A 55,668-nucleotide genomic window follows, 5' to 3' on the forward strand; every position below is an offset into this window, starting at 1 on the left:
GTTGATAGGCCGGATATGGAAGCACGGTGACGTGTGGAGTTGACCGGTACTAATAGGCCGAGGGCTTGTCCTCAGTTGCTCGCGTCCACTGTGTTGGTTCTGAAACCACGAACAGCCAGGCCTGTGTTGGTCACCGGGTTGGTTGGTTGTTTCATAGTGTTTCGGTGGTCATAGCGTAGGGGAAACGCCCGGTTACATTCCGAACCCGGAAGCTAAGCCTTACAGCGCCGATGGTACTGCAGGGGGGACCCTGTGGGAGAGTAGGACACCGCCGAACAATTGTTGGGAAAACCCCCGGCCGGGGATACCGGTCCGGGGGTTTTCTGCGTTTAGGGTCGGGCTATGCGCTATGACCTCGTCATCTTTGACAACGACGGTGTTCTCGTCGACAGCGAGCCGATATCCAACCGGCTCCTGGCCGCCTACCTCACCGAGATCGGGCATCCGACCTCGTACGAGGACTCCATCCGGGACTACATGGGGTCGGCGATGCACCGCGTTCACGATCTCGTGCGTGAGCGCACCGGGCGGCGGTTGCCGGTGGACTTCGACGACGTCTTCCACGGGCGGGTGTTCGCCGCGTTCGAGCGGGAGTTGGAGCCGGTCGTCGGGGCCGTCGACGTACTGGAGAAGCTGGCCGCGGACGGGGTGCCGTACTGCGTGGCCTCCTCCGGGAGTCATGAGCGGATTCGGGTGGGGCATCGGAAGACCGGGCTGGACCGGTGGTTCGATGACGGGCGGATCTTCAGTTCGCAGGACGTGGGGCGGGGGAAGCCGGCGCCCGATCTCTTCCTCTACGCGGCCGAGCGGATGGGGGTCGCACCCGAGCGGTGTGCCGTCGTGGAGGACAGCCCGCTCGGTGTGCAGGCGGCCGTCGCCGCCGGGATGGACGTCTTCGGGTTCACCGCGATGACGCCCGCCGCGCGGCTCGTCGGGGCCACGCGCCTCTTCTCCGACATGGGGGAGCTGCCCCGGCTCCTCATGTGAGCCGGGTCGGCGCTGGTGACGCTCGGGTACGCCCGGTCGTTCGCCGCTCAAGTGGACCGATACGGTGGCGGGCATGAGCGGCCGCGCACGACTGATGTGGGACGAGGCAGTAACGGGCTACGACTTCGGCCCGGGCCATCCGATGGACCCGGTCCGGCTCGCCCTGACCCGGCGACTGGTCGACGCCTTCGGACTCGACCGCGAGATGGAGGTGGTCGCGGCGAAACCGGCGGGGGAGTCGACGCTGCGGCTCGTCCACCGGGAGGACTACATCGACACGGTACGGGCCGCGTCACTCGACCCGGCCGCGGCGGACCAGTCGTACGGGCTCGGCACGATGGACGATCCTGCCTTCGCCGGCATGCACGAGGTGGCCGCGCTCATCGCCGGGCAGTCGGTGGGGGCCGCGGAGGCGGTGTGGCGCGGTGAGGCGCTGCACGCCGTGAACTTCGCGGGCGGCCTGCACCACGCGATGCCGGGAGCCGCATCCGGGTTCTGCGTCTACAACGACGCGTCGATCGCGATCGCGCGGCTGCTGGAGCTGGGCGCGGAGCGCGTCGCGTACGTCGACGTCGACGTGCACCACGGGGACGGGGTGCAGGCGGCGTTCTGGGACGACCCGAGGGTGCTGACGATCTCGTTGCACGAGCATCCGCGGACGCTGTTCCCGCAGACGGGGTGGCCCGAGGAGACGGGCGCCGACGCGGCGGAGGGGTCCGCCGTGAACGTCGCGCTCCCGGCCGGGACCGGGGACGCGGGGTGGCTGCGGGCGTTCCACGCGGTGGTGCCGGAGCTGCTGGCCGACTTCCGGCCGCAGCTGCTGGTGACGCAGCACGGGGCCGACACGCACTTCGAGGACCCGCTGGCGCATCTGGCGGTGTCGCTGGACGCGCAGCGGGCCGTGCAGGTGGCGTGTCACGACCTGGCGCACGAGTACGCCGACGGGCGGTGGGTCGCGCTGGGCGGGGGCGGCTACGCCGTGGTGGACGTCGTCCCGCGGTCGTGGACGCATCTGGTGGGGATCGCGGCGGGGCGGCCCGTGGAGCCCACGGCGCTGGTTCCGGAGAGCTGGCGGCAGGAAGTCTTCGCGAAGACACGGCAGTTGGGGCCGGGGCGGATGACCGACGGGCGGTGGCCGGTGTCCTTCGGGGAGTGGGAGGCGGGCTACGACCCCGCGGACCGGCTGGACCAGGCGGTGCTGGCGACACGGCGGGCGGTGTTCCCGCTGCGGGGGTTGCTGGCTTAGGCGGGCCGTCGGCGCGGGTGTGCCCGCCGCGCCCTCCCGCGCCTGCGAGGTGCCGCCCTACCGCCGGCTGGACCGTTCGTGGGCAGTTTCCCCGTTCCCCTCTCACCTCCGGCCCCCGTCCGCCAGCATCTGGGTCGTGCTCACCGCCGCCGCCCTCCGCGCGCATCTCCTCGCCGCCCGGCTCGCCGGCGTCGTGGCCACCCCCAGGGAGGCCAGTCTGCGGAGATACCGGCTGTTCGCGGCCGGGGACCCCCGGGTGCTGATCGGGATTGATCCCGAGCGGTCGTGGGGGCAGCGGGAGCTGATCGAGTTGATGGCGGACAGATGTGGGGTCTCGGCCGATCCGTGGCAGACTTCGGGCCAGGACGTGATCGACCCGGAGCGGACGCTGGCCGCCCTGGACGCCTTCGCCGAACGCCTGGCGGCAGCCGCCCGGCGCCGCGCCCCCGTGCTTCTCGGCACCGGGCACCCGCATCGGCTCCTCGGTTTCTACGGCGGGCTCGCAGACGCCTTGTCGGCGGCAGGATGTACTGTTCTCACCCCGGCGCAGGGTCGCTGTGTCGACATAACGACCCGGTTCGGTCTACGCACGCACCTCCTCGACTACCTCCGAGGCGTCGCGTTCGTACGCCGGCCCGGTGTTGCGCGCCCCGGTGGTGAACCCGGCGCACACACGCATTCCCCGCTGCCGGTTCGGCTCGCGCTGGCCGCGGCGGCCGAGGCCGGCGGGCCGTTGCCCGAGCTGGTGATCGGCGACCACGGCTGGGTCTGCGGGGCAGGTCAGCTGGGGTTCGAGGCGATCGGCCTGGCCGACACGGACGACCCGGCGCCGTTCGTCGGGGAGGCCGAGGGGGCGGTGGCGGTCGTCGTCCCACTTGATGACGGCGCCCGGTCCCGGTACTACCGACCCCTCACCCGCTACGTACTCGATCGGGCATGTCTGTCACCGTAGGCCGCCGACGGGTGCACCTCTTCCCCACTCGCATCACCCGCCCCTACATTGGGGAGTGAGCACGCAACGACGAAGAGTCACCGGAAGGGGAAGCCGGTGGCCGTCGAGTGCGGAAGGTTCAGGTGTGTCATGGCTGCAGCTGGCGAGAGGCCTCTGAACGAGGTTCAGTTCCTTACCGTGGCGGAAGTCGCCTCGGTGATGCGAGTGTCGAAGATGACCGTGTACCGACTGGTGCACAGTGGTCATCTGCCCGCGATCCGGGTGGGGCGGTCCTTCCGCGTCCCGGAGCAAGCGGTTCACGAGTACCTCCGCGAGAGTTACGTGGGGGTGGAAACGGCCTGAGGGCGGTCCCGGGGGAGGCCCTCAGGGCACATTCGGGTCTCTCCCGACCCCCTCGATTACACCCTCGGCGCTCGGGCGGGTAGGCTAGCCCCTCGTAGGTCGTGTGGGCCCATGGCGCCCAACTACCGAGTGATGAGAAGTGAGCGAGGGTTTAGTCGTGGGCTCTGTTATCAAGAAGCGGCGCAAGCGGATGGCGAAGAAGAAGCACCGCAAGCTGCTCAAGCGCACGCGCGTTCAGCGTCGCAACAAGAAGTAGTGACGCGGGTCGCTGCTCCGGTACGCGACGCCGACGCCGCACAAGCGTGACCGTGGCCCCCCACCGCACCGGTGGGGGGCCACGCGTATGTGAGCGACGGGCGCACGGCGTTCGTACGACCGCACCGCGCGGGTACCCGTCCGGTCGTACGACTGCGGTGTTCCGGCGACTTCCCGCCGACTCGGCACGTCGCGCGGCGGGCAGCCGTCCCAGCGCGGCACCGAGCGGCTAGGTTGGCCGTCACACGGGGAACGCGGCACGCTACGAGCGGCGGAACGGCGAGGCGGAAGGAAGGCGCTGATCTTGGGAAAGATCGTGCTGGTGACCGGAGTGGCCCGTCAGCTGGGGGGCCGGTTCGTGCGGCGGATCCAGCGCGACCCGGAGGTGGAACGGGTCGTCGCCGTGGACGCGGTCCCGCCCGAGCACCACCTGGGCGGCGCCGACTTCGTCCAGGCCGACATCCGCCAGCCCACCATCGCGCGGGTGCTCGCCGAGACGGGCGCCGACACGGTCGTCCACCTCGACGTCACGGGCACGCCGCTGGGCGGCGGCAGCCGGGCGACGGTGAAGGAGACCAACGTCATCGGCACGATGCAGCTGCTCGGCGCCTGCCAGAAGTCCCCGGCGGTGCAGCGGCTCGTGGTGAAGTCCAGTACGAACGTCTACGGTTCCGCGCCCCGCGACCCGGCCGTCTTCACCGAGACGACCCCGCCCAAGTCCCTGCCGAGCGGCGGCTTCGCCAAGGACGCCGTGGAGGTCGAGGGGTATGTGCGGGGCTTCGCGCGGCGGCGGCCCGATGTCGCCGTGTGCGTGCTGCGGTTCGCCAACATCCTGGGCCCGGCCGCGGAGACGCCGCTCGCCTCGTACTTCGCGCTGCCGGTCCTGCCGACCGTGTTCGGCTACGACCCGCGGCTGCAGTTCGTGCACGAGGACGACGTCATCGAGGTGCTGCGGATCGCCTCGCACGAACCGGCGCGCGGCACCCTCAACAGCGGCACGTTCAACATCGCCGGTGACGGTGTACTGCTGCTGTCCCAGTGCGCCCGGCGCCTCGGACGGCCCACCGTGCCGCTGCTGCTTCCCGCGGTCACCTGGGCGGGCTCCCTGGTGCGTACGCTGGGCATGTCGGACTTCTCGCCCGAGCAGATCCGGCTGCTCACCCACGGGCGGGTGGTGGCGACGGACCAGATGCGCGAGACGCTGGGGTTCCGGCCGAAATACACGACCGCCGAGGCCTTCGCGGACTTCGCCCGCAGCCGCGGCCCGGGGCTGCTGCCGCCGGAGAAGGTCGCCGCGGCCGTGGACCGGATCTCCGCGCTGCCCCTCGCGGGCGGCGGTCATCTCCCGACGCAGAGCGCCAACTGAGGAGCGCAGCAACGATGGCGGACGCCAAGGTCATTCCCTTCGACGACGACCGGTCCCGTGGGAGCGCCGCGCAGCGCCCGGCCCGGCGCCGAAGCCCGGGAAACCGGCGCACGGGCACGGCGCCGGTCCGGGAGGTCCAGCCGCTGCCCGACCGGGCGTCCGCGCAGGATGATGGCCAGGTGAACCCGGAGAGACAGCACGAACGGCACGGACGGCCGCAGCAGGCCGGGCAGGCGCCGACCGGGAGCGGCGGCGGCCTGGAGCGGCGCCTCGCCGGCGGTCTCGCCTTCCTGCGGCGCCGCCTGACGGGTGACTACGAGGTCGACGACTTCGGCTACGACGCCGAACTCACCGACCAGGTGCTGATGTCCCTGCTGCGGCCGGTGTACGAGAAGTACTTCCGGGTGGAGGTGAAGGGCATCGAGAACATCCCCTCCGAGGGCGGCGCGCTGCTCGTCGCCAACCACTCCGGGACGCTCCCGCTGGACGGCCTGATGATGCAGGTCGCCGTGCACGACAACCACCCGGCCGGCCGTCATCTGCGGCTGCTCGCGGCGGACCTGGTGTTCATGCTGCCGGTGATCAACGAACTCGCCCGGAAGCTCGGCCACACCCTCGCCTGCGCCGAGGACGCCGAGCGGCTGCTGGGGGACGGCGAGCTGGTCGGGGTGATGCCCGAGGGCTTCAAGGGCATCGGCAAGCCGTTCAGCGAGCGCTACAAGCTGCAACGTTTCGGCCGGGGCGGTTTCGTCTCCACGGCGCTGCGGCGGGGCGTGCCGATCGTGCCGTGCTCGATCGTCGGCGCGGAAGAGATCTACCCGATGATCGGCAACGCCAAGACGCTGGCGCGGGTGCTGGGCTTTCCGTACTTCCCGATCACGCCGACGTTCCCGTGGCTCGGTCCGCTGGGTGCGGTGCCGTTGCCGACGAAGTGGACGATCCAGTTCGGTGAGCCGATCCCGACGGACGGCTACCCGCCGGAGGCGGCCGAGGACCCGATGCTGATGTTCAACCTGACGGACCAGGTCAGGGAGCAGATCCAGCACACCCTGTACAAGCTGCTGGTGCAGCGCCGGTCGGTGTTCTTCTAGCGACTGTGCACCAAGGCCTTCCGGCCGTACGACGACGGGGGCGCCCTCTCGAAAAGGGCGCCCCCGTCGTCGTACGGCCGGAAGGGTTACTCCTCGTCCTCGCTGTCGATGCCGAGGCCGGGCAGCAGGCCCGGGATGAGGGGCGGGACCGTGACGTCCGGCTCGCGGGTGGGCGGTTTGCTCGTGGGCGGTGCCGAGGGAGCGGTGTCCTTCGGCGGGTCGAGCAGTCCGCCGGTGTTGCCGCCGAGCAGGCCGTCGTCCTCGCGGGCGTCGGTCGACTTGCTGGGTTTGCTGCTGGAGCCGGTCTCGCCGCTGCCGCTTCCGGTGCTGGGCGCGGTGGGGCCGCCGGGGGCGGTGGCGCCGGTGGGTGCCCGGCCGGTGCCCGGCCGGTCGTCCGTGCCGCCGTCCTGCGCCGGGGGCTCCGGGAGGAGGGAGCGCAGCGGTTCGACGTCCTGGTCTATGGCGTCGAAGACCGAGGACACCTCCTCGCTGACGTCGCCGAGCTGGATGGGGAGCTTGTCGCGGATGGCGCCCCAGGTCTCGCGGTGGGAGCGCGAGAAGGAGGAGAGGGCCTGGATGGGGGCGAGGGAGTCGGGGTCGCGCTCGTAGACCGCGGAGAGCAGGCGGTGGCCCTCGGAGGCGTCGTACCGCATGCCGGACAGGGTGCGGCGGATCTCGGTGAGGGACTCGTGGTCGAGCTGTCCGCCGCGGCCCCGGTCCAGGAGCCGGCGCGCTTCGTTGAGCCGGGTGGAGGCCTGGTCGAGGTGGGCCCGGCCGCGCTCGTCGTCGTCTCCGGCGAGGCCCAGCTTGAAGTCCTCGATGCCGCGCTTCAGCCCGTACAAGGAGTCACCGGGGAGGGCGTCGGAGCTGGCGGCGGCGACTCCGCCGAAGGCGCTCGCCGCCACACCCACGCTGAGGCCGCCCGCGGTGAGGCCCTTGGCCAGCCGTGTCCGCGGCCGGAACTTCTTCAGCGGGGCCGCCCGGTGAGCGCCGCGGGCCCGGGAGGAGCGCTGCCCGGGCAGTGAAGGGTCTGCTGCCCCGCCGTCCTGGAGCATGGCCTCCATGGCGGCCAGCAGCTGGGCGCGCTGGACGACCTTGACCTCGGGGTCCAGCTCCGGTCTGGGCAGCGCGCCGAGGCCGGCGGCGAGGGACAGCATGCGTCCCTGGTCCGTCGGGGCCGGTTCAGCGGCGGCCGGTGCCGGTTGTGCCGGTGCCGGTTGTGCCGGTGCCGGCGGTGCGGCGTCCGCCGGTGCCGGATCTTCGGACTGTTCGGCCGCCGCGGCCCGCTCGGACTGCTCCTCCAGGGCCTGGGCGAAGGCGTTCGCCCGCCGGTGCGCCGATACATTCGCGATCACTGGCGGCACCTCCTCTCGTCAGGACGGTCGACTCCCCAGGGGGTCCTGAGGGTTGCACACCTTGAGCACATCCACACGATCGAGTGATCGGAGTCGGCCAGGGGTGACCACAGGGAGCCTGCATCCCGCACAACGAGCGGCTCGGCACTTGGGTTACGGACGGCGGATGATCCGATCCGGAAGTCAACGGACTTTCACAGACCGTGAGTTGGCAATTGCGGAACGTGTGGTTCAGCGGGTGTCGTCCGGCAGGAGCCGTGCGAGGGTGCGGACGGCCCGGTACTGGAGGGTCTTGATGGCGCCCTCGTTCTTGCCCATCACGCGCGCGGTCTCGGCGACGGACAGGCCCTGGAGGAAGCGGAGCGTCACGCACTCCTGCTGCTGGGGGTTGAGCCGCCGTACCGCGTCGAGCAGTGCGGCGTTGGAGAGGGACTCCAGGACGGACTCCTCGGGCGAGCGCTCCACCTCGTTCGCGTCGAGCATCTCGCCGGTGGTGACCTCCAGTCGGAAGCGGCTGGACTTGAAGTGGTCGGCGACGAGGTTGCGGGCGATGGTCACGAGCCAGGCGCCGAAGTCGCGCCCCTGCCAGGTGAACGTGCCGATCCTGCGCAGGGCGCGCAGAAAGGTCTCGCTCGTCAGGTCCTCGGCGGTCGCCTTGCCGCCCACCCGGTAGTAGATGTACCGGTACACCGTGTCGCTGTACTGGTCGTAGAGGCGCCCGAAGGCTTCGGCCTCGCCGGCCTGGGCGCGCTCGACGAGGTCCATCATGCGGGCGCTGTCACTGTCCGCCGCGGGGCGGCGGGCGGTGGTGGCGCCGGTCGAGCGCCCTCGTCTGCCGAGGGCGGCGCTGCCGTCGGCGAGCGCGTAGCACGGGCCGGCGGGTGCGGTGGCAACGGCAAGGGCGGGGACGGCGTACGCGGTGGGGACGAAGCCGCGCAACAGGTCCTGGACCGTTGCGCGCAGCGTAGCCAGGCCCGAGGCGTCAACCCCGACGTGTGGGTACACGGGACTCCCAGAGGCAGAGCTTCCATCACGTGCAGTGCGGGACCATTCACCCGTCGTAGCGACGGACGGGTACCGGATTGCGTCTGAGGAGAATAACGCTTCGTACAGGCCCTGCTACGCCCAGTTGCTCAAATCATCGATTACGTCGCTTCCTTAGCCGATTGACGCTCGATCGAGTGGCGCAGAGTGATCGTTTGGTGATCGGAAAGGTTCGTATTCGGGTTGTGTACCGCGCGGGTTGTGGCCGTGTACGGGCAAGGGGACTGGACGGGAGGGTGACGGGGTACGCCAGTTGGATTGGGCGGCGGTTCCTGGGCCGCCCGGGCGTTGCGCAGGCCGTACCCGGCGCCGGCTAGCGCCGGCGGCGGTGCAGGGCGATCGCCGCGGCCGTGCCGCCCGCCACCGCGCCGACGCCGGCCGCGGCCGGGATGCCGACCTTGGCCGCCTTGCGGCCGGTGCGGTAGTCGCGCAGCCGCCAGTCCAGCCGGCGGGCGTGCTTGCGCAGCTTGGCGTCCGGGTTGATGGCGTAGGGGTGGCCGACCAGGGACAGCATCGGGATGTCGTTGTGCGAGTCGCTGTAGGCGGCGCATCGCGACAGGTCCAGGCCCTCGGCGGCGGCGAGCGCGCGCACCGCCTCCGCCTTCGCCGGGCCGTGCAGCGGTTCGCCGACGAGCCGGCCCGTGTAGACGCCGTCGACCGACTCGGCGACCGTGCCGAGCGCGCCGGTCAGGCCCAGGCGGCGGGCGATGACCGTGGCGATCTCCACGGGAGCTGCCGTGACGAGCCACACCTTCTGGCCGGCGTCCAGGTGGGCCTGGGCGAGCGCGCGGGTGCCCGGCCAGATCCGCTCGGCCATGTACTCGTCGTAGATCTCCTCGCCGATCGACTGCAGCTCGGAGACGCGGTGGCCCTGGACGATGGAGAGGGCCGACTCGCGGGCCTCCTGCATGTGCTCGGGGTCCTCGATGCCGGCCAGCCGGAACCAGGTCTGCTGCCAGGCGAAGCGGGCCAGGTCGCGGGTCTCGAAGAACTTCCGCTTGTACAGGCCGCGTCCGAAGTGGAACAGCGCGGCGCCCTGCATGACGGTGTTGTCCAGGTCGAAGAAGGCGGCGGCCCGGTCGTCGCCGCGGACCGGGAAGTCGGGTTCCGCGCCGGAGACGTCCTGGGTGGTTTTGCGGGCTGCCTCCGCCGAGGCCTCGCCTGCCAGCACGCTGCGCGCCGTGGCGGAGCGCCTACGGGGAGTGAGCCATCCGAGAGCGGCCATGACCGTGAGCATAGCCAGTTTGTTCGGTCCTTCCGGAGTCGAGAGGTTTGGAGGCTGTGAACGCTCCGAGGACGTGTCGTTAAGTCGGGCCCTGGAACAAGGGGCGCTGCAAGAGTGCGGAACGGGGCCCGGCCGAATCGCGCCAACGGCGGGACAATGGCCCGTATGAGTGCCCTCTTCCGCCGAACGGCTCCCCGGTCTCCGCATGACCGGCTCGTCACCCTGATCCGCAAGCCCGGCTGCCACCTGTGCGACGACGCGCAGGTCGTCGTCGAGAAGGTGTGTGCCGACCTCGGCGTGCCCTGGGAGCAGAAGGACATCTCCCAGGACCGTGAACTGCACGACAAGTACTGGGAGCAGATTCCCGTCGTGCTCGTGGACGGAGCGCAGCACACCTTCTGGCGGGTGAGCGAGGCGAGGCTGCGCAAGGCGCTGACTGACTAGTCCGACTGGTCCGGAAAGTGGCTTAGGATCGATGGTGTCTTGGTCTCGGGGGCGGGGATCGTAGAGGAGCGTGTGCGGTTTTGCCCCCGATAAGCGAGGAACGACGGTGCGTGTGCGCCGGTTGCCTCTCGGTGTGCAGGGGTCGCGTGAGCCCGGTCACGTTGGCCGGGCAAATCGGACACCATCTTTGTGCACGCGTTCACAAAGACATAGCCTGCTGTCGACGGGGCGGTCTGGGGACGTGTGACCGCCTGCAGCCCCGCTCTACCCGCAGGAGCACCGTGGCAACTGGCCGAACTCACCGACCGGCGACCCGCAGCCGAGGGATTCCCGAGGCCACCGTCGCGCGGCTTCCGCTGTACCTCCGCGCCCTGACCGCGCTCTCGGAGCGCTCGGTGCCCACGGTCTCCTCGGAGGAACTCGCGGCCGCCGCCGGCGTGAACTCGGCGAAGCTGCGCAAGGACTTCTCCTACCTCGGCTCGTACGGGACCCGGGGCGTGGGCTACGACGTCGAGTATCTCGTCTACCAGATCTCCCGCGAACTCGGCCTGACCCAGGACTGGCCGGTCGTGATCGTCGGTATCGGCAACCTCGGCGCCGCGCTGGCCAACTACGGCGGTTTCGCCTCCCGCGGGTTCCGGGTCGCGGCCCTCATCGACGCCGATCCCGCGATGGCCGGGAAGCCCGTCGCCGGGATGCCCGTCCAGCACACCGACGAGCTGGAAAAGATCATCACGGACAACGGCGTGTCCATCGGTGTGATCGCCACCCCGGCCGGTGCCGCCCAGCAGGTCTGCGACCGGCTCGTGGCCGCCGGTGTCACCTCCATCCTGAACTTCGCGCCCACCGTGCTGACCGTCCCCGACGGCGTCGACGTGCGCAAGGTCGACCTCTCCATCGAGCTGCAGATCCTCGCCTTCCACGAGCAGCGCAAGGCGGGCGAGGAAGCCGCCGCCGAGGCCGCCGCCGTACCGGCCGCCGCCACCCGCGACGCGTCCGCCGACCAGGGGCCCGACGGGGACGTACCCGCCGTGATGCCGGCATGAGTCTCCTCGTCGTCGGGCTCAGCCACCGCAGCGCCCCGGTCAGCGTCCTGGAGCGGGCCTCGCTGGGCGCGGACGCCCAGGTCAAGCTGTTGCAGGACACGGTCGCCGCCGAACCGGCCGCCGAAGCCGCCCTGCTGGCGACCTGCAACCGCATCGAGCTGTACGCCGACGTGGACAAGTTCCACGCCGGTGTCGCCGAGCTGTCCACGCTGCTCGCCCAGCACAGCGGGGTCGGCCTGGACGAACTCACTCCTTATCTCTACGTGCACTACGAGGACCGGGCCGTCCACCACCTGTTCTCGGTGGCCTGCGGGCTGGACTCGATGGTCGTCGGCGAGGGCCAGATCCTCGGCCAGATCAAGGACTCCCTGGCCAAGGCGCAGGACCTGCACACCGCCGGGCGGCTCCTCAACGACCTGTTCCAGCAGGCCCTCAGGGTCGGCAAGCGCGCCCACTCCGAGACCGGCATCGACCGCGCCGGCCAGTCGCTGGTCACCTTCGGCCTGGAGCAGCTCGCCGGCGGGGCCGCCGTCGAGCAGTGGGCGCGCGGCAAGAAGGCCGTCGTGATCGGCGCCGGATCGATGTCGTCGCTGGCCGCGGCCACGCTGGCGCGCGCCGGGGTCGCCGAGATCGTCGTCGCCAACCGCACACAGGAGCGCGCCGAGCGGCTCGCCCGGATCCTCGCCGAGGGTGACGACACGGATGTCGCGGCGCGTGCCGTGCCCATGGACCAGGTCGCCGGTGAACTGACACGTGCCGATCTCGCCGTGTCCTGCACCGGGGCGACCGGGCTGGTGCTGACGGCGGAGTCGGTGGCCGCGGCCGTGGAGGGCCGGATCGGCCGGGGCGCCGACGGGACGGCCGTCGCCGTTGCGGGCCGGGATGCCGGTGAGACGGCCGCCGCGCGCATACGCAGGGCGGGCGAGGCGCAGACGCCGTTGCCGCCCGCCGGGGCCGGTGCCGAGGACGGCTGTCCCCTCGACCTGTCCGCCGTACAGCCCGGCTTCTCCGTCATGGGGGAGGCCGCCGTGGCCGGTATGGACGCCGCCACGCTGGAACAGCACGCTGCGTGGGCCGCCGGCGGCGCCGTGGACCGCCGCGAGCAGGCCCGAGAGGCCGACGCCGAGCTGATCGGCGCGCTCGCCGCGACCGCCGCGGCCGTCGGCCGCATCCCGGAGCGGCGCCGGCCCGAACCGGTCGCGGGAGCCCCGCGGCCCGCGCCCGTCCTCTTCCTCCTCGACCTCGCCATGCCGCGCGACATCGACGCCGCCGTGCACCGGCTGCCCGGCGTCCGGCTGGTCGACATCGAGTCGCTCGCCGAGGCATCCGCGGACGCCCCGATGGCGGCCGACGTCGACCAGGTCCGCCGTATCGTCTCCGACGAGGTGGCCGCCTTCGGGGCGGCGCTGCGGGCCGCGCACATCACGCCGACCGTCGTGGCGCTGCGCACCATGGCCGCCGACGTCGTCGCCAGTGAGATGGCCCGGCTGGAGGGGCGGCTGCCCGCCCTCGACGACCGGCACCGCGCCGAGATCACGCAGACCGTCAAGCGCGTCGTGGACAAGCTGCTGCACGCGCCGACCGTCCGGGTCAAGCAGCTCGCGGCGGAACCCGGCGGCGCCGGATACGCGGACGCGCTGCGCACCCTGTTCGACCTCGACCCCGAGACGGTGGCCGCCGTCTCCCGGGCCGGGGGCAGCACCGAGAAGCAGGACCGGAACCTCCAGAACGACCAGAACGACCAGAACGGCCAGAGCGCCAAGAACCGAGGGCCAGCATGAGTGACAAGGCACTACGGCTCGGGACCAGGCGGAGCAGGCTCGCCATGGCCCAGTCCGGGCAGGTCGCGGACGCCGTGAGCCAGGTGACCGGACGGCCCGTCGAGCTCGTCGAGATCACCACGTACGGAGACACCTCCCGCGAGCATCTCGCGCAGATCGGCGGCACGGGCGTCTTCGTGACCGCCCTGCGCGACGCGCTGGTCAGGGGCGAGGTCGACTTCGCGGTGCACTCCCTGAAGGACCTGCCGACCACGCAGCCCGAGGAACTCGTGCTGGCCGCCGTGCCGGTGCGCGAGGACCCGCGCGACGTGATCGTGGCCCGGGACGCGCTGAAGTTCACCGACCTGCCGCGCGGGGCGCGGATCGGCACCGGTTCGCCGCGTCGCATGGCGCAGCTCAACGCGTACGCCCGCAGCCACGGGCTGGACATCGAGACGGTCCCGATCCGGGGCAACGTCGACACCCGTATCGGGTTCGTGCGGGACGGGAAGCTCGACGCGGTCGTGCTGGCCGCCGCCGGGCTGAACCGGATCGGGCGGAGTGACGAGGTGACCGACTTCCTGTCGGTCGACACGGTTCTGCCCGCCCCCGGCCAGGGGGCCCTGGCGATCGAGTGCGCCGCGCACGACGCGGACCTGATCGCCGCGCTCGCCGAGCTCGACGACCCGTTCACGCGGGCCGCCGTGACCGCCGAGCGGTCACTGCTCGCCGCCCTGGAGGCCGGTTGCAGCGCCCCCGTGGGCGCGTTGGCCGACCTCGCCCCGGTTCCCGGCTCCGGCCGGGACTGGGCGGACCCCCGGGCCGACAGGCAGATTGTCAAGGAAATGCGCCTGCGAGGTGTTGTCGGCACGACCGACGGTGCCACGATGGTGCAGCTGTCCACCACCGGTCCCGTGCCCCGAGCGCACGACCAGGCGGCGGCACTCGGTCGCGGACTCGCCACCGAGATGCTCGCCCAGGGCGCGGCCGGTCTGATGGGGGAGCGAGCACATTGAGCCCCACCACTCTTCCCGCCGGTCCGGAACACGGGCACGTCACCTTCCTCGGTGCCGGACCCGGAGATCCGGGACTGCTGACCCTGCGAGCCGTCGAGGCGCTGGCGCACGCGGACGTACTCGTCGCCGAGCACGAGGTGCTCGACGTGGTGCGCCTGCACGCCAGGCAGGGCGTCGCCGAGGTGCACACGGACGCGGACGCCCCGGCGGACGCATCCGGCGCCGCCGGTCCTGCCGCCAAGGCGCATCCGGGCACGGGCACGCCTCAGCTGACGGTCATTGACGGTTCGTCAACAACCGTTGGTGGCCCGGCGTCGCGGGATGCCGCACATCTTGTCATGGAGGCCGCGCGGGGCGGCAGGCGGGTCGTGCGTGCGGTGTCCGGGGACCCCGGGCTCGACGCGTACGCCGCCGAGGAGATGCTGGCGTGCGCCGCCGCCGGGGTGCCCTTCGAGGTGGTCCCCGGTGTCGCGACGGCCGTCGGCGTGCCCGCGTACGCCGGGGTGCCGCTGCGGGACGCGCACGGCACCGACGTGCGGTTCGTGGACGCGCGCACCGCGTCGGACCGGTGCTGGACCGAGGTCGGCGCCTCCGACGGCACGGTGGTCGTCTCCACGACGCTCGACCAGGTGGCCGCCGCGGCCGGTGAGCTGGTCACTGCGGGCCGCAAGCCGGACACGCCGCTGACGGTCACCGTCGCCGGTACGACCACCCGGCAGCGGACCTGGACGGCGACGCTCGGCACGATCGCGCAGACGCTGAAGCAGGCCAAGGTGCTGCCGTCGCCCGAGGGCGGGCGGCCGGTGATAGCCGTGGTCGGTGAGCGTTTCGCCGTCGCCCGGCGCGAGGAGCTGTCCTGGTTCGAGAACAAGCCGCTGTTCGGCTGGAAGGTTCTCGTGCCGCGGACCAAGGAGCAGGCGGCGTCGCTCTCCGACCAGCTGCGGTCGTACGGGGCCGTGCCGCACGAGGTGCCGACGATCGCCGTCGAGCCGCCGCGCACGCCCCAGCAGATGGAGCGGGCGGTCAAGGGCCTGGTGACCGGCCGCTACGAGTGGATCGCGTTCACGTCGGTCAACGCGGTCAGGGCGGTCCGGGAGAAGTTCGAGGAGTACGGCCTGGACGCGCGTGCCTTCGCGGGCATCAAGGTCGCCGCGGTGGGCGAGCAGACGGCCAAGGCGCTGATCGCCTTCGGCGTGAAGCCGGACCTGGTGCCGAGCGGTGAGCAGTCGGCCGCCGGTCTGCTGGAGGACTGGCCGCCGTACGACCCGGTGTTCGACCCGATCGACCGGGTCTTCCTGCCGCGGGCCGACATCGCCACGGAGACGCTGGTCGCCGGGCTGATCGAGCTGGGCTGGGAGGTGGACGACGTGACCGCCTACCGCACGGTGCGCGCGTCGCCGCCGCCGGCGGAGACCCGGGAGGCGATCAAGGGCGGCGGTTTCGACGCGGTGCTGTTCACGTCGTCCTCGACGGTCCGGAACCTGGTGGGCATCGCGGGCAAGCCGCACAACGTGACGGTGATCGCCTGTATCGGCCCGGCGACGGCCAAGACGGCCGAGGAGCACGGGCTGCGGGTCGATGTGATGGCTCCGGAGCCGTCGGTGCACAAGCTGGCGGAGGCCTTGGCGGACTTCGGCCGCCGCCGCCGCGCCGCCGCCCTGGAGGCGGGCGACCCGGTGACCCGGCCGAGCGAGCGGCGTCCGGGGGCGCGGAGACGGCGGTCCACGACCTGAGGCCGTCCGGCGGGGTGAGGTCGTACGTGTGAGGAGGCGGCGGGGCGTGCGGGGGAGCACGCCCCGCCGCCGTGCGCGGGAAGGCGTGGACACGACCCTGTCCATGTGCCCGGTCAGGCCGGAAGCCGTGCTTCGACGACGATCGTGCCGAGTGCTCGCCCGGTGGGGGCGGGGAGGCAGCGTGCCCGGACGGCTTGGAAGCCGTGAGCGCGTGCGATGCGGGCCCAGGCCTCGGGGGGATGACACCAGCGGTTCACCGTCATCTCCCTGCCGTCCGGGCCCTTTCCGTACATGGGGCGGCGGCCTTCGAGGTGCTGCGGGGTCTCACCGTGCGAGAACGCGAACACCCCCTCCGGCGAGAGCCGCTCGGCCACCAGCGGGAGAAGTTCTTCCGGGTCGGTGAACCACACCGCTCCCCAGATCGAGTAGATCGCGTCGTACGTCTGGTCACACGTGCGGAGGAAGGAGCACGCCTCTCCCTCCTCGATCGTCAGGCCGGGAACGTCCTTCCACCACCTGCGGGCCCGCTCGACCTGCACGGGGGACAGGTCCAGCGCCGTGACGCGTACTCCTCGGCGCGCCAGCCATGACGCCTCCCGGCATTCGGCCGCTCCCAGTTCCAGCGCGGTGCGCGGCCGGCCGAGCAGTTCGGCTCCCGGGCCGTGACCTTCGTACTGCGTCCACTCGAAAGCCGTCACGTCAGGAGGTGGCGACGGTCCCTCCCGGTCCGGTTTGTAGCGGTCCCAGAAGAAAACGGGGTCGTGGGACGGATGGGGCATGGGCGTCCTTGAGGGGCAGTCGGCAGGGTGCTGAGCACCGTAGCCGTGGCCCACGCGCGACACGCCATGAAGACATGAGAGGGTCCGGGTGCCCGCCGAGGACACCCGGACCCGGCCGGACACGACCGGTCAGTGGCAGTTCTCGCCCGGCCTGCAGGGACCGCACCTGGCGAAGTCGCGCTCCCACAACTTCCAGTCCACGGGGAACCCGTTCCCGGCGATGATGTGTGCCGTGCGTTCCACCGAGCCGTCGTACTTGAACTCGATCTCCGGGATGTGCTCTTGTCGCCGGGGCGCAGCACCGGGGCGTGGATCTCGGACAGGGCGAAGAGGTCGGGTGGTGAGGGGTGGTGGGCGTCGCGTCCTCCGTGGTGGGCGTGTCGAGGGCCGGGGCGGACTGCGGTCAGGCACCGGTGTGCGGCGGACGAGGTGTCGGGGTGCGGCCCGGTCATGCGGCGGCGTGTGGTGGAAGAGAGAGCCGCGAGGGTCCTTCCCCAGCGTGGACCCCGGTGCGCGGGGTCGCGCGCGGCCCTTCCGGGTGCCCCGCATCTCCGACGCCCAGTCGGCAAATCGGGTGTCTGTGCGGGCGTAGCGTAGGAGGCATGACGACGTACGGATCCTTCCCGGGTACGCGGCCCAGGCGGCTGCGCACCACCCCCGCGCTGCGCCGCATGGTCGCCGAGACCCGGCTGCATCCGGCCGACTTCATCCTGCCCGCGTTCGTGCGGGAGGGTGTCGCCGAGCCGGTGCCCGTCGAAGCCATGCCCGGTGTCGTGCAGCACACCCGGGACAGCCTGAAGAAGGCCGCCGCGGAGGCCGTCGCGGCCGGCGTCTCCGGGATCATGCTGTTCGGCGTGCCGGAGGAGTCCAAGAAGGACGCCCGCGGGACCGCCGGGACCGACCCGGACGGCATCCTCCAGGTCGCGCTGCGGGACGTCCGGGCCGAGGTCGGCGACGATCTGATCGTCATGTCGGACCTGTGCCTCGACGAGTTCACCGACCACGGCCACTGCGGTGTCCTGGACGGCGAGGGCCGCGTGGACAACGACGCCACCCTGGAGCGGTACGCCGAGATGGCCCGGGTGCAGGCCGAGGCGGGCGCGCACGTCGTCGGGCCGAGCGGCATGATGGACGGCCAGATCGGTGTCGTACGGGAGGCGCTCGACCGGATCGGCCGGCAGGACGTGTCGATCCTCGCCTACACCGTGAAGTACTCCTCCGCCTTCTACGGCCCCTTCCGCGAGGCCGTCGGGTCCTCCCTGACCGGCGACCGCAAGACCTACCAGCAGGACCCGGCGAACGCCCGGGAGTCCCTGCGGGAACTCGCCCTCGACCTGGAGGAGGGCGCCGACATGGTGATGGTGAAGCCGGCCGGGCCCTACCTCGACATCCTGGCGCGGGTCGCGGACGCCGTGGACGTGCCGGTGGCGGCGTACCAGATCTCCGGCGAGTACGCGATGGTCGAGGCCGCCGCCGAGAAGGGCTGGATCGACCGGGACCGGGCGATCCTGGAGGCGCTGACCGGGATCAAGCGGGCCGGGGCGCGGAACATCCTGACGTACTGGGCGACCGAGGTCGCGCAGAAGTTGCGGTGACCGGCGGGCGCGGCCCCGGGCGGGTGGCCGGCCCGGTGTCCGGATCGCGGTCAATGCGGTTGTAGGGCGCAGGTATTTCTCTACAGTGCGGGGAACGTCGCCGTCCCCCGAGGAGCGTCCCGTGACCGTCGCCGAGTCAACCCCCGCTCACGCCCCCGCCCACGTCCCGCCGCTCGCCGCGCGGGTCCGGTCCGTCGAGGGCTCGCCCGTGCGGGACATCCTCGCCGTCACCGCCCGCCCCGAGGTGATCAACTTCGCGGGCGGGCTCCCGGCGCCGGAACTGTTCGACACCGAGGGCATCGCCGCCGCGTACCAGGCGGTGCTGACGGGGGCGCCCGCGCAGGCGCTCCAGTACGCCACGACCGAGGGCGAACCGGTGCTGCGGGCCGCGCTCGCCGCGCGCACCTCGGCCCGGGGCCTGCCGACCGGCCCGGACGACCTCCTCGTCACCACCGGCTCCCAGCAGGCGCTGTCCCTCCTCGCCACGGCCCTGGTCGAACCCGGCGACACCGTCCTCGTGGAAAACCCCTGCTACCTCGCGGCACTTCAGGCCTTCGGCCTCGCGGGGGCGCGCGTGCTGGCCGTGCCCGGCGACGCGGACGGCGTGGACCCGGTGGCCCTGGACGACCTCGTGGTCCGCGAACGGCCCCAGCTGCTCTACACGGTCCCCACCTTCCAGAACCCCACCGGCCGGACCCTGCCCGCCGACCGCCGCGCCGCCGTGGCCGCCGTCGCCGCCCGGCGCGGGCTGTGGATCATCGAGGACGACCCGTACGGCGAGCTGCGCTTCGAGGGCGAGCGGGTGCCGTGGATCGCCTCCCTGGACGACGCCCGCGACCGCACCGTGCTCCTCGGCTCCTTCTCCAAGGTGATGGCGCCGGGGCTGCGGCTGGGCTGGCTGCGGGCGCCCCGTGAGCTGCGCCGCGCCTGCGCGGTCGCCAAGCAGGCCGCCGACCTGCACACCCCGACCGTCAACCAGCTCGCCGCCGCGCGGTACCTGGCCGACAACGACCTCGACGGCCACGTCGCCCGCGTCGCCACCGCCTACCGCTCCCGCCGCGACGCCATACTGGCCGGCCTCCCCGCCGCGCTGCCCGACGGCTCGGTCTGGAACCGCCCCGAGGGCGGCATGTTCCTGTGGGCACGGCTGCCCGACGGCCACGACACGACGGCCCTGCTCCCTCAGGTCGTCCGGCACGACGTGGCCTACGTCCCCGGCGCCCCCTTCTACGCGGGCGTCCCCGACCGCGCCACCCTGCGGCTGTGCTTCGTCACGCAGACGCCGGAAGAGATCGGGGAGGGGTTGCGGAGGCTGGGGGAGGGGCTGGCCCCTGGTCCCACGAGAAGTGCCACACCGGCTGGTTGAGCAGCCGGCGCTCGGCGTACAGGTGACTTCAGGCGCGCCCACTGACCACGAAGGCGGCCCACGTGGCGGGGGAGACCCTGAGGGTGGGGCCGGTGGGGTTCTTCGAGTCGCGGATGTGGATGGCTTCAGGGGTGCGGGCGACTTCGAGGCACGCCTCGTCCTCATCGCTGCTGTAACTGGACTTGAACCAATGAAGTGCCGTGCTCATAGCTCTCCTAGCAGCCGGTCCAGCAGGTCCATGGAGTCTTCGGGAGTCAGTGCCTGCGAGCGCAGCATCGCATACTTGCGCGTAAGGATGGACACGTCATCCGGATCGGCGACCAGCCGACTCCCCCGGTGCGCTGCGGCGTAGGCGAGGTGCTGGTGGTCGACCGTCTCCATGAGTGTGAAGGGCCCCGCGAGGCCGGCGTGCGTGGTCCGGTTCAGCGGAAGAACCTGCAGCGTGATGGCGGCGATTTCAGCAGACTTGCGCAGGTGGTGGATCTGCGCGCGATGCACTTCGGCGCCCCCGAGAGGGAAGAGCAGCGCCGGTTCCCAGATGACGAGGCTCATCGTCGGGGGGTCCTCGCGGTGAATGACTTCCTGGCGCTTGAGACGGGCTGCCGTCAAAGCCGCGAGCTCCTCCTCGCTGTACGCGGGCACCCGTGAGCCGAAGACCGCTCGGGCGTACGGCTCGGTCTGGAGAATGCCGGGCAGAACGGAGTCGTCGTACCAGGAGAGCGAGATCGCCTCCCGCTCGTGGTGCATGTAGTCCTCGACGTAAAGCGGGAACTGGTCGATCTCTGGCAACTTGGCGACAGCGGTGGCCAGCAGCCCTTTGGTGTCGAGGAGTTCGTCCAGCTTCTCGGCAAGGTCGGGCAGCAGTGCCCGTCTTCCCTGCTCGATCGACGCGATGGTCTCCTCGTCGACCGACAGCAAGGCGGCGAGGGCGCGCTGTGTGTAGCCTGCGGCCTTGCGGGCCATCTGCACTTGCGCTCCCAGCATCCGCATGGCCGAGAGGTTCTTCTTTCGCGGTGACGGCACGCTGTCTCCCCCTTCAACGATCCGTACAAAAGCCGAGTACGCGCTCACTCACTGATCCACCGTAGTCACTCTGCGCGACAGTCGTCTCGTGAACGCGGTGAATGAACTCCCCTGCCAGCGAGACCAGTTCTTCCCCCGCAGCCGCAGCTCCGTGCCTGCGGCGCGGCGGTCGGCGTGGTGGGCGTTGACGTACTGGGGGCTCGGTGAATGGGAGCGCGGCGACGACGTCCTGCTGTGCGTGAGCGAGCTGACGACCAACGCCCTGGTGCACGGCGTACCGCCCGGGCGGCGCTTCCTCCTGCGCATGCGCCACGACGGCCACGGCGTCCGCGTCGAGGTGCACGACAGCGGCGACGGCGTGCCGCGTATCGCCGACCGGGCCGACGAGGGCGGGCGCGGCCTGCTGCTGGTGGCGGCGCTGGCCGACAGGTGGGGCGTGGGCGCGCGCTCCCCCGGCAAGGTGGTGTGGGCCGAGTTCGACAAATGAGTGCGCGTCAGATGCGTGCGAAACTTTCGCTCAGTCTCTCCCGGCTTGTGATCTTGCGGTTCTGAGGGGAGTTGTTTGAGTTTGAATTTTCCTCGCCTGTACGTGACTTGAGCTGCTCATTCGCTCAACTCACCGCTCCTCGACGTCCATCGAAGCTTTCGAAACTCGTGCCGAAACTGTTGACTGCCGATCTCCGCAGGCCAACACTGGCGCCGCGCTGCACCCGCAATGCAGGCGTACACGAGGAGGAAGCACGGACATGAACGCGCTTGTGCGTTGGATCAGGAGAGGCTGCGCCGTCGCGCTGGCCTTCGTGGTCGTGACGGCGCTGCCCGGCACCGCCAGTGCCGACACGCTCGTCACGACCAACCAGACCGGCACCAACAACGGCTACTACTACTCGTTCTGGACCGACAGCCAGGGCACCGTCTCCATGAACATGGGCGCCGGCGGCCAGTACAGCACCCAGTGGCGCAACACCGGCAACTTCGTGGCCGGCAAGGGCTGGTCCACGGGTGGGCGGCGGACCGTGCAGTACTCGGGGACCTTCAGCCCGTCCGGCAACGCCTACCTGACGCTGTACGGGTGGTCGACCAACCCGCTGGTCGAGTACTACATCGTGGACAACTGGGGCACCTACCGGCCCACCGGGACGTTCAAGGGCACGGTCACCAGCGACGGCGGCACGTACGACATCTACGAGACGACGCGGTACAACGCCCCCTCCATCGAGGGCACCAAGACCTTCAAGCAGTTCTGGAGCGTCCGGCAGGCCAAGCGGACCGGCGGGACCATCACGACCGGGAACCACTTCGACGCCTGGGCCCGCGCCGGCATGAACCTCGGCACGATGAACTACATGATCATGGCCACCGAGGGCTACCAGAGCAGCGGCAGCTCCAACATCACCGTCGGCGGGACCGGTACCGGCGGTGGCGGCGGTGGCGGCACCGGGTGCACCGCCACCCTGTCCGCCGGGGAGAAGTGGAGCGACCGCTACAACCTCAACGTCTCGGTCAGCGGCGCCAGCAACTGGACCGTGACCATGAACGTGCCCTCCCCGGCCAAGGTGCTCTCCACGTGGAACGTCAGCGCCAGCTACCCCAGCAGCCAGACCCTCGTCGCCAAGCCCAACGGCAGCGGCAACAACTGGGGCGCCACCATCCAGGCCAACGGCAACTGGACCTGGCCGACCGTCTCGTGCAGCGCCGGCTGACCCCGAACCCCCGTCTGGAGCACTCCGTATGAAGATCCGCGTCAAGAAGAGAATCGTGGCGGGGCTCGCCGTCGCCGCGACCGTGCTCGCCAGTGGGCTCACCGTCGGCGCCGGGCCCGCGCAGGGCGCGCCGGCCGCCGCCTGCAACGGGTACGTCGCGCTGACCTTCGACGACGGCCCGTCCAGCAGCACGTCGTCGCTGCTCAGCACGTTGCAGCAGAACGGGCTGCGGGCCACCATGTTCAACCAGGGCAATTACGCCGCCGCCAACCCGTCGCTGGTCAGGGCGCAGGTCGACGCCGGGATGTGGGTCGGCAACCACAGCTACACCCATCCGCACCTGACGCAGCTGAGCCAGGCGCAGATCGACTCCGAGATATCGCGGACCCAGCAGGCCATCGCCGGCGCCGGCGGCGGCACGCCCAAGCTGTTCCGGCCCCCGTACGGGGAGACCAACGCGACGGTACGGACCGTCGAGGCCAAGTACGGGCTGACCGAGATCCTGTGGGACGTCGACTCGCAGGACTGGAACGGGGCCACCACCGACGCCATCGTGCAGGCCGCCTCGCGGCTGACGAACGGTCAGGTCATGCTGATGCACGACTGGTCGGCCAACAGCAGGGCCGCCCTGCCCCGCATCGCCCAGAACCTCGCGAGCCGGGGTCTGTGCGCCGGGATGATCTCGCCGTCCACCGGGCGGGCCGTCGCCCCCGACGGCGGCAGCGGTGGCGGCGGTGGCGGCACCGCATGCACCGCCACCCTGTCCGCCGGGCAGACCTGGAGCGACCGGTACAACCTCAACGTCTCGGTCAGCGGCTCGAACACGTGGACCGTGACGATGAACGTGCCGTCCCCGGCCAAGGTGCTGTCCACCTGGAACGTCAGCGCCAGCTACCCGAGCCCCCAGACCCTCGTCGCCAAGCCCAACGGCAGCGGCAACACCTGGGGCGTGACCATCCAGCACAACGGCAACCGCACCTGGCCGACCGTCTCCTGCAGCGTCGGCTGACAACAGCCGGGAGCGGCGCGGCGACCCCGGGCCGCCGCGCCGCTCCCGGTGCCTGCGTCAGAGGCGTTCCGGCGTGCGGATGCCCAGCAGGGCCATGCCCCGGTGCAGCGTCCGCGCCGTGATGTCGCACAGGAACAGGCGGTTCTCCACCTGCTCCGGCGAATCCGCCTTCAGCACCGGGCACTTGTCGTAGAACGTCGTGTACAGCGAGGCCAGCTGGTACAGGTACGCCGTCAGCTTGTGCGGGGCGTACTCCCTCGCCGCCTCCGCCACCGTCTCCGCGAACGCGTCCGCGTGCAGGCCCAGCGCCCGCTCCGCGCCGGACAGTTCCAGCTCCGGGTGTGCCGCCGGGCGGACGTCGCCCGCCTTGCGCAGGATCGACTGGATTCGGGCGTACGCGTACTGGAGGTACACGCTCGTGTCGCCGTTCAGCGAGACCATCTGGTCCAGGTCGAACTTGTAGTCGCGGTTCGCCGACGTCGACAGGTCCGCGTACTTGACCGCGCCGATGCCCACCTGCGTGCCCCGTTCGGCGATCTCCTCCTCCGAGAGGTCCTGCGCCTTGTCCCGGACGACGGCCGACGCGCGGTCGATCGCCTCGTCCAGCAGGTCCACCAGCCGCACCGTCTCGCCCGCACGGGTCTTGAACGGCTTGCCGTCCTTGCCGAGGACCGTGCCGAACGCCAGCTGGTGCGCCTTCACGTCCTCGTTCAGCCAGCCGGCCCTGCGGGCCGTCTCGAAGACCATCCTGAAGTGCAGCGACTGGCGGGCGTCCACGACGTAGAGGAGCGTGTCCGCCTTGAGGTGGAAGACGCGGTCGCGGATCGCCGACAGGTCGGTGGCCGCGTAGCCGTAGCCGCCGTCCGACTTCTGCACGATCAGCGGGACCGGCTTGCCGTCCGGGCCCTTGACGTCGTCGAAGAAGACGCACAGCGCGCCCTCCGAGCGGACCGCCACACCGGACTCCTCCAGCAGGCGGCACGTCTCGGCCAGCATGTCGTTGTACCCCGACTCGCCGACGATGTCCGCGTCCCGGATCTCCATGTCCAGCTTGTCGAAGACGGAGAAGAAGTAGATCTTCGACTCGTCCACGAACTTCTGCCACATGGCGAGCGTCTGCGGGTCACCGGCCTGGAGGTCCACCACCCGGCGCCGGGCCCGCGTCTTGAACTCCTCGTCCGAGTCGAAGTGCGCGCGCGCGGCCTTGTAGAGACGGTCGAGGTTCGACATCGCCTCCTCGCCGGACACCTCGGCATCCTTGTGGTCCAGCTCGTGCGGGTGCTCGTCCAGGTACTGGATGAGCATGCCGAACTGGGTGCCCCAGTCGCCGATGTGGTGCCGGCGGACCACCGTCTCGCCGGTGAACTCCAGCAGCTGCGCCAGCGAGTCGCCGATCACCGCCGAGCGCAGGTGGCCGACGTGCATCTCCTTCGCCACGTTCGGCTGCGCGTAGTCGATCACCGTCGTGCCCGGCTGCCGCGCGACCGGGACGCCGAGGCGGCCCGTGTCGTCCGCGTACCGCTCGGCCAGGTTCGCGGTGATCGCCCGGTCGGCGATCGTCACGTTCAGGAAGCCGGGTCCGGAGACCTCGATGTCCTTGATCACGTCACCCGATGCGACCCGGGAGACGACCTGCGCCGCCAGCTCCCGCGGGTTGGCCTTGGCCTTCTTGGCGAGCGCCAGGATGCCGTTCGCCTGGAAGTCGGCCCGGTCGCTCCGTCGCAGCAGCGGGTCCGCGGAACCGGCCTCCGGCAGGGCGGTGGCGAGGGCGGCGGCGAGGCGCTGGTGGACGAGATCGGTGAGCGACGTGACCGAGGTCATGAGGTGGGAGCCGTTCTCCTCGTGGGATCGATAGACACGGCAAGTATCCCACGGGGGGCAAAGCGGTTTTCGCGGTCGGGAGACGGTCTGTGACAATGGGGTGTCACCCGTTCAGGAAGAAGGACGTGCCGATCGTGGCTCAGAGCACCGAGACCACCGACTGGGTCTCCCGTTTCGCGGATGAGGTCATCGAGGAGTCGGAGCGTCGGGCCCCGGGCAAACCGGTCGTCGTCGCGTCCGGGCTCTCGCCGTCCGGCCCCATCCACCTCGGGAACCTCCGCGAGGTCATGACCCCGCACCTGGTCGCCGACGAGATCCGCCGCCGCGGCCACCAGGTCCGGCACGTGATCTCCTGGGACGACTACGACCGGTACCGCAAGGTCCCGGCCGGGGTCGCCGGTGTGGACGAGTCGTGGGCCGAGCACATCGGCAAGCCGCTCACCTCGGTCCCCGCGCCGAAGGGCTCCCCGCACCCCGACTGGGCGGAGCACTTCAAGTCCGCGATGATCGAGTCGCTGGCCGCGCTCGGCGTCGAGTTCGAGGGCATCAGCCAGACCGCGCAGTACACCTCGGGCGTCTACCGCGAGCAGATCCTGCACGCGATGCGGCACCGCGGCGACATCGACGCCGTACTCGACCAGTACCGCACGAAGAAGGACCCCGCGAAGGCCGCGCAGGCCGCGAAGAAGCAGGGGCAGAAGCCCGTCGACGAGGCCGAGCTGGAGGCCGCCGAGGGCTCCGGCGCCGCGTCCGAGGACGACGGCAGCTCCGGCGCCGCCGGGTACTTCCCCTACAAGCCGTACTGCGGCAACTGCGAGAAGGACTTCACCACCGTCACCGCCTACGACGACGCGTCCACCGAGATGACGTACGCCTGCACCGCGTGCGGCTTCTCCGAGACCGTCCGGCTCAGCGAGTTCAACCGCGGCAAGCTGGTCTGGAAGGTCGACTGGCCCATGCGCTGGGCCTACGAGGGCGTGGTCTTCGAGCCCAGCGGCGTCGACCACTCCTCGCCCGGGTCCAGCTTCCAGGTGGGCGGCCAGATCGTCGGCATCTTCGGCGGCAAGCAGCCCATCGGCCCCATGTACGCCTTCGTCGGCATCAGCGGCATGGCCAAGATGTCGTCCTCGCGCGGCGGCGTGCCCACCCCGGCCGACGCGCTGAAGATCATGGAGCCGCAGCTGCTGCGCTGGCTGTACGCCCGCCGCAAGCCCAACCAGTCCTTCAAGATCGCCTTCGACCAGGAGATCCAGCGGCTCTACGACGAGTGGGACCGCCTGGACGCCAAGGTCGCCGACGGCACCGCCCTGCCGGCCGACGTCGCCGCCCACTCCCGCGCGGTCGGCACCGCCGCCGGTGAGCTGCCGAAGACGCCCAGGCCGCTGCCGTACCGCACGCTCGCCTCCGTCGCCGACATCACCGCCGGGCACGAGGACCAGGCGCTGCGCATCCTCAGCGAACTCGACCCGCAGCAGCCGCTCGGCTCGCTGGACGAGGTACGGCCGCGGTTCGACAAGGCCGAGGCGTGGATCAACACCCATGTCCCGGCCGACCAGCGCACCATCGTGCGCGACGAGCCCGACCACGAGCTGCTGAAGTCCCTCGACGAGGCCTCCCGGCAGTCCCTGCGGCTGCTGCTCGACGGGCTCGCCGGCCACTGGTCGCTGGACGGGCTGACCCACCTCGTCTACGGGGTGCCGAAGGTGCAGGCCGGGTTCTCCGCGGACGCCACGCCCAAGGAGCTGCCGCCGGAGATCAAGACCGCCCAGCGAACCTTCTTCGCGCTGCTCTACCACCTGCTGGTCGGCCGGGACACCGGCCCGCGCCTGCCGACGCTGCTGCTGGCCGTGGGGCAGGAGCGGGTGCGGGCCCTGCTCGGGGAGTAACGGCGAGGAGAGAAGCCCCCTTCGCGTGCGAGTGGCGCGCGGAGGGGGCTTCTCCATGGGGTCCTGACGGGGCCTTCACGTGGCTCTACGCCACGTGGTCGTCCTCCAGCTCCACCGTGTGACGGTCCTGGAAGCGCCGCACCATGCGCTTGGCGTCGGCGTCGAGGACGGGAAAGCCGTACGTCGCCTCGACGTTGTCGCTGAACTCGCGCGCCGTCGGGTAGCCGCTGCCGCTGATCGACCGCTTGAAGATCTGGTACAGGGCCTCCTCGTCCGGCTCCGGGGCGCCGCCGCCCTCACCCATCTCACGGGTGCGGCCCGGACCCACCGGGATCTGCCAGCTGCCCGTGTCCTCCGGGGAGGGCTCGGGGGCAGCGGCCGGGGGTGCCTCCTCGTACCCCTCCGGCACGTGTCCCTCCGGGTCGTACGGGTCCCGTACGTGTTCCTGGGCGTATTCCTGTACGTACTCGTCCGGCGAGTGCTGATCCTGCGGGTACTGGTCCTGGATGTACTGCTCGGCCTGCCGCTGTTCCGCCGACCACTGGGCGTACGCGGCCTGCGGGTCGTACGACGGGTCGTAGCCGCCGTGGTACTCGACCTCCTGCGGATCGCGGGAGTGCAGCCAGGGGTTGCGCGGCGGCTCGGGTTCCCGGGGCGCCGGGGCCCGCTCCCCGCCGCGCACCAGCTCGGGGCGCTGCTCGGCGGCCGGGGCGGCGGCGGGCTGGTGCTTGGACTGGTCCGGCTGGTGTGTCTCCTGGGGCTGCGGCGCCGGGGGGATCAGGGCCGGTTCTATGCCCGCCGCTGCCAGGCCCGCCGGGGCCGTGTCGGCCAGCGGCACCCCGTACCGCGCCAGGCGCAACGGCATCAGGGACTCCACCGGGGCCTTGCGGCGCCAGGCACGGCCGAAGCGGGAACGGAGCCTCGCCTGGTAGACGAGACGTTCCTGCTCCAGCTTGATGACCTGCTCGTACGAGCGCAGCTCCCACAGCTTCATCCGCCGCCACAGCAGGAACGTCGGCACCGGGGACAGGATCCAGCGGGTCAGGCGGACGCCCTCCATGTGCTTGTCGGCGGTGATGTCCGCGATCCGGCCGATGGCGTGCCGGGCCGCCTCCACCGACACCACGAACAGCACCGGGATCACCGCGTGCATGCCCACGCCGAGCGGGTCCGGCCAGGCCGCCGCGCCGTTGAACGCGATCGTCGCCGCCGTCAGCAGCCACGCCGTCTGCCGCAGCAGAGGGAACGGGATGCGGATCCAGGTGAGGAGGAGGTCCAGGGCGAGCAGGACGCAGATACCGGCGTCGATGCCGATCGGGAAGACGTAACTGAACTCGCCGAAGCCCTTCTTGAGGGCGAGCTCGCGGACGGCCGAGTACGACCCCGCGAAGCCGATGCCGGCGATGACGACGGCACCGGTGATGACCACGCCGATGAGAATCCGGTGCGTCCGGGTCAGCTGCAGTGGCGCGGCCACCTGTACTCCCCTCCCCTTGCGTGTGGTGTGCGCGCAACAGAGTGGCACATGTGTGCGGGCGGTGCGTTGCCGGGACGGGCGGAGCCCGGTCCTCGCGGGGGCCGGGCTCCGTCAACGCGCCCCGGTGGGCGGTGTCTCGGCTCTCTCTGGCTCAGCTGTTCCTGGCGGGCGACTTCGAGGAGCGGGCCTCGGCGGCGTCCGGGGCCTCCGCGGCCTTGGACGCCGACGCCGACGGGCTCTTGGGGGACTCGGTGGACTTCGGGGACTTCGACGGCGAACCGCTCGCGTCGCCGCCGTTCGCCGACGCCACCGCGGCCACGGCCTCCTTGGCGGCCTTCTGCGCGGCCTTCACCAGCGCGTTCGCGTCCGGCGTCTTCTCGCCCGCGAGACCGGCGCCGTTGTAGTCGACCGTCACGACGACGTTCTCCACGCGCGCCACGACCGTCTGCTGCTTGAAGGCGCCTTCCTTCTTCTTCAGGCCGTAGCGCACCGTCGTCGCCTCGTCGCCGATCCCGGACAGCGGCTCCGACCTGGCGTCCTTGGCGCCCTCCACGGCCCCCGCCTCCTGGACCTGCTTCTCGTAGTACTTCGCCGCCAGCTCGTCGCCCGCGCCGCGCATGACGTCGGACTCGAAGCGGAGCAGGGAGACGTTCAGCCAGCGGAACTGCGAGCCCTTCACGCCGTTGTTGTCCAGGCTGCTCCAAGAGCAGGAGGCGCGCATCGACACATCGTCCGACTTGCCTTCCTTGCCGGACTCGTCGGCCTTCGGGACGAGATCCTCGAGCGTGTCCTTCTTCAGCACGTCGCACGGCTCGGGAAGCCTGTCGAACGCCGCCGCCCGCACGGTCGGGGACGGGCTCGCCGACGCCGACGCGGAAGCCCCGGAGCCGTTGTCCCCGTCGCCGGAGCCGGAGCCGGAGGAGCAGGCCGTGGCGACCAGCATGACGGGGACGGCGGCCGCGCAGACAAGGACGCGGTGGAGGCGCTTCGCTCGCTGGTGAGGCTGGTCTCGCTGTGCTCGTCGCTGCATGGTTCCTTCACTCATGACGCTCGTGATTCCTGCGGTCGGAACGGGTCCGAGAGGTCACGGTACGCGGTGAGCCGAGCGCGGTGTCCCGCTTCCGGAGCTTTCCCGAGCCGGGCGAAGGGGCTGTGAAAGGGGGTCAGCCGGACAGCGAGTCGTCCAGCTGCGCGGCGAGTTTCTGGGCCCTGTCCTGCATTTCCTTGCTGTCCGGGACGACGCCGACGGTGGCCGGCTGCTCCGCGTACTCGATCGTCACGATGACGTTGGACGTGCGGAACGCCACAGTCACGGTCCGCTGCTCGGCCGTCGAACCGGAGCTGCTGAGCACGTCGTCCAGGAACGCGTCGTCGCCGAGATCCTCCAGGACGCGGGGCTGGAGGTCGGACGGGGAGGACGAAGGGGAGGAGGAAGGCGAGGACGAAGGCGAGGACGAAGGCGAGGACGACGGCGAGGTGGGGCCGGAGGGGGACGCGGACGGGGAACGGCCTTCCGAAGCGCTGCCGGTGGGGCTCCCGGTGGGGCTCCCGGTGGGGGACCGGGTGACGGACTCCGTGGCGGTCGGCTCCGGGAGGTCCGCCGCCTCCCGCCGCTCGGCGAAGAGGGTCTCGGCCTGGCTCTCGTCGCTCACCGCGCTGTCGTAGGACACCACCCGCTCGAAGTCGATCAGGAGATGATCGGTGGCGTCCGTCGACTCCACCTTCCAACGGCAGCCCACCTTGCGGTCGGTGTCGTACGTGAGCGTCGCCCGGCCCGTGTAGGCCCGCTCGCGCTGCTCCTCGTCGGCTATCTGCATGATGCCGGGCAGCAGGGAGTTGAGGGTCTCGCGGCTGACCGCGCCGCAGGGTTCGGGGAGGGTGCGGTACCTGCCGGGCTCGGCCGTGGCCGCGACGGTGCCGGGGCCGCCGGGGTTCGCACCGTCGGTGGTGGCGCCGTCCCCGGAGGTGCCGGTGCAGGCGGCGAGCACGGCCGCGAGGAGGGCGGCGGCGCCAGGTACGTACGCCTTCCGCTGCACGGTCGGCTCCTCTCCACGGTTCCTGCGGTGTCGGGTCGCGGTGCGGGGCGGTGGGGGCCGGTGTCCTTCAGTGTCCCCGCTGGTTATTCGCTTGCCGCGCGGGGGCGCCCCCTGGAGACAATGTGTATCGCACGCACTGCCGTGGACGCCGGTCCGTTGTCCCATTCGTTGACCTTGGCGCCGGTATTGCGATTCTGGGCTTCTGTTTGTTTCCGGGGGAATGAGGACGAAATGTCGTACGTGGAAATGCCGGGCGCGAAGGTGCCGATCCGGATGTGGACCGACCCCGCGTCGGTCGAGGACGTGGCGCTGCAGCAGTTGCGGAACGTGGCGACACTGCCGTGGATCAAGGGCCTCGCCGTGATGCCGGACGTGCACTACGGGAAGGGCGCGACGGTCGGGTCGGTCATCGCCATGCGCGGCGCGGTGTGCCCGGCGGCGGTGGGTGTCGACATCGGCTGCGGCATGTCGGCGGTGAAGACGTCCCTGACGGCGAACGACCTGCCGGGCGATCTGTCCCGGCTGCGGTCGAGGATCGAGCAGGTGATTCCGGTGGGGCGGGGGATGCATGACAGCCCCGTCGAGCCGGGACGCCTTCACGGGCTGGCCACCGCCGGGTGGGACGACTTCTGGGGGCGGTTCGACGGGATCGCGCAGGCGGTGAGGTTCCGTGCGGAGCGGGCGGCCAGGCAGATGGGGACGCTGGGCGGCGGCAACCACATGATCGAAGTCTGCCTGGATCAGTCGGATGCGGTCTGGCTGATGCTGCACTCCGGCTCCCGGAACATCGGCAAGGAACTGGCCGAGCACCACATCGGCGTCGCTCAGAAGCTCCCCCACAACCAGGGCCTGGTCGATCGTGACCTGGCGGTGTTCGTCGCGGACACCCCGCAGATGGCGGCCTACAGGAGTGACCTGTACTGGGCGCAGGAATACGCCAGGCGCAACCGGTCGATCATGATGGCGCTCCTGAAGGACGTGATCCGCAAGGAGTTCAAGAAGGCGAAGCCGTCCTTCGAACCGGAGATCTCCTGCCACCACAACTATGTGGCCGAGGAGCGGTACGAAGGCATGGACCTGCTGGTCACCCGCAAGGGAGCGATCCGCGCCGGCTCCGGGGAGCTGGGAATCATCCCCGGCTCGATGGGCACCAGTTCGTACATCGTGAAGGGCCTGGGCAACGAGAAGGCCTTCAACTCGGCGTCGCACGGCGCCGGCCGGCGGATGAGCCGCAACGCGGCGAAGCGCCGGTTCACGACGAAGGACCTGGAGGAGCAGACGCGGGGCGTGGAGTGCCGCAAGGACTCCGGGGTCCTGGACGAGATTCCCGGCGCCTACAAGAACATCGACCAGGTCATGCAGCAGCAGCGTGATCTCGTCGAAGTCGTGGCGAAGCTGAAGCAGTTCGTGTGCGTCAAGGGCTGACGGCCTGCCGCACGCACCCGGTCGCCCGGTTGCCGGTCGCCCGGCGTCACGGCTCCCGGTGGATCTTGGTGTTCGAGGCCTGGGCGCGGGGGCGGACCACGAGGAGGTCGATGTTGACGTGGGCGGGACGGGTCACCGCCCACGTGATCGTGTCGGCCACGTCGTCCGCGGTGAGGGGCTCGGCGACGCCCTGGTAGACCTTCTCCGCCCGGTCCCGGTCGCCGCCGAAGCGGGTCAGGGCGAACTCCTCCGTCCTCACCATGCCGGGCGCGATCTCGATGACGCGGACCGGGCGGCCGACGATCTCCAGGCGGAGGGTCTCGGCGAGGACGTTGGCGCCGTGCTTGGCGGCGACGTAGCCCGCGCCGCCCTCGTACGTGGCGTGGCCGGCCGTGGAGGTGACGACCACGACCGTGCCGTCGCCGCTCGCCTCCAGCTTGGGCAGCAGGGCCTGGGTGAGGTGCAGGGTGCCGATGACGTTCGTCTCGTACATGCGGCGCCAGTCGTCCGGGTCGCCGGTGGCGACCGGGTCGGCGCCCAGTGCGCCGCCCGCGTTGTTGACCAGCACGCCGATCGTCCTGAAGGCGGTGGCGAACTCGTCGACCGCCGCGCGGTCCGTGACGTCCAGCGGGTACGCCGTCGCCTGGTGGCCCGCCGCGCCGATCTCCGCGGCGAGCGCCTCGATGCGGTCCTTGCGACGGGCGGTGAGGACGACGCGGTAGCCGGCCGCGGCGAGCTGCCGGGCCGTGGCGGCGCCGATTCCGCTGCTCGCACCGGTGACGACGGCGATGCGGGAGGCGGCGGGCGGTGCGGCGGTGGCCATGGGCTGCTCCTGGTTCGTACGACCGGTCGCCGCCCAGGGTAAGTCAGCCGCCGTTGCGCGGTGCCCACATGATCAGGGCCATTCCCGCCAGGCACACCAGCGCGCCCGTGATGTCCCAGCGGTCGGGGCGGTAGCCGTCGGCGAGCACGCCCCACAGGATCGAGCCGGCGACGAAGATGCCGCCGTACGCGGCGAGGACGCGGCCGAAGTGGGCGTCGGGCTGGAGCGTGGCGACGAAACCGTACGCGCCGAGTGCGAGGACGCCGCCCGCGGCCCACAGCCGGCCGCGGTGTTCGCGCACGCCCTGCCAGACCAGCCAGGCGCCGCCGATCTCGAGGAACGCGGCGAGCACGAACAGCGCGGCGGAGCGGAGGATCAGCATGCGGGCAGCTTGGCACGGCCCGTGTCACCTGATGGACGGCGCCTGCCGGACGCCTGGCGGGGGATACATCCGTACGACCCCTGTGGAGTGAGGAGTGGTCCCGGTGGACGGCAGCAGCGGTTTCGGCGCGGGCATCGGTGTGCGGAGGAAGCGGGTGCGGCGGCGGGGCGTGGTGTTCGGTGCAGTCCTGCCGGTGGCCGGTGCCGTCGTGCCCGTCGCGGGGGCGGCGTCCGGGGTGGGGGGCGGGGGAGCGGTGGACCGCGACCGGGTCGACGACCGGCACCGGGTGCCGGCGCTGGACACGGGGGACTCGGATGTGTTCTGACGCGCGGGCGCGGCTGATGGAGGAGCTGACCGTGGCCTCGCGGCGCTCGATGGCGTCGGCGGCGCTGTTCAGCCAGGCGGTGGCCGACCGGCTCGGGCTGCACCCGACCGACCTGCAGTGCCTGAACGTGCTCACGCTGGAGGACGGCCCGGTGCCGACGAGCCGGGTCGCCGCGCTCACGGGGCTGACGATCGGCTCGGCGACGCGGCTGGTGGACCGGCTGGAGCGGGCCGGGTACGTGGTGCGGCGGCGGGACGAGCGGGACCGGCGGCGGGTGATGGTGGCGGCCGTGCCGGAGAAGGCGGCCGAGCTGCGCCGGATGTGGGAGCGGCTGAACGGCGGTCTGGGCAGCCTGTTCGACGACCTGGACGACGCCGAGCTGCGGCTGGTGGTGGCGCAGCTGCGGCGGGCGGCGGACTTCCACGGGGAGCAGGTGGCCCGGCTGCGGGCGGGTCAGCCCTGAGTGCCGGCGCCGCTGCCCGCCTCGTCCCGTTCGGCGTCGTAGCGCTCCCGGGCGCGGTGGACCTCCTCGATGTGGGTCTCCGCCCAGTCCTTCACGGCGGTCAGCAGCAGGGCGAGGTTGCGGCCGAGCGGGGTCAGCTCGTAGTCGACGCGGACGGGCACCGACGGGGTGACGGTGCGGGTGAGGATGCCGTCGCGTTCCAGGGAACGCAGCGTCTGCGTCAGCATCTTGGGGCTGACGCCGGCGATCCTGCGGCCGAGGTCGCTGTAGCGCATGGGGCCGGCGGCGAGGGCCGCGACGATCAGGCTGACCCACTTGTCGCTGATGCGGTCCAGGAGCTGGTTGGTGGGGCAGTCGCGCAGGAACGCGTCGTACTCGACGCGGGCCCGCTCGCGCCGCTGGGCCGCGGTGGTGGTCGCCATGGCTCTCCTCGCGGGTATCTAGGCACCTTCAGGTAACTACTTCCCGATGGATAGTAACTCTTTCTAGGGTTGCGGCAGCCGCGGAGGTACCGCGGTGAATGCCGATTCCTGGAGATGTCCGTCATGCGTGCAGCAGTGGTGACAGCGTTCGGTGGGCCGGAGGCCGTGGAGGTCGTGGAGACGGAGGTGCCCGAGCCGGGCGCGGGGCAGGTGCGGATCAAGGTCGCGGCGGCGGCGCTGAACCCGGTGGACGCGGCGGTGCGCTCGGGGGTGTTCGGCGGGGCGGGCGAGCGGCTCGGGCTCGGCTGGGACGTGGCCGGGACCGTGGACGCCGTGGGGGCGGGGGCCGTGTGGCACGTCGGTGACGAGGTGGTGGCACTCTCCCACGGCGCCGTGAAGCCGCTGGGCGCGCACGCCGAGTACGTCGTGGTCCCCGCCGACGCGGTGGCCGGGGCGCCGGCCACGGCCGACGCCGTGCACGCGGCGACGCTGCCGCTCAACGCGCTGACCGCCGCGCAGGCCCTCGACCTGCTCGGCCTGGAGCGGGGGCAGTCCCTGCTGGTGACGGGCGCGGCGGGTGCCGTCGGCGGGTTCGCGGTGCAGCTCGCGGTCCGCGCCGGGCTGGTGGTGACCGCGCTGGCCCGGGAGGAGGACGAGGAGCTCGTACGGTCCCTGGGCGCCGCCCGATTCACCAGCGGCGCCGTCGAGCCGGGCGGGGTCGACGGCGTACTGGACGCGGCGGTCCTCGGCGAGGCCGCGCTCGGTTCGGTGCGGGACGGGGGCGCGTACGTCGGTGTCATTCCGCAGGCCGCCCCGTCCCCGGTGCGCGGGGTGCGGACCACCGCCGTGGAGGTGAGCGCCGACGGGGCACGGCTCGCGGAGCTGGTCCGGCTGGCCGACGAGGGGATGCTGACGCTGCGGGTGGCCGAGACGTACGCCCTGGACGACGCGGCGAAGGCGCACGCCCGGCTCGCGGAGGGCGGGGTGCGGGGGCGGCTGGTGCTGATCCCGTAGGGGGCCGTGGGGGTGGCGGGGGCCGGCGCGGCGGCGGGCGGTACGGCCGGTGCCTCCGGTGCCTCCGGTGGCCCGGGGGTGACCGGCCCGCGCGTCGGCCGTGCGGAACAACACCAGGGAGTCGGCCGTTCCGGAGTATGATGGTTTAACGGTCAACAACTTGGGAGCGGTCATGCAGTTCGGGATCTTCAGCGTCGGCGACGTCACGCCCGACCCGACGACGGGACGCACCCCGACCGAGCGCGAGCGGATCAAGGCCATGGTTGCCATCGCGCTGAAGGCCGAGGAGGTCGGCCTGGACGTCTTCGCGACCGGCGAGCACCACAACCCGCCGTTCGTGCCGTCGTCCCCCACCACGATGCTCGGCTACATCGCGGCGCGCACCGAGCGCCTGATCCTGTCGACCTCCACCACCCTCATCACCACCAACGACCCGGTGAAGATCGCCGAGGACTACGCGATGCTCCAGCACCTCGCGGACGGCCGGGTGGATCTGATGCTGGGCCGCGGCAACACCGGCCCGGTCTACCCCTGGTTCGGCCAGGACATCCGGCAGGGCATCAACCTCGCCGTCGAGAACTACGCCCTGCTGCACCGGCTGTGGCGCGAGGACGTCGTGGACTGGGAGGGGACGTTCCGCACCCCGCTGCAGGGCTTCACCTCCACCCCCCGCCCGCTGGACGGCGTACCGCCGTTCGTCTGGCACGGCTCCATCCGCTCCCCGGAGATCGCCGAGCAGGCCGCGTCCTACGGCGACGGCTTCTTCCACAACAACATCTTCTGGCCGGCCGACCACACGAAGCGGATGGTCGAGCTGTACCGGACCCGGTACGCCCACTACGGGCACGGCACGCCCGAGCAGGCCGTCGTCGGGCTCGGCGGGCAGGTGTTCATGCGGAAGAACTCGCAGGACGCGGTGCGCGAGTTCCGGCCCTACTTCGACAACGCGCCCGTGTACGGGCACGGGCCGTCGCTGGAGGACTTCACCGAGCAGACACCGCTGACCGTCGGCTCCCCGCAGCAGGTCGTCGACAAGACGCTGTCCTTCCGGGAGTACGCCGGGGACTACCAGCGCCAGCTGTTCCTGATGGATCACGCCGGGCTGCCGCTGAAGACCGTGCTGGAGCAGCTCGACATGCTCGGCGAGGAGGTCGTGCCGGTGCTGCGGAAGGAGTTCGCCGCCCGACGTCCCGCGGGGGTGCCGGACGCGCCCACGCATGTGTCGCTGCTGGCCGCGGCGGCCAAGGAGGCCGAGCCCGGCAAGGCGCAGGGCACGCCGAGCCGGGCCGGCGGCCGGGCCGAGTGAGAGGCCGGTGGGAAGCGGCGCCCGTGGGCCGTCCGTCGGGCGGGTGGCTGCGGCGGCTTGGCAGACTGGACCCGTGCCCCACACCGTTCTGCTCGCCGAAGACGACCGCGCCATCCGGCACGCCCTCGAACGCGCCCTGATCCTGGAGGGCTACGAGGTGACCGCGGTCGCCGACGGCGTCGCGGCGCTGGCCCAGGCCCACCGCGGACGGCCGGACGTGCTGGTGCTCGACGTGATGATGCCCGGCATCGACGGGCTCCAGGTGGCCCGCGTGCTGCGCGCCGAGGGCGACAGCACCCCGATCCTGATGCTCACCGCGCTGGTCGAGACCGCCGACCGGATCGCCGGGCTGGACGCGGGCGCCGACGACTACGTGGTCAAGCCGTTCGACGTCGAGGAGGTCTTCGCGCGGCTGCGGGCGCTGCTGCGCCGCACGGGAGGCGGCAACGGCACCGGACAGGGCGCCGGTTCCCCCGCCCGCCCCGCCCCGCCCGGCACGCCGGACGCGCCGCCGCCCACCGCACCGCGGGCCGCCGTACCGGAGGAGCAGCCCGCCCGGCCCCACCTGCGGGCCGCCGGGCTGCGCATGGACCCGCAGGCGCGGCGGGCCTGGCGCGGGGAGCGGGAGCTGGAACTGACCCGCACCGAGTTCGAGCTGCTGGAACTGCTGGTCCGCAACGCGGGCATCGTCCTGGACCACTCCACCATCTACGACCGCATCTGGGGCTACGACTTCGGGCCGGGCTCCAAGAACCTCGCCGTCTACGTCGGCTATCTGCGCCGCAAGCTGGACGAGCCGGGCGCCCCGCAGCTGATCCACACGGTGCGCGGTGTGGGTTACGTGCTGCGGGAGGACTGAATGGGCCCGGCCGGCGGCCGGTTCGGGCGGCTGCCGGGCAGGCGGCGGCTTCGGCTGGTGTCGCTGCGGACCACGTTCGCGCTGTCGTTCGCGGCGGTCACGGCCGCCGTCACCGTCCTCGTCGGCATCCTCTCCTACAGCGCCGCCGCCCGCCTGGTGCGCGTGGACCAGCAGACGGTGTTCGACGAGGTCGTGCAGGACGTACGGAACGAGGTGCGGCACGCGCGGATGACGCCGGAGGACTTCTCCTCGTCCGCGCCCGGCCACGACCTGCTGCGCCCGGCCCGCACGGACGTGCAGGTGCTCGGGCCCGACGGCGCGATCGTGGACCCCGGCCATCCGGGACTGCCGGTCACCGACGCCGACCGGGGGATCGCGGGCGCCGCCACGGCCGGGCGGCTGGCCGTGCACATGGCCGTCGACGTCGGCGACGACGTGTACCGGGTGGCGACCGTCGCACTCGGCGGCGGCCGGGGCGCGGTGCAGGTGGCACAGTCGTTCAGCGACACCGAGGACCTGCTGCGGTCCCTTCAGCAGCGGACGCTCGTGACGACGACGGCCGTGGTGGTCGGCGCGGGCCTGTTCGGCTGGTGGCTGGCGCGGCGCATCACCCGCCGCCTCGTCGTCCTCACCTCGGCGGCCGAGGACGTCGCCCGGACCCGGCGGCTCGACATCCAGGTGCCGGTGACCGGCTACGACGAGGTGGGCCGCCTCGGCCGGGCCTTCGACCGCATGCTGGGCCGGCTGGCCCAGTCCGAGGAGGACCAGCGGCGGCTCGTGCAGGACGCGGGACACGAACTGCGTACGCCGCTGACGTCGCTGCGGACGAACATCTCCCTGCTGCGCCGCATCGACGAACTCCCGCCCGCCGCCCGCGAGGAACTGGTCGCCGACCTGGGCCAGGAGGCCCGGGAACTGACCGACCTCGTCAACGAACTGGTGGACCTCGCGGCCGGCCAGTCGGACAGTGAGCCGCCGCAGCGGGTCGACCTCGCGGACATCGCCGAGGACGTGGCCGGTCTGGCGCGGCGGCGCACCGGGCGGGAGATCGTGGTCCGCGCGGACGGCGACACGACCGCCGAGGGCCGGCCCGGCCTGCTGACGCGGGCGATGTCCAACCTCGTGGAGAACGCGGCCAAGTTCGACCGGGGCGGCAGCGCGCCCATCGAGATCGCCGTGACCGGTCCGGCCCTGCCCCGGCCGAGCGGGGAGGGCTCCGTCGGCCCCGTCCGCGTCGAGGTCCGCGACCGCGGGCCCGGCATCGACGACGGCGACCTCGGCCATGTCTTCGACCGCTTCTACCGCGCCGCCGACGCGCGCTCCCTGCCCGGCTCGGGCCTCGGCCTGTCCATCGTCCGCGAGGTGGCACTCGCCCACGGCGGGGCCCCCTTCGCCGTCCGGCGCGACGGGGGCGGGGCGGTGATCGGCTTCACCGTGGGAGGCGGTGGGGCGGGGGAGGAGACGGGCGGGGGCGGTGCCGGCTGAGCGCCTGTCCCACCTTCCCAGCGGTGGGCCTGAGGCGGACGTCGCCGACGGTGTCGTTCAGGTCGGCAACGGGGCGGGCGTGCGGCCGGCTGCGGTGAGCGGGGCGCGGTGAGGCGGGCCCGGTCAGGCCTGCCGTGCGTCGATCTCGGCGATCAGGGCCTCCACCCGGCTCCTGATCTCGTCGCGGATCGGGCGGACCGCGTCGACGCCCTTGCCGGCCGGGTCCTCCAGGGCCCAGTCCAGGTACGTCCTGCCCGGGAAGACCGGACAGGCGTCGCCGCAGCCCATGGTGATGACGTAGTCGGACTCCCGGACTGCCTCGGTGGTGAGGATCTTCGGCGTGGCGCCGGAGATGTCGATGCCGACCTCCCTCATCGCCTCGACGGCGGACGGGTTGACCCGCTCGCCCGGGACCGACCCGGCGGAGCGGACCTCGACGCGGTCGCCCGCGAGGTGGCTGAGGAAACCGGCGGCCATCTGCGAGCGCCCGGCGTTGTGGACGCAGACGAACAGCACGGAGGCCAGAGGGCTGGAGGACATGGGCGTACTTCCTTGGTTGGCTGATGTGAAAGTATCAGCCCATGCTGATGTCAGTCGACACTGATCTGTTGCGGGTGCTCGCCGACCCGCTCCGCCTCCGGATCGTCACCCTGCTGGCCAGGGAGACGCTCTGCACCACGCACCTCATCGAGGAGACCGGTGCCAGGCAGACCAACCTCTCCAACCACCTGAGAGTGCTGCGCGAGGCCGGAGTGGTCGAAACGGAACCCTGCGGCCGGTACACGTACTACAGGCTGTGCCCGGACGTCATCGCGTCGCTCGCCGACCGGTTCGCCGAGCTGGCCGAGGCCGCCCGTGGCGCCGCTGCGACCAAGCGGGCGTGCCTGTGACCGGCACCGAGGGGTCCGCGACCGGTACCGAGACGCCCGCGACCGCTACCGGGACACCCGCGACCGCCGGGGAGTCCTCGGTCGTCGCGCGGCTGTCGACGCTCGACCGCTTCCTCGCCGTCTGGATCCTGCTCGCCATGGCCGTCGGCCTGGGCCTCGGCAGGGCCGTCCCCGGGCTGGACGACGCGCTGGCGAAGGTCGAGATCGGCGGCATCTCCCTGCCGATCGCGGCGGGCCTGCTGATCATGATGTATCCGGTGCTGGCCAAGGTCCGCTACGACCGGTTCGACGCCGTGACCGGCGACCGCAGGCTCATGATCGCCTCGCTGGCCGTCAACTGGGTCGCCGGCCCTGCGGTGATGTTCGCGCTGGCGTGGATCTTCCTGCCCGACCTGCCCGAGTACCGCACCGGCCTGATCATCGTCGGCCTGGCCCGCTGCATCGCCATGGTGATCATCTGGAACGACCTCGCCTGCGGAGACCGGGAGGCCGCCGCCGTACTCGTGGCGCTGAACTCCGTCTTCCAGGTCCTCGCGTTCGGCCTGCTCGGCTGGTTCTACCTCGACCTGCTGCCGGGCTGGCTCGGCCTCGGTGACGGCGAGCGGCTCGACATCTCCATGGGGAAGATCGCGCTGAACGTCGTCGTCTTCCTCGGCGTGCCGCTGCTGGCCGGCTTCCTCACCCGCCGCGTCGGCGAACGGAAGCTGGGCCGCGAGACGTACGAGACGGGCTTCCTGCCGAGGATCGGGCCGTGGGCGCTGTACGGCCTGCTGTTCACGATCGTCGTCCTGTTCGCCCTCCAGGGCGGGACCATCACCTCGCGGCCGCTCGACGTGGCCCGCATCGCGCTCCCGCTGCTCGTGTACTTCGCGGTGATGTGGTTCGGCGTCTTCGCCCTCGGCAAGGCGATCGGCCTCGCCTACGACCGCACCGCCACGCTCGCCTTCACGGCGGCCGGGAACAACTTCGAGCTGGCCATCGCGGTCGCCATCGGCACGTTCGGCGTCACCTCGGGCCAGGCACTGTCGGGCGTGGTCGGCCCGCTGATCGAGGTGCCGGTGCTGGTGGCGCTGGTGTATGTGTCGCTGGCCTGGCGGCGGAGGTTCGCTGCCGCCGGCTGATCCGGGCGCGGGCCGGCCGGGGCCTGGCCGCGGCGCGGGGCGCGGCCTGGCCGCCGGCCTCGGCGGTGCGGGGCGCGGCCTGGTCGTCCGCCTCGGCGGCGGGGTTCGGCGCCGCCCGCCGACCCGCGTGGGGCGTGGCTCGGTCGAGGGGCCGGGCGGCGGGCGCCGGGCGTGCCTGGTCGAGGGCCGGGCGGGCGCGCGGGGCGCGGCCTGGCCGCCGGCCTCGGCGGTGGAGTGCGGCGCCGCCCTCCGACCGCGTGGGGCGTGGCCCGGTCGAGGGCCGGGCGGCGGCGCGGGGCGCGGGCTGGTCGTCCGCCTCGGCGGCGGGGTTCGGCGCCGCCCTCCGACCCGCGCGGGGCGCGGCCCGGTCGTCAGTCGACGGCCGGGCTGCGGCGCTCCAGCAGGACGACGTCACGCCACCGGCCGTGATGGCGGCCGATGCGCTCGCGGACGCCGATGAGACGGAAGCCGGCCCGCTCGTGCAGGGCGAGGCTGGCCGTGTTCTCCGGGAAGATCCCGGACTGGATCGTCCAGATCCCGGCCGCCTCCGTGGACTCGACCAGCGCCTTCAGCAGCGCGGCGGCCACCCCGCGGCCCCGGGCGGCGGGGGCGACGTACACCGAGTGCTCCACGACACCGGCGTACGCGCACCGGTCGGAGACGGCGGAGGCCGCGACCCAGCCGAGCACCGCCCCGTCCTCGTCCAGAGCGACGAAACGGTGCTCGCGCAGCCTCGCCGCGTCGAACGCCTCCCACGTCGGCGCCGCCGTCTCGAAGGTCGCGTCGCCCTCGTCGATGCCCGCCTGGTAGATCGCCAGCACCTCGTCGGCGTGCCCGGCGGCCATCGGCGTGACGGTGACGGCGGTCGGGGGCGTCATGACGCGGCCGGGGCGGGCCGGGCGGCTTGAGCGGCGACCGGGACATCCGGCGTGGCCGGGGCTGCCGGGCTGCCGGTCAGGAGCTTGCCCATCGCGGCCAGCACCGACGGCTCCACCCGGTAGTAGACCCAGGTGCCGCGCCGCTCGGAGGTGAGCAGGCCGGCCTCCTTGAGCTTCTTCAGGTGGTGGGAGACGGTCGGCTGCGAGACCCCCACGTCGGAGATGTCGCACACGCACGCCTCGCCGCCCTCGTGGGAGGCCACCGCCGAGAACAGCCGCAGCCGTACGGGATCGCCGAGGGCCTTGAACATCCGCGCGGCCGCCTCGGCCTCCTCGGCGCTGAAGGGGCGCTCGGTGAGGGGCGGGCAGCAGGGCGCGACGGCCTCTTCGGCGGGGTGGAGCAGGGGCAGCGCCTTCGTGTTCGACATGTGTCTATGTTGACACACGTCTAACCAGTGGGGGTGGGCGGGATGTCGACGAGAAGACGGGCCCGCGGGGGCACTCGACGGATTCGACAACCATCTATGTTGACGATTGTCGATGCAGGGGCCATGCTGGCGGTACCAAGCCATCGACACACGTCGAACCACGCACGCTGGGAGACAGACACCGTGACCGCCGCCTCCACCCCCGCCCCCACCGAACCGCTTCCCGTCGTCGTGATCGGAGCCGGCCCCGTCGGCCTGGCCGCCGCCGCCCACCTGGCCGGACGGGGCCTGCGACCACTGGTCCTGGAGACGGGCCCGTCCGCCGGAACCGCCGTGCGCGAGTGGGCGCACGTGCGGCTGTTCTCCCCGTGGTCCGAGGTGGTCGACCCGGCCGCCGAGAAACTGCTCGCCCCGACCGGCTGGGTACGCCCGGACGGCGCGGCGTACCCGACGGGCGGCGACTGGGCCGGCCGCTACCTCCAGCCGCTCGCCGACGCCCTCGGCGACAGGGTGCGCTACGGCGCGACGGTCACCGGCGTCGCCCGGGCCGGGCGGGACCGGGTGGTCGACTCGGGCCGCGAGCAGCAGCCCTTCACCGTGCACGTGACGACCGCCGACGGACGGGAGGAGCGGATCACCGCGCGTGCCGTGATCGACGCGTCCGGTACGTGGTCCACGCCGGGCCCGCTGGGTGCCGACGGCCTGCCCGCGCTCGGCGAGAAGGCCGCCGCCGACCGCGTCTCCTACCGCGTCCCCGACCTCGACGACCCGGCGGTCCGGGCCCGTTACGCGGGCCGCCGTACGGCCGTCGTCGGCTCGGGCGCGTCCGCCTTCACCGCGCTGGCCGCCCTCGCCGGCCTGGCGGAGGAGGAGGACGGCACGCACGCGGTGTGGATCCTGCGCCGCGGCATCGGTGCGAACACCTTCGGCGGCGGCGAGGCCGACCAGCTGCCCGCCCGCGGCGCCCTCGGCCTGCGCGCCAAGTCCGCCGTGGAGGCCGGGCACGCGAGCGCGGTCACCGGCTTCCGCACCGAGGCCGTCGCACCGGACGGCGACCGGCTCGTCCTCGTCGCGGAGGACGGCCGCCGGCTGGACCCGGTGGACGAGGTGATCGTCCTGACCGGTTTCCGGCCCGACCTGTCCTTCCTGTCCGAGGTCCGCCTCGGCCTCGACGAACGCCTCCAGGCGCCCACCGCGCTGGCCCCGCTCATCGACCCGAACGTCCACTCCTGCGGCACCGTCTACCCGCACGGCGTGGCCGAACTCTCCCACCCCGAGCCGGGCCTCCACCTCGTCGGCATGAAGTCCTACGGCCGCGCGCCCACGTTCCTCGCCCTGACCGGCTACGAGCAGGTCCGCTCCGTCGCCGCGGCCCTCGCCGGCGACCACGAGGCCGCCGAACGCGTCGAACTGACCCTCCCGGAGACGGGCGTCTGCGGCGGCACGGGCCTCTTCGACCAGCCGACCGACCCGCAACAGCCGACGGGCGGCTGCTGCACCGCCCCCGCGACCCCCCGGACCGACGGCCCCGGGGCGGCCTCCGGCGGCTGCTGAACACCTCGCCCGGTGGGGCCTGTTCGAGTGATCGGTCACGTCTTCCCTGGGAACCCGCCCGAGGACGAATTGCTGCCCCGGTTGCGGGACGCGTTCGGCGATCTTCGACCGGCCGCGTGACCTCGCGCCGGTCAGGGGCCCGGTCGCCCGGCGCGCTTCCCTCACGGATGACGCCGTCGGCCCTCCCGTCCGTGGCGGGAGCCGGCGTAGGCGGCGTCGCGGAGCCGGCGCAGTCGTCCGGTGGGACGCAGCCGGGGGAGGCTGTGGGCGTAGGGGTCGTAGGAGAGGGTGCTGGTGGCCGGAGCGGGGTGCGCGGCTTCCAGGGACAGTGAGGCGAAGGTGCTCCACGGCTCGTCGGGGGCGGCTGCGCGCAGGTCGAAGCGGACGGGCCGGCGGGCCAGCTCCTGCCACAGCGTCGGCATGGTGGCTTCTCCCGCGCCGCTCGGACCGGGCACGGGAAAGGCCGCCAGGACCCGTTCACGGTCACCCGTGCGGTAGGACAGCAGGGTGGAGTACGGGCCGGTCAGCGCATGGGGCCGCAGAAGGGGCAGGTGCCGGCCGAACCGCCCGGCACGGCTGGACGTGAACAGCAGGTCGAGCGTCCTGCCCGGCCCGTCGGCGTCCTCGACCCGGACGGCCAGGCCCAGGCCGTCCGGCAGCCGCCGGGGCAGGCCGAGCGCACGGGACCAGCGCACCGTCACCCGGTAGGAGCCGGGCCGGTCCAGCCACGGCACGCCCCACCCGGAGTCCGCGCGGCCGGTCACGGTCAGCGTTCCCGTGCACAGCACCCCGTGGGGATGCAGGGCCGGTGCCGAGCGCCACCGGGCCAGCAGGTCGGCCACACCGTGTGCCGCGCGGCTGACGATCACGCCGCCCCCCGGGTCCCGGGACGGATGACGGCCCGGACGCAGCCGTCGGTCTTGTGCTTGAACATGTCGTACGCCGTGGGCGCCTGGTCGAGCGAGAGGGTGTGGGTCGCCAGGTGGGCCGTCTCGATCTCACCGGCCGCCACCCGCTCCAGGAGCATCGGGATGTAGCGCTGCCCGTGCATCTGGGCGCCGCGCACGGTGAGCCCTTTGTTGATCACGGCGCCGAGCGGGAACTTGTCGACGGCGCCCGCGAAGACACCCAGGATGAAGACGGTGCCGGCCTTGCGGCAGGCGTGGATGGCCTGGCGTACGGCGGTGGGCCGGTCGGTCTGGAGCCGCAGCTGCTGCTTGGCCTGGTCGTACAGGTGCAGCGGGCCGTCGCTGTGGGCTTCCATGCCGACGGCCTCGATGCACACGTCGGGGCCGCGCCCGCCGGTGCGTTCGCGCAGTTCCGCCGCCACGTCCGTGGTGGTGTAGTCGATGGTCTCCGCGCCCGCGTACCGCTCGGCCATGGCCAGCCGTTCGGGTATGCGGTCGATGGAGATGACCCGCTCGGCGCCCTTCAGGACCGCCGCCCTGGCAGCCATCTGCCCCACGGCTCCGCAGCCCCAGACGGCGACGACGTCCCCGGGTTCGACGCCGGCGAGGTCGGCGCCCATCCACCCGGTCGGCACGGAGTCGGAGACGAACAGGGCGCTGATGTCGTCGACGCCCTCGGGCACGGTGAAGGCACCGTAGTCGGCGAAGGGGACGCGGACGTACTCGGCGTGGCTGCCGCGCAGACCGCCCATGGCGTGGGAGTAGCCGAAGATGCCCGCGGTCTCGTAGCCCAGCAGGGCCTGGCCGATGCCGGGGTTGGTGTTGGTGTTGTCGCACAGGGACCAGAGGTCGTTGGCGCAGTACCAGCACCGCCCGCAGCCGACGAACGAGCAGACGACGACCCGGTCGCCCACCTGGTGACGGCGGACGGCGGACCCAATCTCCACGACCTCGCCGACGAACTCGTGGCCGATCACGTCCCCGGCACGCATGGCCGGGATGTAGCCGCCGATGAGGTGCAGGTCGGAGCCGCAGGTGGTGCCCGCGATCAGCCGTACGACGATGTCCTGGTCGTTGCGCAGCTCCGGATCGGGGACCTGCTCGACGGACAGCTTGTTCACGCCCTCCCAGCACAGCGCCTTCACAGCACTCCCTCCCCACCGGAGCGACGGGTCAGCACCTCGACCAGCTTGCCGCCCGGTGTGGGGCGGGTCGTGGGCGGCGCGTCGGGCCGCAGCACCTCGCCCGCCTCCAGCAGGGCCTTGGCGTCGCGCAGCGCGCGCCGCAGTTCCTGACGCGGGTCCTGCCCGGCGAGGCGTGCGGGCACGGACGTGGACACGGCGGGCACGGGCTCCTTGAACCGTGCGGCCAGTTCCGTGCCGCGGTCGCCCGGCGCCGGCCGGATCTGTACGTCGATCCGCTCCGCGAGGTCGTCCAGGGGCGGCGGCGGTTTCCCTTCGGAGCCGACGTCCGCGGGCGGCCGGTTGACCGTCACGGTGAGCCAGCGGTCGCCCGCCCGCTCGTCGGCCCGCTGCGACGGCCGGGACCGCCGCACGGCCGCGGCGCCGGCGGCCATCACCGGCACCACCCACCACAGCTTCTTCATCGGACGCCCTCCGTTCCCGGTGTCCCGGCGGCCACCGTCGGGCGCCGGGTTTCCGCGGCCACCGGCATGAAACGGCGCCGGCCGGCAGGCGCCGGGGCCGGGCGCGCGGTGCAGAACGCCGACGGCGGGAGGGATGCCGGAGAAACAGGTGAGCCGGGGAGCCCTGGGTACTCGCCGCCGCATGATGAAGCGCGCACTGTGGCAAGGGCTGGTGGCCGGCACGACCGGAGTGCTGGTGATGACGCTGGGCGAGAAGGCGGAGCAACGGCTCACCGGCCGGCCCGACTCCCACGTCCCCGCCCGCACCATGGAACGCCTGACCGGCATGCGGGAGCGTCCCGGCCGCCAGCCCGTGCCGGTGAACCTGGCCATGCACGTGGGTCAGGGCGCCCTGCTCGGTGTCCTGCGGTCGGTGATGTCGCACGCCGGGCTGCGCGGACCCTGGTCGTCGGCGCAGTTCGCCGTCGTCCGGGTCACCAACGACCAGATCCTGGAGAACGCCACCGGCGTCGGCGCCCCGCCCCCGACCTGGCCGCGCCGCGAACTCGTCGTCGACCTGCTCCACAAGGCGGTGTACGCCTTCGCCACCGGCGCCGTGGCCGACGCCCTGGCCGCCCGGTCGGGCCCCGGCCCCGGACAACGCCACGCCGCCCTGCGCCCCGGCCGCCACGCCGACGTGGGTCCTGTGCCCCGGCGGGGGTGACCTGTCAGGGGTTCGTGGCCCGGCCGACTGTCCGGGGCACCTGCCCCTCGATCCCCCTCAGGGCCAGACCAAGCAATAAGCCTGATGCCCCGCCTCGTGCAACCGATGGCTGAAGTCCTGCCACTCGTGCAGCAACTGGTACACGTTGAACGCGTCCCGCGGACCGCCCCGGTCCGGGACCGTCGACCAGATGAACGCCGCCGCGCCGACCGCCTCCTCGCCGATGCCGCGCAAGGGGTCGACGACCGTCATGGGGAGTTTGACGACCGCGTAGTCGGGGTGGAGGACGACCAGTTCCAGGGGCGGGACGCGGTGCAGGGGGACGCCCTCTATGCCGGTCAGGACCATGGCTGCCACGGTCTCCGGCTTGATCTTGGTGAACATGCCGTTCATGCCGAGCTCGTCGCCGCCGAGTTCCTCGGGGCGCATCGAGATCGGGACACGGGCCGCGGTCGCGCCGTCGGGCGCGCCGAAGTACTTGTACGTCACCCCCACCCGACCACCCTTCCCGCTCCTCGCCCTCGGACGGTCCGTCCCGCGGTCGAGCCGCCGGTCGACCGGTTCGGGCTCACCCGGTGCCCCGTGTGCCTGACGTGCCTCGGCCGTGTCCTCCGCGTCGCGCCGGTGCCTGCCCCGCCGGGCACGTCGAGGACCCAGGTCGTCAGTCCCCTCGCCCAGTCCGCCACCGCGATGCATATCTCCACCCGACTGCTTTTCCAGGACGCGTGTCCCCCGCCGCGCAACCCGATCATCGTGTCAGTGACCTCCCCCACGGCCGCCCGCCGAAACGTGCGCTGAACCATCTCTCCGCGGGGCGCCGCAAGGGGACGCCGCAGGCCTGAACACCACGCCGGAACATCACGCCCGTGTGAGCTCTGTGTATCAGGCCCCAGTCTCGCAGATGAGACGGGGAGTGGGCCGGTCCTGGGGAAGGTACGGCCGGCCCGGGGGCCTACCCTGAGGAGGTCACTGGCAACCCGGAGTCCGAAAGCGGTCGGACCGGAGTCCGAGAGCAGTCGGAGAAGGTCGGAGAAGTCGCAGGTCATGAGCGAACTGGCATATCCATACGAAGCACCGGGCTCGCAGGCTCTGTTCGACCGTGCGGCGGCCGTCACGCCCGGCGGCGTGAACTCCCCGGTGCGGGCCTTCCGCGCCGTCGGCGGCACGCCCCGGTTCATGGTGTCCGGCACCGGGCCGTATCTGACCGACGCCGACGGACGCGAGTACGTCGACCTGGTGTGTTCCTGGGGCCCGATGATCCTCGGGCACTCCCACCCGGAGGTCGTCGCCGCCGTGCAGGCCGCCGTCGCGCGCGGCACCTCCTTCGGCACGCCCGGTGAGGGCGAGGTCGCGCTCGCCGAGGAGATGGTCGGCCGTGTCGGGCCGCTGGAGCAGGTTCGGCTGGTGTCCAGCGGGACCGAGGCCACCATGTCCGCGATCCGGCTCGCCCGCGGCTTCACCCGCCGCTCCAAGGTGGTCAAGTTCGCCGGGTGCTACCACGGGCACGTCGACTCGCTGCTCGCCTCGGCCGGCTCCGGCGTCGCCACGTTCGCGCTGCCGGACACCCCGGGCGTCACCGGCGCCCAGGCCGGCGACACCATCGTGCTGCCGTACAACGACCTGGACGCCGTGCACGCCGCCTTCGCCGCCCACCCCGGCGAGATCGCCTGCGTGATCACCGAGGCGTCGCCCGGGAACATGGGCGTCGTGCCGCCGATGCCCGGCTTCAACCAGGGCCTCAAGGACGCCTGCGCCGCGAACGGCGCGCTGTACGTCTCCGACGAGGTGATGACCGGCTTCCGCACCAGCCGCGCCGGGTGGTTCGGCGTCGACGGCGTCGTGCCCGACCTGATGACCTTCGGGAAGGTCATGGGCGGCGGATTCCCGGCCGCCGCGTTCGGCGGGCGCGCCGACGTCATGGCGCACCTCGCGCCGGCCGGGCCCGTCTACCAGGCCGGCACCCTCTCCGGGAACCCGGTCGCCACCGCCGCCGGGCTCGCCCAGCTGCGGCTGCTCGACGACGCCGCCTACGCGAGGCTCAACACCGTGTCGGCGCAGATCCAGTCGATGGTGTCCGAGGCGCTGACCAAGGAAGGCGTCACGCACACCGTGCAGAGCGCGTCCAACATGTTCTCCGTGTTCTTCACCGACCGGCCGGTGCGCGACTACGAGGACGCCAAGGCGCAGGAGTCCTTCCGCTTCACCGCGTTCTTCCACGCGATGCTGGCGCACGGCGTCTACCTGCCGCCGTCGTCCTTCGAGTCCTGGTTCGTCTCCACGGCCCACGACGAGCAGGCCCTGGCGAGGATCGCCGACGCCCTGCCGGCGGCGGCCCGGGCAGCGGCGGAGGCGACCGCGTGAGCGAGAACGGACGCGACCTCGTGGGCGAGGACGGAGGCCACCGCGTGAGCGACAACGGCAAGGACATCACCGTCGTCCACCTGATGCGGCACGGCGAGGTCGCCAACCCGGACGGCATCCTGTACGGCAGGCTGCCCGGCTACCACCTGTCCGAGCTGGGCCGGCGGATGGCCGACCGGGTCGCCGACCACCTCGCCCCCCGGGACGTCACGTACGTCGCCTCCTCCCCGCTGGAGCGGGCGCAGGAGACCGCGACGCCGATCGCCAAGGCGCACGGCCTGGACCTGGACACCGACGAGCGGCTCATCGAGGCCGACAACGTCTTCCAGGGCAAGACCTTCGGCGTCGGGGACGGCGCGCTGCGCAGGCCGGACAACTGGAGGCACCTCGTCAACCCGTTCAAGCCGTCCTGGGGCGAGCCGTACCTCGACCAGGTGGTGCGGATGATGGGCGCGCTGCACGCCGCGAAGGACCGGGCACGCGGGCACGAGGCCGTGCTCGTCAGCCACCAGCTGCCCATCTGGATCGTGCGGTCCTACGTCGAGCGGCGCCGGCTGTGGCACGACCCGCGCAAGCGGCAGTGCACGCTCGCGTCCCTGACGACGTTCACGTTCCAGGGCGACAGGATCGTTTCCGTGGGCTACACGGAGCCCGCCCGCGATCTCGTCCCGGCCCATCTGCTCGCCGGCGCCAGGCCGGTGAAGGGGAAGGACAAGGCCTTCGGGGCATAGGCGGCACACGGGCAGCGAACAGGCAGCACACGGGCGGGGCCGGGGTCGCCGCCCCCACGACCCGCGACATCTTGTTGCCGACTCTGCGCATTTCCCGGGAACGATCGCGATCATCGCGTCCTCTCAGTGGGTGACCCACTGAGGACGTGACGATCGGGGACACCATGCGCACGCTCACCCGCAGGGGAATGCTCGGACTCGGCGCGGGCGCCGCAGCCTCACTCACGGCGTGCGGCGCCCACGGGCTCGACGGCTCGAGCCGTGCCGGCGGTTCCCGCGAGGACCGCCCGGACGAGCCGGGCAGGGCGGCGCGGCCGATAGGCGACGGCTCCACCTCGTACACCGGCAAGCAGCCCCGCCAGCCCGCCGCGCCCGTGCCGCTGGAGCCGGGTGAGACCCCGCCGCAGTTCGTCGTGTTCTCCTGGGACGGGGCCGGCGAGGTCGGCAACGGCCTCTTCCCGCGCTTCCTCGACCTCGCGCGGGAGCACGACGCCCGCATGACGTTCTTCCTCTCCGGGCTGTATCTGCTGCCCGAGTCGAAGAAGCGCCTGTACCACCCGCCGAACAACCCGCGCGGCGCCTCCGACATCGGCTACCTCACCGACGGCCACATCCGGGACACGCTGGTGAACATCCGCCGCGCCTGGCTCGACGGGCACGAGATCGGCACCCACTTCAACGGCCACTTCTGCGGCGACGGGCCGGGCTCGGTCGCCCACTGGACGACCCGGCAGTGGCGCAGCGAGACCGACCAGGCGGTGTCGTTCGTGAAGGAGTGGCGGACGAACACCGGCTGGGGAGACCTGCCGTCGCTGCCGTTCGACTACGACAAGGAACTCGCCGGCGCCCGTACGCCCTGTCTGCTCGGCCGGGACAACCTGCTGCCCGCCGCCCGCGAGCTCGGCTGGCGCTACGACGCCTCGTCGCCGGGCGGCCTCCAGATCTGGCCGGACAAGCGGCAGGGGCTGTGGGACCTGCCGTTGCAGCAGATACCGTTCCCGGGCCGCGGCTTCGAGGTCCTCGCGATGGACTACAACATCCTGGCGAACCAGTCCGTGAACTCCACCAACGCGCCCGCCCATCACCACCCGGCTTGGCGTGAACAGGCCACCCAGGCCTACATATCGGGCTTCAGGCGGGCATACGAGACCAATCGCGCACCGTTCTTCGTCGGCAACCACTTCGAGCAGTGGAACGGCGGCATCTACATGGACGCCGTGGAAGAGGCCCTCAAGCACATCGCCCGCGAACGGGACAAGGGCGGGGACGTCCGGCTGGTCTCCTTCCGGCAGTTCACCGACTGGCTCGACGTGCAGCGGCCCGAGGTGCTGGCCCGGCTCCGCACCCTCGGCGTGGGACAGCGGCCCCCGGGCGGCCGGCGGGCCTTCCCGGCAGCAGGCTCCACCACCCCCGCCGACCCCGCCCCGGAGCCCGAAAACGCCGCCTGAAATGCGGGTTTCCCTCCCCCAGGGGGGTGCGCAAGATCCCCGGTGGCGACATGCGAAACTTTTCACATGAGTGCCGCCAGCCGCGCCCCCCAGCGCTCGAACCGCACCGACCGCACCCGCCGCCGTACCGCCCTGACGATGACCGGTGCCGCCGTGGCGGCGCTGCTGCTGTCCGCGTGCAGCTCGGGCGGCACCTCGGGCGGCGGCGGCAACACCAACTTCGTCACCGGCGCCGACGGCGTCGCCACCGTGCGGAAGGGCGAGCGGGACGCCCTCCCCGACCTGTCCGGCAGGACCGTGGACGGCGGTGACCTCGACGTCGCCGACTACCGGGGCAAGGTCGTCGTCCTCAACGTGTGGGGCTCGTGGTGCGCGCCGTGCCGGCTCGAGGCCAAGAACTTCGAGAAGGTCTACCAGGACACCAAGGACCAGGGCGTCCAGTTCGTCGGCATCAACACCCGCGACGCGAGCGTCGGCCTGGCCCGCGCCTTCGAGGAGGAGCAGGGTGTCACCTTCCCGAGCCTGTACGACCCGACCGGCAAGCTGATGCTCCGCTTCGAGAAGGGCACGCTCAACCCGCAGGCCGTCCCCTCCACCCTGATCGTCGACCGGGAGGGCAGAATCGCCGCGCGCGCCCTGCAGGCCCTCAGCGAGAAGAAGCTGCGCTCGATGCTCGACCCGGTCCTCGCGGAGAAGTGACGTGACCGCGCTCACCACGCTCGCCGAGGCGGGCTACAACGGCACGGTGCTCAACGGCGCCCTGCTCGTGGCCCTGCCCATCGCGCTGCTCGGCGGTCTCGTCTCCTTCTTCTCGCCCTGCGTCCTGCCCCTCGTCCCCGGCTACCTGTCGTACGTGACCGGGGTCACCGGCACGGACCTGGCGGAGGCCCGGCGCGGCCGGATGGTGGCGGGCGCCTCCCTGTTCGTCGCCGGTTTCACCGCCGTGTTCGTGTCCGGCGGCGCCCTGTTCGGCTACTTCGGCTCCACGCTCCAGGAGCACCGCGACGTCCTGAGCAAGGTGCTCGGCGTGCTCATGATCGCCATGGGCGTGTTCTTCATGGGGCTCCTGCCGTGGATGTCCCAGCGCGAGTTCCGGTTCCACAAGCGGCCCGTCACCGGCCTGGCCGGGGCGCCGCTGCTGGGCGCGCTGTTCGGGATCGGCTGGACGCCCTGCATCGGCCCGACCCTCGCCTCCGTGCAGGCGCTCGCCATCAGCGAGGCCAGCGCCGGCCGCGGCGCCGTACTGACCGTCGCGTACTGCGTCGGCCTCGGCGTCCCCTTCGTCCTCGCCGCGGTCGCCTTCCGCAAGGCCCTCGGCGCCTTCGGCTGGGTCAAGCGCCACTACGTCTGGGTGCTGCGCGTCGGCGGCACCATGATGATCGTGACCGGTCTGCTGCTGCTGACCGGCGTGTGGGACGGCATCCTGCAGCAGATGCAGACCTGGTCCAACGGATTCACTGTGGGGATCTGACCGATGAGCGACACCACCACCGACAGGGCCCCGGCCCTCCAGGACGACCAGGAGCTCGGCGAGGCCGGCTCCCAGCTGTCCACCGCCCCCGCCGAGGAGGCACCGAACCTCCCCGCCCTGGGCGCCGCCGGCTGGCTCCGCTGGTTCTGGCGCCAGCTCACCTCGATGCGGGTCGCGCTGCTGCTGCTCCTGCTGCTGTCGCTCGGCGCGATCCCCGGCTCGCTGATCCCGCAGACCGGCACCGACGTCACCAAGGTCGAGGAGTTCCGCGCCAAGCACGAGACGCTCGCGCCCCTCTACGACAAGCTCGGCCTCTTCAACGTCTACAGCTCGGTGTGGTTCTCGGCGATCTACATCCTGCTGTTCGTCTCCCTCATCGGCTGCATCGTGCCGCGCACCTGGCAGTTCGTGGGCCAGTTGCGCGGCCGTCCGCCGGGCGCCCCGCGCCGCCTGACCCGGCTGCCCGCCCACACCACCTGGCGCACCGAGGCCGCGCCCGAGGAGATCCGCGAGGCCGCCCTCGCGCTGCTGAGAAAGCGCCGCTTCCGCGCCCATGTCGCCGGTGACGCCGTCGCCGCCGAGAAGGGCTACCTGCGGGAGCTGGGCAACCTGGTCTTCCACGTCGCGCTGATCGTGATCCTGGTCGCCTTCGCCTGGGGCCAGCTGTTCAAGTCCGAGGGCAACAAGCTGGTGCTGGAGGGCGACGGCTTCGCCAACACGCTCACCCAGTACGACGACTTCAGGTCGGGCAGCCTCTTCGCGCAGGACGACCTGGACCCGTTCAGCTTCGTGCTGAAGGACTTCACCGGCACGTACGAGGCGACCGGACCCAACCGCGGCACCCCGCGCGTCTTCCAGGCCGAGGTCACCTACAGCGTGGGCGCCTACGGCAAGGACAAGAGGACCGTCATCGAGGTCAACGACCCGCTGGAGATCGGCGGCTCCAAGGTCTACCTGGTCAGCCACGGCTACGCGCCGGTCATCACCGTCAAGGACGGCAGGGGCAAGGTCGTCATGGACCGCGAGGCCGTGCCGCTGCTGCCGCTGGACGCCAACGTGACCTCCTCCGGCGCCATCAAGGTCATGGACGGCTACCGCAACGCCAAGGGCGCCAGGGAGCAGCTCGGCTTCAACGCCTTCTTCCTGCCCACGCACGGCGGCGACGGCACGACGATGCTGTCGCAGTTCCCGGCGCTGATCAATCCGATGCTGGCGCTGTCCGCCTACCACGGCGACCTCGGCGTCGACTCGGGCGTCCCGCAGAGCGTGTACCAGCTGAACAAGAAGAACCTGAAGGAGTTCAAGGACTCCGACGGCGAGCTGTTCAAGAAGCAGCTCAAGATCGGCGAGACCATGACCCTGCCGAACGGCGCCGGGACCGTCACGTTCGACGGCGTGAAGGAGTGGGCCGGTTTCCAGATCGCCCGGCAGCCCGCCAGCGGCTGGGCCCTCGCCGGGTCCGTCGCCGCGATCCTCGGCCTCGCCGCCTCCCTGTTCATCCAGCGCCGCCGCGTGTGGGTGCGCGCGGTCAGGGGCGCCGACGGCGTCACCGTCGTCGAGATGGCCGGGCTCGGCCGCAGCGAGTCCGCCAAGGTGCCCGACGAACTCGGCGAACTCGCCGGGATCCTGTACGAGCGGGCGCCGGGCGCCCCCGACCCCGAACCCTCCGATTCCCCTGCCGTACCTGCCGAAGGGGCTGACAAGCAGTGACTGCCGCAACCGACCTGGCCGCCGCGACCAACGAGAACCTCGCGCACCTCAGCAACGTGCTGATCTACTCCGCGATGGCCGTCTACACGCTGGCCTTCTTCGCGTACATCGCCGAATGGCTGTTCGGCAGCCGCAGCAAGGTGGGCCGTACGGCCGCCGCGCTCACCGCGAAGCCGCAGGCCGAGGCCGGGAGCGGACCGGCGGTCACGGTGCAGCAGGCCGGCGGCACCGCCGTGCTGGAGCGTCCCAAGGTCGTCGTCCGGTCCGCCTCCGGCACCCGGGACGTGCCCGACGGGCCCGGCGCGCACGGCGGCGACCAGCAGGGCGACCTGTACGGCCGGATCGCGATCTCCCTGACCGCCCTCGGTTTCCTGCTCGAGTTCGGCGGCGTGCTCACCCGCGCGCTGTCGGTGGAGCGGGCGCCGTGGGGCAACATGTACGAGTTCAACATCACGTTCTCGACGGTCGCCGTCGGCGTGTACCTCACGCTGCTCGGCCTGAGGAAGAACGTCCGCTGGCTCGGCCTGCCGCTGATCACCTCGGTCCTGCTCGACCTCGGGCTCGCCGTGACCGTGCTCTACACGGAGAGCGACCAGCTCGTCCCGGCGCTCCAGTCGTACTGGCTCTACATCCACGTCTCCACCGCGATCTTCTGCGGCGCGGTGTTCTACGTCGGCGCGATGTCCACGGTGCTGTACCTGTTCAAGGACGGCTACGAGAACAAGCTGGCCGGCGGCGGCACGCCCGGCCGGTTCGCCGACTCGGTCCTGGACCGGCTGCCCGCCGCGGCCTCCCTCG

General features: G+C 72.0%; 56 protein-coding genes and 1 rRNA gene (1 of these 57 only partly in view). 37 read left to right on the forward strand and 20 right to left on the reverse strand.

Going from position 1 to position 55,668, the window contains the following annotated elements; all coding sequences use genetic code 11:
- Window positions 1-160: 160 nt before the first annotated feature.
- The 8 genes from rrf to AB0M97_RS06825 all read left to right on the forward strand — a co-directional run bounded on the left by rrf (window position 161) and on the right by AB0M97_RS06825 (window position 6,239).
- A 5S ribosomal RNA gene (gene rrf, locus AB0M97_RS06790) occupies window positions 161-277 on the forward strand.
- Between the two features lie 65 nt (window positions 278-342).
- On the forward strand, window positions 343-987 hold the full coding sequence (locus AB0M97_RS06795) for an HAD family hydrolase (RefSeq protein ID WP_365959668.1): 645 nt from the start codon (window positions 343-345) through the stop codon (window positions 985-987).
- A 73-nt stretch (window positions 988-1,060) separates the two neighbouring features.
- Window positions 1,061-2,233, forward strand: coding sequence for an acetoin utilization protein AcuC (locus tag AB0M97_RS06800; protein ID WP_365959669.1), 1,173 nt, complete (start codon window positions 1,061-1,063; stop codon window positions 2,231-2,233).
- 136 nt (window positions 2,234-2,369) lie between these two features.
- A complete protein-coding gene (locus AB0M97_RS06805) occupies window positions 2,370-3,185 on the forward strand; it encodes a phosphatase (RefSeq protein ID WP_365959670.1) in 816 nt (271 codons plus the stop codon).
- Between the two features lie 129 nt (window positions 3,186-3,314).
- Window positions 3,315-3,527 (forward strand): helix-turn-helix domain-containing protein, encoded by a 213-nt coding sequence (locus AB0M97_RS06810; protein ID WP_004984898.1) that lies wholly within the window; start codon window positions 3,315-3,317, stop codon window positions 3,525-3,527.
- A gap of 157 nt (window positions 3,528-3,684) precedes the next feature.
- Window positions 3,685-3,783, forward strand: a complete 99-nt coding sequence (locus tag AB0M97_RS06815; protein ID WP_003948845.1) for an AURKAIP1/COX24 domain-containing protein — start codon at window positions 3,685-3,687, stop codon at window positions 3,781-3,783.
- 303 nt (window positions 3,784-4,086) lie between these two features.
- Window positions 4,087-5,148 carry an NAD-dependent epimerase/dehydratase family protein gene (locus AB0M97_RS06820; RefSeq protein ID WP_365959671.1) on the forward strand — a complete coding sequence of 354 codons (1,062 nt, stop codon included), beginning with the start codon at window positions 4,087-4,089 and terminating at the stop codon, window positions 5,146-5,148.
- Window positions 5,149-5,162: 14 nt separating this feature from the next.
- Entirely contained in the window at window positions 5,163-6,239 is a 1,077-nt protein-coding gene (locus tag AB0M97_RS06825) for a lysophospholipid acyltransferase family protein (protein ID WP_365959672.1), read from the forward strand.
- A gap of 86 nt (window positions 6,240-6,325) precedes the next feature.
- Here AB0M97_RS06825 and AB0M97_RS06830 read toward each other — a convergent pair whose 3' ends face one another.
- The 3 genes from AB0M97_RS06830 to AB0M97_RS06840 all read right to left on the reverse strand — a co-directional run bounded on the left by AB0M97_RS06830 (window position 6,326) and on the right by AB0M97_RS06840 (window position 9,863).
- Window positions 6,326-7,594, reverse strand: a complete 1,269-nt coding sequence (locus AB0M97_RS06830) for a DUF5667 domain-containing protein (protein ID WP_365959673.1) — start codon at window positions 7,592-7,594, stop codon at window positions 6,326-6,328.
- 231 nt (window positions 7,595-7,825) lie between these two features.
- Window positions 7,826-8,599: an ECF subfamily RNA polymerase sigma factor, BldN family gene (locus AB0M97_RS06835; protein ID WP_365959674.1), complete on the reverse strand. Its 774-nt coding sequence runs from the start codon at window positions 8,597-8,599 to the stop codon at window positions 7,826-7,828.
- Window positions 8,600-8,951: 352 nt separating this feature from the next.
- Entirely contained in the window at window positions 8,952-9,863 is a 912-nt protein-coding gene (locus AB0M97_RS06840; RefSeq protein WP_365959675.1) for an HAD-IB family hydrolase, read from the reverse strand.
- Window positions 9,864-10,019: 156 nt separating this feature from the next.
- On the opposite strand from AB0M97_RS06840, the gene AB0M97_RS06845 reads away from it, so the two are divergent.
- From AB0M97_RS06845 to AB0M97_RS06865, 5 genes are all read left to right on the forward strand, one after another.
- Entirely contained in the window at window positions 10,020-10,307 is a 288-nt protein-coding gene (locus AB0M97_RS06845; RefSeq protein ID WP_365959676.1) for a glutaredoxin family protein, read from the forward strand.
- A 281-nt stretch (window positions 10,308-10,588) separates the two neighbouring features.
- Entirely contained in the window at window positions 10,589-11,353 is a 765-nt protein-coding gene (locus tag AB0M97_RS06850) for a redox-sensing transcriptional repressor Rex (RefSeq protein WP_365959677.1), read from the forward strand.
- A complete protein-coding gene (locus AB0M97_RS06855) occupies window positions 11,350-13,134 on the forward strand; it encodes a glutamyl-tRNA reductase (protein WP_365959678.1) in 1,785 nt (594 codons plus the stop codon). Before AB0M97_RS06850 ends, AB0M97_RS06855 begins: the two co-directional genes overlap by 4 nt.
- Complete coding sequence (gene hemC, locus AB0M97_RS06860; protein ID WP_365959679.1) at window positions 13,131-14,129, forward strand: hydroxymethylbilane synthase; 999 nt, start codon at window positions 13,131-13,133, stop codon at window positions 14,127-14,129. Before AB0M97_RS06855 ends, hemC begins: the two co-directional genes overlap by 4 nt.
- Window positions 14,126-15,862, forward strand: a complete 1,737-nt coding sequence (locus tag AB0M97_RS06865) for a bifunctional uroporphyrinogen-III C-methyltransferase/uroporphyrinogen-III synthase (RefSeq protein ID WP_365959680.1) — start codon at window positions 14,126-14,128, stop codon at window positions 15,860-15,862. The genes hemC and AB0M97_RS06865 overlap by 4 nt, the downstream gene beginning before the upstream one ends.
- Before the next feature lie 113 nt (window positions 15,863-15,975).
- Here the strand turns inward: AB0M97_RS06865 and AB0M97_RS06870 are convergent, their stop codons facing one another.
- Window positions 15,976-16,560: a class I SAM-dependent methyltransferase gene (locus tag AB0M97_RS06870; RefSeq protein ID WP_365959681.1), complete on the reverse strand. Its 585-nt coding sequence runs from the start codon at window positions 16,558-16,560 to the stop codon at window positions 15,976-15,978.
- 683 nt (window positions 16,561-17,243) lie between these two features.
- On the opposite strand from AB0M97_RS06870, the gene hemB reads away from it, so the two are divergent.
- Together hemB and AB0M97_RS06880 are read left to right on the forward strand one after the other, a co-directional pair.
- Window positions 17,244-18,236, forward strand: a complete 993-nt coding sequence (gene hemB, locus AB0M97_RS06875; RefSeq protein WP_365959682.1) for a porphobilinogen synthase — start codon at window positions 17,244-17,246, stop codon at window positions 18,234-18,236.
- A gap of 121 nt (window positions 18,237-18,357) precedes the next feature.
- Window positions 18,358-19,602: a PLP-dependent aminotransferase family protein gene (locus AB0M97_RS06880; protein ID WP_365959683.1), complete on the forward strand. Its 1,245-nt coding sequence runs from the start codon at window positions 18,358-18,360 to the stop codon at window positions 19,600-19,602.
- Window positions 19,603-19,630: 28 nt separating this feature from the next.
- Here AB0M97_RS06880 and AB0M97_RS06885 read toward each other — a convergent pair whose 3' ends face one another.
- Both AB0M97_RS06885 and AB0M97_RS06890 read right to left on the reverse strand, forming a co-directional pair.
- Window positions 19,631-19,810: a DUF397 domain-containing protein gene (locus AB0M97_RS06885; RefSeq protein WP_365959684.1), complete on the reverse strand. Its 180-nt coding sequence runs from the start codon at window positions 19,808-19,810 to the stop codon at window positions 19,631-19,633.
- Window positions 19,807-20,592, reverse strand: coding sequence for a helix-turn-helix transcriptional regulator (locus tag AB0M97_RS06890; RefSeq protein WP_365959915.1), 786 nt, complete (start codon window positions 20,590-20,592; stop codon window positions 19,807-19,809). Before AB0M97_RS06890 ends, AB0M97_RS06885 begins: the two co-directional genes overlap by 4 nt.
- Window positions 20,593-20,713: 121 nt before the next feature.
- Between AB0M97_RS06890 and AB0M97_RS06895 the strand changes: the two genes are divergently transcribed.
- The 3 genes from AB0M97_RS06895 to AB0M97_RS06905 all read left to right on the forward strand — a co-directional run bounded on the left by AB0M97_RS06895 (window position 20,714) and on the right by AB0M97_RS06905 (window position 23,337).
- The gene (locus tag AB0M97_RS06895) at window positions 20,714-21,112 is read left to right on the forward strand and encodes an ATP-binding protein (RefSeq protein ID WP_365959685.1); all 399 of its coding nucleotides are present in this window, start codon (window positions 20,714-20,716) and stop codon (window positions 21,110-21,112) included.
- Between the two features lie 259 nt (window positions 21,113-21,371).
- Window positions 21,372-22,328: a glycoside hydrolase family 11 protein gene (locus AB0M97_RS06900; protein ID WP_365959686.1), complete on the forward strand. Its 957-nt coding sequence runs from the start codon at window positions 21,372-21,374 to the stop codon at window positions 22,326-22,328.
- 28 nt (window positions 22,329-22,356) lie between these two features.
- Window positions 22,357-23,337 (forward strand): polysaccharide deacetylase family protein, encoded by a 981-nt coding sequence (locus AB0M97_RS06905; protein ID WP_365959687.1) that lies wholly within the window; start codon window positions 22,357-22,359, stop codon window positions 23,335-23,337.
- 57 nt (window positions 23,338-23,394) lie between these two features.
- On the opposite strand, the gene argS is transcribed toward AB0M97_RS06905, so the two are convergent.
- Window positions 23,395-25,158 (reverse strand): arginine--tRNA ligase, encoded by a 1,764-nt coding sequence (argS, locus tag AB0M97_RS06910; protein ID WP_365959688.1) that lies wholly within the window; start codon window positions 25,156-25,158, stop codon window positions 23,395-23,397.
- A 125-nt stretch (window positions 25,159-25,283) separates the two neighbouring features.
- On the opposite strand from argS, the gene lysS reads away from it, so the two are divergent.
- On the forward strand, window positions 25,284-27,044 hold the full coding sequence (gene lysS, locus AB0M97_RS06915; protein ID WP_365959689.1) for a lysine--tRNA ligase: 1,761 nt from the start codon (window positions 25,284-25,286) through the stop codon (window positions 27,042-27,044).
- Window positions 27,045-27,129: 85 nt separating this feature from the next.
- Here lysS and AB0M97_RS06920 read toward each other — a convergent pair whose 3' ends face one another.
- The 3 genes from AB0M97_RS06920 to AB0M97_RS06930 form a co-directional block, all read right to left on the reverse strand.
- Entirely contained in the window at window positions 27,130-28,521 is a 1,392-nt protein-coding gene (locus tag AB0M97_RS06920; protein WP_365959690.1) for a DUF2637 domain-containing protein, read from the reverse strand.
- A gap of 151 nt (window positions 28,522-28,672) precedes the next feature.
- Window positions 28,673-29,566, reverse strand: coding sequence for a DUF3558 family protein (locus tag AB0M97_RS06925; RefSeq protein WP_365959691.1), 894 nt, complete (start codon window positions 29,564-29,566; stop codon window positions 28,673-28,675).
- Between the two features lie 118 nt (window positions 29,567-29,684).
- Window positions 29,685-30,557 (reverse strand): DUF3558 domain-containing protein, encoded by an 873-nt coding sequence (locus AB0M97_RS06930; protein WP_365959692.1) that lies wholly within the window; start codon window positions 30,555-30,557, stop codon window positions 29,685-29,687.
- Between the two features lie 231 nt (window positions 30,558-30,788).
- On the opposite strand from AB0M97_RS06930, the gene AB0M97_RS06935 reads away from it, so the two are divergent.
- On the forward strand, window positions 30,789-31,982 hold the full coding sequence (locus tag AB0M97_RS06935) for an RtcB family protein (protein WP_365959693.1): 1,194 nt from the start codon (window positions 30,789-30,791) through the stop codon (window positions 31,980-31,982).
- A gap of 46 nt (window positions 31,983-32,028) precedes the next feature.
- Here the strand turns inward: AB0M97_RS06935 and AB0M97_RS06940 are convergent, their stop codons facing one another.
- The gene (locus AB0M97_RS06940; protein ID WP_365959694.1) at window positions 32,029-32,805 is read right to left on the reverse strand and encodes an SDR family NAD(P)-dependent oxidoreductase; all 777 of its coding nucleotides are present in this window, start codon (window positions 32,803-32,805) and stop codon (window positions 32,029-32,031) included.
- A 43-nt stretch (window positions 32,806-32,848) separates the two neighbouring features.
- A complete protein-coding gene (locus AB0M97_RS06945) occupies window positions 32,849-33,187 on the reverse strand; it encodes a YnfA family protein (RefSeq protein ID WP_365959695.1) in 339 nt (112 codons plus the stop codon).
- 103 nt (window positions 33,188-33,290) lie between these two features.
- Here AB0M97_RS06945 and AB0M97_RS06950 point away from each other — a divergent pair, with 103 nt between their 5' ends.
- Window positions 33,291-33,512, forward strand: a complete 222-nt coding sequence (locus tag AB0M97_RS06950) for a hypothetical protein (RefSeq protein ID WP_365959696.1) — start codon at window positions 33,291-33,293, stop codon at window positions 33,510-33,512.
- Window positions 33,502-33,975, forward strand: a complete 474-nt coding sequence (locus tag AB0M97_RS06955) for a MarR family winged helix-turn-helix transcriptional regulator (RefSeq protein ID WP_365959697.1) — start codon at window positions 33,502-33,504, stop codon at window positions 33,973-33,975. Before AB0M97_RS06950 ends, AB0M97_RS06955 begins: the two co-directional genes overlap by 11 nt.
- On the opposite strand, the gene AB0M97_RS06960 is transcribed toward AB0M97_RS06955, so the two are convergent.
- On the reverse strand, window positions 33,966-34,397 hold the full coding sequence (locus tag AB0M97_RS06960) for a helix-turn-helix domain-containing protein (RefSeq protein ID WP_365959698.1): 432 nt from the start codon (window positions 34,395-34,397) through the stop codon (window positions 33,966-33,968). The two genes, AB0M97_RS06955 and AB0M97_RS06960, sit on opposite strands and share 10 nt — an antisense overlap.
- A 123-nt stretch (window positions 34,398-34,520) precedes the next feature.
- Here AB0M97_RS06960 and AB0M97_RS06965 point away from each other — a divergent pair, with 123 nt between their 5' ends.
- From AB0M97_RS06965 to AB0M97_RS06980, 4 genes are all read left to right on the forward strand, one after another.
- Window positions 34,521-35,411: an NADP-dependent oxidoreductase gene (locus tag AB0M97_RS06965; protein ID WP_365959699.1), complete on the forward strand. Its 891-nt coding sequence runs from the start codon at window positions 34,521-34,523 to the stop codon at window positions 35,409-35,411.
- A gap of 172 nt (window positions 35,412-35,583) precedes the next feature.
- Complete coding sequence (locus AB0M97_RS06970) at window positions 35,584-36,717, forward strand: LLM class flavin-dependent oxidoreductase (protein WP_365959700.1); 1,134 nt, start codon at window positions 35,584-35,586, stop codon at window positions 36,715-36,717.
- Window positions 36,718-36,790: 73 nt separating this feature from the next.
- Window positions 36,791-37,576: a response regulator transcription factor gene (locus AB0M97_RS06975; RefSeq protein WP_365959701.1), complete on the forward strand. Its 786-nt coding sequence runs from the start codon at window positions 36,791-36,793 to the stop codon at window positions 37,574-37,576.
- Complete coding sequence (locus tag AB0M97_RS06980; RefSeq protein ID WP_365959702.1) at window positions 37,577-39,061, forward strand: HAMP domain-containing sensor histidine kinase; 1,485 nt, start codon at window positions 37,577-37,579, stop codon at window positions 39,059-39,061.
- Between the two features lie 123 nt (window positions 39,062-39,184).
- On the opposite strand, the gene AB0M97_RS06985 is transcribed toward AB0M97_RS06980, so the two are convergent.
- On the reverse strand, window positions 39,185-39,601 hold the full coding sequence (locus AB0M97_RS06985; RefSeq protein ID WP_365959703.1) for an arsenate reductase ArsC: 417 nt from the start codon (window positions 39,599-39,601) through the stop codon (window positions 39,185-39,187).
- Window positions 39,602-39,642: 41 nt separating this feature from the next.
- Here AB0M97_RS06985 and AB0M97_RS06990 point away from each other — a divergent pair, with 41 nt between their 5' ends.
- Complete coding sequence (locus AB0M97_RS06990; protein WP_365959704.1) at window positions 39,643-39,951, forward strand: metalloregulator ArsR/SmtB family transcription factor; 309 nt, start codon at window positions 39,643-39,645, stop codon at window positions 39,949-39,951.
- A 92-nt stretch (window positions 39,952-40,043) separates the two neighbouring features.
- Complete coding sequence (gene arsB / locus AB0M97_RS06995) at window positions 40,044-41,072, forward strand: ACR3 family arsenite efflux transporter (protein ID WP_365959916.1); 1,029 nt, start codon at window positions 40,044-40,046, stop codon at window positions 41,070-41,072.
- 371 nt (window positions 41,073-41,443) lie between these two features.
- Here the strand turns inward: arsB and AB0M97_RS07000 are convergent, their stop codons facing one another.
- Both AB0M97_RS07000 and AB0M97_RS07005 read right to left on the reverse strand, forming a co-directional pair.
- On the reverse strand, window positions 41,444-41,950 hold the full coding sequence (locus tag AB0M97_RS07000; RefSeq protein ID WP_365959705.1) for an N-acetyltransferase family protein: 507 nt from the start codon (window positions 41,948-41,950) through the stop codon (window positions 41,444-41,446).
- Complete coding sequence (locus AB0M97_RS07005) at window positions 41,947-42,378, reverse strand: metalloregulator ArsR/SmtB family transcription factor (protein WP_365959706.1); 432 nt, start codon at window positions 42,376-42,378, stop codon at window positions 41,947-41,949. Before AB0M97_RS07005 ends, AB0M97_RS07000 begins: the two co-directional genes overlap by 4 nt.
- Before the next feature lie 183 nt (window positions 42,379-42,561).
- Between AB0M97_RS07005 and AB0M97_RS07010 the strand changes: the two genes are divergently transcribed.
- Entirely contained in the window at window positions 42,562-43,932 is a 1,371-nt protein-coding gene (locus tag AB0M97_RS07010; RefSeq protein ID WP_365959707.1) for an FAD-dependent oxidoreductase, read from the forward strand.
- A gap of 161 nt (window positions 43,933-44,093) precedes the next feature.
- On the opposite strand, the gene AB0M97_RS07015 is transcribed toward AB0M97_RS07010, so the two are convergent.
- Genes AB0M97_RS07015 through AB0M97_RS07025 form a run of 3 tightly spaced genes read right to left on the reverse strand, consistent with a single transcriptional unit; the run spans window position 44,094 to window position 46,446 of the window.
- A complete protein-coding gene (locus AB0M97_RS07015) occupies window positions 44,094-44,801 on the reverse strand; it encodes a phosphodiesterase (protein ID WP_365959708.1) in 708 nt (235 codons plus the stop codon).
- A complete protein-coding gene (locus AB0M97_RS07020; protein ID WP_365959709.1) occupies window positions 44,798-45,985 on the reverse strand; it encodes a zinc-dependent alcohol dehydrogenase in 1,188 nt (395 codons plus the stop codon). The genes AB0M97_RS07015 and AB0M97_RS07020 overlap by 4 nt, the downstream gene beginning before the upstream one ends.
- On the reverse strand, window positions 45,982-46,446 hold the full coding sequence (locus AB0M97_RS07025) for a hypothetical protein (protein WP_365959711.1): 465 nt from the start codon (window positions 46,444-46,446) through the stop codon (window positions 45,982-45,984). The genes AB0M97_RS07020 and AB0M97_RS07025 overlap by 4 nt, the downstream gene beginning before the upstream one ends.
- A gap of 181 nt (window positions 46,447-46,627) precedes the next feature.
- Here AB0M97_RS07025 and AB0M97_RS07030 point away from each other — a divergent pair, with 181 nt between their 5' ends.
- On the forward strand, window positions 46,628-47,149 hold the full coding sequence (locus AB0M97_RS07030) for a hypothetical protein (RefSeq protein ID WP_365959712.1): 522 nt from the start codon (window positions 46,628-46,630) through the stop codon (window positions 47,147-47,149).
- A 57-nt stretch (window positions 47,150-47,206) separates the two neighbouring features.
- Here AB0M97_RS07030 and AB0M97_RS07035 read toward each other — a convergent pair whose 3' ends face one another.
- Entirely contained in the window at window positions 47,207-47,845 is a 639-nt protein-coding gene (locus AB0M97_RS07035) for a hypothetical protein (protein WP_365959713.1), read from the reverse strand.
- A gap of 348 nt (window positions 47,846-48,193) precedes the next feature.
- Here AB0M97_RS07035 and hemL point away from each other — a divergent pair, with 348 nt between their 5' ends.
- The 7 genes from hemL to ccsB form a co-directional block, all read left to right on the forward strand.
- On the forward strand, window positions 48,194-49,510 hold the full coding sequence (gene hemL / locus AB0M97_RS07040; RefSeq protein ID WP_365959714.1) for a glutamate-1-semialdehyde 2,1-aminomutase: 1,317 nt from the start codon (window positions 48,194-48,196) through the stop codon (window positions 49,508-49,510).
- A gap of 83 nt (window positions 49,511-49,593) precedes the next feature.
- Window positions 49,594-50,241: a histidine phosphatase family protein gene (locus tag AB0M97_RS07045; protein WP_365959917.1), complete on the forward strand. Its 648-nt coding sequence runs from the start codon at window positions 49,594-49,596 to the stop codon at window positions 50,239-50,241.
- Window positions 50,242-50,405: 164 nt separating this feature from the next.
- Entirely contained in the window at window positions 50,406-51,689 is a 1,284-nt protein-coding gene (locus AB0M97_RS07050; protein ID WP_365959918.1) for a hypothetical protein, read from the forward strand.
- A 66-nt stretch (window positions 51,690-51,755) separates the two neighbouring features.
- Window positions 51,756-52,388, forward strand: coding sequence for a TlpA disulfide reductase family protein (locus AB0M97_RS07055; protein WP_365959715.1), 633 nt, complete (start codon window positions 51,756-51,758; stop codon window positions 52,386-52,388).
- Window position 52,389: 1 nt separating this feature from the next.
- Window positions 52,390-53,160: a cytochrome c biogenesis protein CcdA gene (locus AB0M97_RS07060; protein ID WP_365959716.1), complete on the forward strand. Its 771-nt coding sequence runs from the start codon at window positions 52,390-52,392 to the stop codon at window positions 53,158-53,160.
- Window positions 53,161-53,163: 3 nt separating this feature from the next.
- On the forward strand, window positions 53,164-54,870 hold the full coding sequence (locus tag AB0M97_RS07065) for a cytochrome c biogenesis protein ResB (protein WP_365959717.1): 1,707 nt from the start codon (window positions 53,164-53,166) through the stop codon (window positions 54,868-54,870).
- Window positions 54,867-55,668 carry the 5' portion of a c-type cytochrome biogenesis protein CcsB gene (ccsB, locus tag AB0M97_RS07070; RefSeq protein ID WP_365959718.1) on the forward strand. Its footprint extends 296 nt past the window's final position, so 802 of the gene's 1,098 nt are visible here — the first part of the coding sequence; it begins with the start codon at window positions 54,867-54,869; its stop codon lies off the right edge, out of view. The genes AB0M97_RS07065 and ccsB overlap by 4 nt, the downstream gene beginning before the upstream one ends.

Source organism: Streptomyces sp. NPDC051207, from assembly GCF_040682395.1.
Taxonomy (GTDB): Bacteria; Actinomycetota; Actinomycetes; order Streptomycetales; family Streptomycetaceae; genus Streptomyces.

Coding starts and splice junctions, on each gene's coding strand:
- AB0M97_RS06795 (WP_365959668.1), top strand. CDS start 343: ATGCGCTATGACCTCGTCATCTTTGACAACGACGGTGTTCTCGTCGAC.
- AB0M97_RS06800 (WP_365959669.1), top strand. CDS start 1,061: ATGAGCGGCCGCGCACGACTGATGTGGGACGAGGCAGTAACGGGCTAC.
- AB0M97_RS06810 (WP_004984898.1), top strand. CDS start 3,315: ATGGCTGCAGCTGGCGAGAGGCCTCTGAACGAGGTTCAGTTCCTTACC.
- AB0M97_RS06825 (WP_365959672.1), top strand. CDS start 5,163: ATGGCGGACGCCAAGGTCATTCCCTTCGACGACGACCGGTCCCGTGGG.
- AB0M97_RS06840 (WP_365959675.1), bottom strand. CDS start 9,863: ATGGCCGCTCTCGGATGGCTCACTCCCCGTAGGCGCTCCGCCACGGCG.
- AB0M97_RS06845 (WP_365959676.1), top strand. CDS start 10,020: ATGGCCCGTATGAGTGCCCTCTTCCGCCGAACGGCTCCCCGGTCTCCG.
- AB0M97_RS06855 (WP_365959678.1), top strand. CDS start 11,350: ATGAGTCTCCTCGTCGTCGGGCTCAGCCACCGCAGCGCCCCGGTCAGC.
- hemC (WP_365959679.1), top strand. CDS start 13,131: ATGAGTGACAAGGCACTACGGCTCGGGACCAGGCGGAGCAGGCTCGCC.
- hemB (WP_365959682.1), top strand. CDS start 17,244: ATGACGACGTACGGATCCTTCCCGGGTACGCGGCCCAGGCGGCTGCGC.
- AB0M97_RS06885 (WP_365959684.1), bottom strand. CDS start 19,810: ATGAGCACGGCACTTCATTGGTTCAAGTCCAGTTACAGCAGCGATGAG.
- AB0M97_RS06890 (WP_365959915.1), bottom strand. CDS start 20,592: ATGCGGATGCTGGGAGCGCAAGTGCAGATGGCCCGCAAGGCCGCAGGC.
- AB0M97_RS06900 (WP_365959686.1), top strand. CDS start 21,372: ATGAACGCGCTTGTGCGTTGGATCAGGAGAGGCTGCGCCGTCGCGCTG.
- AB0M97_RS06905 (WP_365959687.1), top strand. CDS start 22,357: ATGAAGATCCGCGTCAAGAAGAGAATCGTGGCGGGGCTCGCCGTCGCC.
- argS (WP_365959688.1), bottom strand. CDS start 25,158: ATGACCTCGGTCACGTCGCTCACCGATCTCGTCCACCAGCGCCTCGCC.
- AB0M97_RS06925 (WP_365959691.1), bottom strand. CDS start 29,566: ATGAGTGAAGGAACCATGCAGCGACGAGCACAGCGAGACCAGCCTCAC.
- AB0M97_RS06935 (WP_365959693.1), top strand. CDS start 30,789: ATGTCGTACGTGGAAATGCCGGGCGCGAAGGTGCCGATCCGGATGTGG.
- AB0M97_RS06940 (WP_365959694.1), bottom strand. CDS start 32,805: ATGGCCACCGCCGCACCGCCCGCCGCCTCCCGCATCGCCGTCGTCACC.
- AB0M97_RS06945 (WP_365959695.1), bottom strand. CDS start 33,187: ATGCTGATCCTCCGCTCCGCCGCGCTGTTCGTGCTCGCCGCGTTCCTC.
- AB0M97_RS06955 (WP_365959697.1), top strand. CDS start 33,502: ATGTGTTCTGACGCGCGGGCGCGGCTGATGGAGGAGCTGACCGTGGCC.
- AB0M97_RS06960 (WP_365959698.1), bottom strand. CDS start 34,397: ATGGCGACCACCACCGCGGCCCAGCGGCGCGAGCGGGCCCGCGTCGAG.
- AB0M97_RS06965 (WP_365959699.1), top strand. CDS start 34,521: ATGCGTGCAGCAGTGGTGACAGCGTTCGGTGGGCCGGAGGCCGTGGAG.
- AB0M97_RS06970 (WP_365959700.1), top strand. CDS start 35,584: ATGCAGTTCGGGATCTTCAGCGTCGGCGACGTCACGCCCGACCCGACG.
- AB0M97_RS06980 (WP_365959702.1), top strand. CDS start 37,577: ATGGGCCCGGCCGGCGGCCGGTTCGGGCGGCTGCCGGGCAGGCGGCGG.
- AB0M97_RS06985 (WP_365959703.1), bottom strand. CDS start 39,601: ATGTCCTCCAGCCCTCTGGCCTCCGTGCTGTTCGTCTGCGTCCACAAC.
- AB0M97_RS06990 (WP_365959704.1), top strand. CDS start 39,643: ATGCTGATGTCAGTCGACACTGATCTGTTGCGGGTGCTCGCCGACCCG.
- AB0M97_RS07000 (WP_365959705.1), bottom strand. CDS start 41,950: ATGACGCCCCCGACCGCCGTCACCGTCACGCCGATGGCCGCCGGGCAC.
- AB0M97_RS07005 (WP_365959706.1), bottom strand. CDS start 42,378: ATGTCGAACACGAAGGCGCTGCCCCTGCTCCACCCCGCCGAAGAGGCC.
- AB0M97_RS07025 (WP_365959711.1), bottom strand. CDS start 46,446: ATGAAGAAGCTGTGGTGGGTGGTGCCGGTGATGGCCGCCGGCGCCGCG.
- AB0M97_RS07030 (WP_365959712.1), top strand. CDS start 46,628: ATGATGAAGCGCGCACTGTGGCAAGGGCTGGTGGCCGGCACGACCGGA.
- AB0M97_RS07035 (WP_365959713.1), bottom strand. CDS start 47,845: ATGCATCGCGGTGGCGGACTGGGCGAGGGGACTGACGACCTGGGTCCT.
- hemL (WP_365959714.1), top strand. CDS start 48,194: ATGAGCGAACTGGCATATCCATACGAAGCACCGGGCTCGCAGGCTCTG.
- AB0M97_RS07045 (WP_365959917.1), top strand. CDS start 49,594: ATGCGGCACGGCGAGGTCGCCAACCCGGACGGCATCCTGTACGGCAGG.
- AB0M97_RS07050 (WP_365959918.1), top strand. CDS start 50,406: ATGCGCACGCTCACCCGCAGGGGAATGCTCGGACTCGGCGCGGGCGCC.
- AB0M97_RS07055 (WP_365959715.1), top strand. CDS start 51,756: ATGAGTGCCGCCAGCCGCGCCCCCCAGCGCTCGAACCGCACCGACCGC.
- AB0M97_RS07065 (WP_365959717.1), top strand. CDS start 53,164: ATGAGCGACACCACCACCGACAGGGCCCCGGCCCTCCAGGACGACCAG.